Genomic DNA, 57,671 nt, shown 5'->3' on the forward strand with positions numbered 1-57,671 from the left:
GAAAGCGGCAATGAAGCAAGATTGATTTTCAATTTGAAAACACTAGTCATCAATAAATTTGGTGATTGGTGTTTTTAATTTAGTAGCAATCATGAAACCGTTTGAGTTCATGTTATAATTTAGAAAAAATACTAATCAGAGAAGAGTGAAAAGATCATGGTTATTAATACTGAACAAGAAAAACGAGATACTAAATTCATGAAGCAAGTACTAGAACTTGCCAAAGAAGCGGCAAAACATGGAAATGAACCATTTGGTGCATTACTCGTAAAAGACAATAAAGTTGTTTTGACTGGCGAAAATCAAATTCACACTAAAAGTGATCCAACATATCATGCAGAATTAGGCATTATTCGCGATTTTTGTTCAAGCCAAAAGATAACAGATTTATCTGAGTACACACTTTATACAAGTTGCGAACCATGTTGTATGTGTGCAGGAGCGATGGTTTGGAGCTGTTTAGGAAGGATGGTCTATAGTTTAGCACACGATGAATTAGCTGAGATTGCAGGATTTAATATTATGATCGGCAGCGAAGAGATTTTTTCAAAAAGCCCAAATAGACCAGAAGTTGTTACAGGTGTGTTAAAAGAAGAGGCAGTGCCGGTTTATGTCGATTATTTTCAAAAATAATGATAAGAAGAGGAAGGAACATAAACATGAGAAAAAATGAATATCTAACCCTAGTTGCGATGGAAGAGTGTGCAGAAATCCAGCAAGCATTGTCAAAGGCAATCAGATTCGGTTTTGACGATCATCATCCATCCAGAGCAGATGAAACCAATGAAGAACAAATGTTGACAGAATTCTATCAATTGACTGCGATGATCGAAGAAATGCAGAATAAGGGAATTATTGCAGACTTTCCTCAGGAAAAAATAAAGAAAGTGAAGCAAGATAAGATTGAAAAAGTTTATAAATATCTGGATTATTCTGAGAAAAAAGGGTTGTTAGAATAAAGGATAAATTTTAACTCAATAATAGTAGGAATGAAACAAAAAAACAGTTTTACTGTAATAATAGTTGCATTGGAGTGTTGTTGGTGGAAAAGAAAGTATGGATTGGTTTATTGTTGATTCTTATTATTGTCTATAGTATGTCCATAAGTGGTAAAAAAGGATCAATTGAAAATGCTGTTATGACAGTTGAGAAGTCTGAAAAATTTAAAACTACTGAAATTGAAACGGCGATTGCTCGTGTGGAGAAGGAGTTTAAAGGATTTACTAACTGTGAGATGACCAAACTCTATTATGATGAAGAAAAATCGAATATAGAAATCAACCATTACTTAATAGAGAATAAAAATGTAAAAAATGCAGACAAAAAAGATTTCATTGTTTTGTATTCTGATTTTGATGTTGGAGAAGAAAATGATCAAAATTCTGGTTTTATGCCAGGCTCTCATCACAAAGATTGGATGTGGTTATTAAAAAGAGATGAATTTTGGAAGTCCTGGGAAGTCGTATCTTTCGGAGTTTAAGCTAGTACTCATTTGATACATAATACTAATATGTGCGATAACGTATATATTTTTAATACAGTCCTAAACTAAAATTTTAAATTTAAGAAAAAACACTTTACTCAATGTGTTTTTCCATATTTCATCCACTAAACCCACATTTCTTATTTTTCCATCAGAATAAAGGAATATTTTAATGAAAAAAGGGCAGAAACATTTGTAATTTACAATAAAAGGAGTATACTCTAAATTGGAATCATTCTAAATTTATTAAAAAGAGTTTCCACACACATATTGTCTTTAGGTTTATTTTATTCTAGGTTTTGATTCATTTTGACAGCGCCAACCAACTGTGCAAATGAATAATTATTTTGAATGAAATCAGCTTATTCTTTTTGTGGAGACAGTAAAAACAAGGGGGATTATTGATGTTTGATATTGTAACATTAGCAAGATTCCAATTTGCAATGACGACAGTCTTTCATTACTTCTTCGTACCGTTTTCAATAGGATTAGCACTTGTAGTCGCAGTCATGGAAACGATGTATGTCGTGAAAAAAGATGAACGTTATCGCAAAATGGCGAAGTTTTGGGGCAACATTTTTCTATTAAGTTTTGCAGTCGGAGTCGTAACAGGAATTATTCAAGAGTTCCAGTTCGGGATGAACTGGTCAGATTATTCACGCTTTGTTGGAGATATTTTTGGTGCTCCACTTGCGATTGAAGCGTTACTTGCATTCTTTTTAGAATCAACGTTCTTAGGTTTATGGATTTTTACTTGGGATAAAGTAAGTCCTAAATTACATTTAACATTTATTTGGTTGGTTGTATTTGGTTCAATGATGTCAGCTTTCTGGATCTTAGCGGCAAATAGTTTTATGCAACATCCAGTTGGTTATACATTAAACAATGGTCGTGCAGAGTTAATTGATTTTGGGGCCGTAATTGGGAATCCAAAAGTTTGGTATGAGTTTACCCACGTGCTATCCGGTGCGATTGTAATGGGCGGAATGATTGTTGCAGGTCTTGCAGCGTTCCAAATTTTGAAAAAACGTGATATGAATTTCCACAAAACGTCTATGCGTATTGGTTTATGGATTGCTTTATTTGGATCATTATCTGTTTTATTCACAGGTGACTTACAAATGAAAGCTTTAATCAATGATCAACCAATGAAATTTGCAGCAATGGAAGGCGATTATGAAGATTCTGGTGATCCGGCCGCTTGGACATTGATTGCGTGGGCAGACGAAGCCCAACATAAACAAGTATTTGGGATTCAAATTCCTTATATGCTAAGTATTCTTTCTTATAACAGTTTATCTGGATCCGTTGATGGAATGGACACAGTGAATGAACGTTTGAAAGAACAATATGGTGACGATAAGAACTATTATCCACCAGTAAACACATTATTTTGGAGCTTTAGAGTCATGGCTGGATTTGGCGCATTGATGCTTCTAGTTTCAGCGTTAGGTTTATTCTTTAGTCGTAAGAAAAAACCATCACTTTATGAAAAACGCTGGATGGTTTGGATCGTGGCATTATGTACGTTTGCACCATTCTTGGCCAATACAACAGGTTGGTTGATCACTGAACTTGGTCGTTATCCTTGGACTGTTTATGGTCTATTTACGATTGAAGATAGTGTCTCACCAAACGTATCAGTGGCTTCATTATTAACATCAAACATTATTTACTTTATTCTTTTTGCAGGTCTAGGCTCAGTAATGGTTTACTTGATTACTGTAGAACTTAAAAAAGGCCCAGATTATGAAGAAAAGAAATTAGCAGAGGCGAACTCTACTGATGTAGATCCATTTGATAAGGAGGTCTTTGGCGAATGAGTACGTTGCAATTACTTTGGTTTGTACTAATTGGTATTTTATTCTCAGGCTTCTTCTTCTTAGAAGGTTTTGACTTTGGCGTGGGTATGTCGGTTCAAACGTTAGCGCACGATGAAGAAGAAAAAGAACAAATCATCCAAACGATTGGACCGGTTTGGGATGGTAATGAAGTATGGCTATTAACAGCAGGTGGAGCAATGTTTGCATCTTTTCCATACTGGTATGCTTCATTGTTTAGCGGATTTTACTTGATTTTATTTATTATTTTAGTTGGTTTGATCATTCGTGGTGTTTCATTTGAATTCCGTCACCGTATGCCAGACGGCAAACGTCGTAGAATGTGGAACTGGACATTATCGATCGGTAGTTTTATTGTTCCATTTTTCTTTGGGGTTTTATTCATTGATTTAGTTCAAGGAATGCCGCTTGATGTTGATGGGAATATGATGGCTTCATTTACAGATTATATTAATGTATTTTCTGTTGTAGGTGGTGTTGCGTTGTCATTATTATGCTACTTGCATGGATTGAACTACATTGCACTGAAAACAGAAGGTCCTGTCAGAGAACGTGCGCGTAATTATGCGTCATTCTTCTATTGGATTTTATATGTTGGCTTAGTTGTATTTGCTGCATTGTTGTACTTTAAAACAGATTTCTTTGATAATAACTTCTTAGTAACGTTATTATTAGTATTAGGAATCGTAGTATTGACAGTGGTTGCTAATGTAAGTGTCTTTAAGAAAAAAGAAATGGTGGCTTTTCTTGCTAGCGGCTTAACATTGATTCTTTTAGTTGCTTTATTATTTAGTGGTCTATTCCCACGTGTCATGATTGGTAGTGAGGGTTACTATGACATCTTGATCAAAGATGCTTCAAGTTCTCCTTATACATTGAAAACAATGACATGGTTATCATTAACGATTTTACCATTTGTATTAGCATATACAGGTTGGTCTTATTATGTCTTTAGAAAACGTATCAAACATCCAGCGATTGCTGCTGTGGGGTATGAAGGATGATCGATAAAGCCATCTTAAAAATGCCGAAAATCAAAAATATCATGATCTTGCTTGCAGGTTTTTCTTTCCTGCAAGCAGTATTTATTATAGGACAAGCATTTTATTTATCTAAAGCCGTTGTTGGGTTATGGGAAGGTGGTCAGTTACGTGACCAGCTGTTGAATATTTTGGTGTTCTTTTTGTTTTATACTGGCAGACATGTAGTGACCTACCTTCGTGAGAAAATGTTGGACACCTTTAGTTATGATCGTTCTCGTGAATTAAGAGAAGCCTTGTTGCAAAAAGTTTTCCGTTTAGGTCCAACAGTGGTTCAAAAAAATGGTACGGGAAATATGATTACAATGGCGCTAGAAGGAATCAGTCAGGCAGAAAATTATCTGCATTTGATCTTGATGAAAATCATGAATATGATGATCATTCCGTGGATTATTTTGATTTTTGTGTTTACCTTAGATGTTCGTTCAGGTGTCGTTTTATTGGTTGTATTTCCTATGATTATTATTTTTATGATTATTCTTGGGTATGCGGCTCAAAGTAAAGCCGATAAACAATACAAAGCCTTTCAGATTTTATCTAATCACTTTATTGATTCATTAAGAGGATTAGATACGTTGAAGTTATTTGGCTTAAGTAAAAAATATGCAGGTAGTATTTATAATACCAGTGAACGATTTAGAGAAGCGACAATGAGTACATTGAAAATCGCAATTTTATCAACATTTGCTTTGGACTTTTTTACCACTTTATCCGTAGCTGTTGTGGCAGTGTTTCTAGGATTAAGCTTATTGGAAGGTGGAATTTTATTATTTCCAGCTTTGACGACGTTGATTTTAGCACCTGAGTTTTTCTTACCCGTTCGTGATTTTGCTAGTGACTATCATGCGACATTGGATGGAAAAAATTCATTCCAGGCAATTCAAGCTGTATTGGATTTACCGGAAATGACTGAAACAGATCGTCTTACTTTAGAGGATTGGACAGCGTTAAGTGAATTGTCAGCTGAACAATTGACGTTCCAATATGAAGAAGCCACACAGCCTGCTTTAAAAGGCTTGGATTTCACAGCAAAAGGGTATCAAAAAATTGGGGTCATCGGTGCTAGCGGTTCTGGAAAATCAACCTTGATCAATGTGCTGAGTGGATTTTTAGCACCTGATGCTGAAACGACAAAAATCGAAGTCGATGGACAATCGATCCCACATTTTCTGCAAAAAGATTGGCAAAAGCAAGTACTTTATATTCCGCAGTCGCCTTATATTTTCCAAGATACATTAGCGAACAATGTTCGTTTTTACACGCCTGAAGCGACAGATGAGCAAATAATAGCTGCTGTTCAGTTGGTAGGATTAGAAACGCTTGTAGCAGAGCTTACAGACGGTTTAAACACGGTGATTGGGGAAAGCGGGAGAATGTTAAGCGGCGGTCAAGCACAGCGTGTAGCGCTTGCTAGAGCCTTTCTAGACAAAACGCGCCGAATTCTATTATTTGATGAACCAACTGCTCACTTAGATATCGAAACAGAAGTGGAGTTAAAAGAAAGAATGCTACCGTTGATGGAAGATCATCTTGTCTTTTTTGCTACTCATCGATTACACTGGATGGCAGAAATGGATTATATTTTAGTGATGGATAAAGGGCAACTGGTTGAAGCAGGAACATTAGCTGAATTGACCGAGAAAAATGGTTACTATGTGAAATTAGTTAATCAAATGAGGGGGACAGAATAATGGAAAATACCCCAACAAATAAAGAATTATATGAAAAGGATCAATGGGTCAAACCATTCTTGAAAAAGTATAAAGGTTTATTGTACTTAGCATTGATTTTAGGTTTTTTAACCTTTTTTAGTGCAGGAGCCTTAATGTTTAATTCAGGTTATTTAATTAGCCGAGCAGCGTCACTGCCAGAAAATATTTTGATGATTTATATTCCAATCGTATTAACGCGTGCCTTTGGAATTAGTCGTCCAGTTTTCCGATATATTGAGCGTCTAGTTAGTCATAATTGGGTTTTGAAAATGACGTCCGACTTGCGTTTGAAGCTTTATATGGTTTTAGAAAAAGATGCAATTTTCTTTAAATCAAAATACCAAACAGGGGATATTTTAGGTTTGTTGTCTGAAGATATCAATCACTTGCAGAATTTATATTTGCGTACGATTTTCCCAACAGTGATTGCTTGGTTATTATATATTTTTATTATTATTGGACTGGGCTTGTTTTCATGGTGGTTTGGCTTGTGCATGTTATTGATGTTAGGTGTAGTGATTTTTCTATTGCCCTTGATTTCAGTATTAGTGAATGGCGCCAGACAAGAAAAGCAAAAAGTCTCTAAAAATGAATTATATAAAACACTGACAGATAACATTTTAGGTGTTTCTGATTGGGTGTTTAGCCAACGGGGACAGGAATTTGTTCATTCTTATGAAAAAGAAGAAGCGAAGTTACGCCAGCTGGATGAACAAATCAAACGCTTTAATCGTTTTCGTGATTTTGTGTTGCAGGTTGCATTTGGTGTGATCACTGTCGCGATTTTAGCTTGGACCAGTGTTCGTTTTCCTGGTAATCATGGTGGGGCAGCTAACTGGATCGCTGCATTTACGTTGACGGTATTCCCGTTGATCGATGCTTTTGCACCGCTACCTGATGCGGCACAAGAAACAAATATCTATAAAGATTCAATCAAGCGTTTAAATGATTTACCTGAAGTGGAAGAAGTAAAGAGTATGTCAAAAGATCTAACGATCACAGATTCAGAAATTAGAATCAGTAATATGTCCTTTTCTTATGAGGGAACTTCAAAGCTTGTTTTGGAAGACTTGAATTTGACGATTCACTCAAAAGAAAAATTGGCAATTTTAGGACGTAGCGGTTCTGGGAAAAGTACTTTAGCAACATTGATTCGTGGTGATTTACAACCTGATAAAGGAACGATCACGTTAAGCGGCATTAAAACTGCTGAGTTTGGCGATCAGATCACGAAATCAATCGGTGTGATTCATCAAACACCTTATCTATTCAGAACAACGATTTTAAATAATGTCCGAATCGGACGAGAAGAAGCCTCAGAAGAAGAGGTTTGGCAAGTGTTGGATAAGGTTGGGTTAAAAGAAATGATCGAGGAATTGCCAGAAGGATTATTAACGATGGTGGATGAAGCTGGTTTGCGTTTTTCTGGTGGTGAACGTCATCGTTTGGCATTAGCTCGTATTTTACTTCAAGATACGCCGGTGGTATTGCTAGATGAACCAACGACAGGTCTTGATCCAATTACGGAACAGCAATTACTAGATACATTCTTTGAGACATTAGCAGATAAAACCATCATTTGGATCACTCATCATTTGCAAGGTGTGCATATGATGGATCGAGTGATTTTCATTGAAGACGGCCAATTGGAAATGAGCGGTTCGCCGCAAGAACTATTAGCGACGAATCTTCATTATCAACAATTGTATGCAATCGATCGAGGAATGAACCAAAATTGATTGGTTAACGAAAGCATTTTAAAATAAAAAAGTTGAGGCAAAACTCTATGAGCTTTGCCTCAAGCTTTTAAAAGCTGAGTAATGGATTAGTATGAACGCTGTAGCAACATTTCTGTCAGTAAAGTTAGTTGCTCTTTGCCTAAACAATCAGGTAATTTTTCGATATCGGCCAATGCTTTTTGGGTGACACGTTTCGCAAATGATTTGGCGTCGTTAACACCGTCTAGCTCGTGAACCAGTTTGGCAGTTTCAGCAGCTTGTACGTCTGTGATATCAGCACCTTTATCTAGATAAACAGCGAATCGTTCTGGTGCTTTTTGCATCGCAAAAATCAGTGGTAACGTATAGACACCTTGCGCTAGATCTTCCAGAATAGGTTTTTTCAGAGTTTTTACGTCTGCGGTATAATCTAGGATGTCATCATAGACTTGAAAGGCAATACCAATGTGGCGACCAATCCGTTTTGCTAAGCGTTGAACCTCAGAGGAAGTATGACCGAAATGAGCACCTTCCAGACAGCTTAAAGAAAATAACTCAGCTGTTTTTCCATTAACGCTGCGCAAGTAATCAGAGATGGACATATCCTTTTTATAGCGTGTATGCATTTGATCTAATTCACCCAGAAGTAATCGTTTCATCGCAGAAGCGTTTGTATGTAGAAAATCTGAACCATTCATCGTTTCAGCAAGTAATTCAAAGAATTCTGTGAATAATAAATCTCCTGTGTAGACGGCAATATCTTTACCATAGCGGGATTGGATCGTGATAGCTCCTCTGCGAAGAGGGGAATCATCGATGATATCATCGTGTATCAGTGTTGCCATATGCAGAATTTCGATCGAAGCGGCGATTTTGATCAATTGTGTGTGATCTTGTTTTTGTTCATCACCGATTTGAGCAAATAAAAAAAAGAAAGCAGGACGTAGTAATTTGCCGCCGGAACTTGTTAATTCGATCAAAGCTGCTTCAATTTCTTTGTTTCTTATTTTAACTTGGTGTTTGATCAATACACAAGTTTCATTTAATTGTTGTTGGATAATAGGAAATTCTTTCCAAAAATCATTCATAACCAATATTCCTTTCAGTAATTCAATACTATTGATTGTATACGATGTTGGTAAAGAAATACAAGCAAATTATTCTGTGAGCATAAAACTAAATATTGTTAGGAGAGAAGAGTATAATTTGAATAAAGAAGTTTTTTTTGAATTAGTTGAACTAAAAGCAAAGACAGCCAGTGTTTTACCCTTTCTTTTAGGAATTTGTTTTAGTTGGTATCATTATGGAAGTTTACATTTAGTTTATGTTCTTATTTATTTTATTGCGATGTTTATTTTTAATATGGCTGTTGATATTTTAGATAACTATAATGACTACCATCATGCCAAAGAAGGGCATGATTATAAAGAGAAGACAAATATTATTGGGCGGGAAAATTTATCCTTACCGATGATCCGTCGCTGGATTATTTGGATGGTGGCAATTTCTGCATTGATGGGTATTGGCTTGTCTCAGATTGTCGGCTGGCCATTATTGTGGTTAGGGCTTTATTGCTACTTGATCGGAATCTTTTATTCTTCTGGGCCTAAACCATTATCAAGTTTGCCGTTGGGGGAATTCTTTTCAGGATTTACGATGGGATTTATGATCATGTTGATTTGTGTCTATATCAACACATTTGATTCTTTTCAGTGGACAGTGAGTAATATTGGCAGTATCTTTTTAGTGTCGTTACCTAACACTTGTTTGATTGCTAATTTAATGTTAGCCAATAATATTTGTGATTTAGAAGAAGATGAAATGAATCATCGCTTTACCTTAGTTCACTATTTAGGGAAGAAAGCATCGATTGGTTTGTTTGTCGGATTGATCTTGATTGCATTTACTTCGATCATTTTGAGTGTTGCTTTAGGTTTAACGCCGATTACGATGTTATTGACGTTACTTGTTTTGCCATTTATTTGGAAGCAAACGAAGTTATTTTTAAAGGAGCAAGTCAAAACAAAGACATTTATTTGCGCTGTTAGAATTTTAGCAGTCGGAGCACTTGCACAAGTTGTATTTTTTGCCATAGGATTGTGGCTTAAATAATAAATAAAAAGGTTAAGAGGGGATTTTAAAAATGAGTAAGCACGTCGTTATTTTAGGCGCTGGCTATGCCGGTTTAAGAGCGTTACATGAATTACAAAAAGGCAACAATGATCTAAAAATCACATTGGTTGATCAAAATGATTACCACTTTGAAGCAACAGATATCCACGAAGTTGCAGCAGGAATCCAAACGTCAGAAAGAATTACTTATCCAATCAAAGATGTTGTAAAATCAGCATGTACGACGTTTGTACAAGGTAGAGTGGAAAAAATCGATAGTGAAAACCAACTGGTTCATTTGAAAGATCAAGAAGAGATTTCTTACGATTATTTGATCGTAGCATTAGGGTATGAATCAGAATCATTCGGCATACCTGGTGTTGAAGAGTTTTCATTAAAAATGGTTGATATCCCAACTTCAGAAAAAGTGTATCAACATTTAACTGAGCAAATGGAAGCTTATAAAGAAACCAAAGACGAAAATTGTCTGAAAATCGTTGTCTGCGGTGCTGGTTTTACTGGGATCGAATTATTAGGTTCATTACATGAAGGGAAGAAAAAACTAGCTGAAATTGCTGGTGTTGATCCTGAGAAAATCCAATTATATTGTGTTGAAGCGGTCACTCGTTTATTACCAATGTTTAGTGAGAAACTTGGCGGCTATGGTATCGATCACTTGAAAAAATGGGGTGTCAATTTCTTAGTTGGAAAACCAATCAAAGAAATCAAACAAGATACTGTTGTTTATTTAGATAACGCAGAAACAAATGAACTAAATGAACTGAACGCTAAAACAATCATTTGGACGACAGGTGTTAGTGGAAGTCACGTTGTGGGTGATTCTGGTTTTGCAGCCAAACGTGGACGTGTGATGGTTAATCCTGATTTAACAGATGCAGGTCACAACAACGTTTATATCATTGGTGACTGTTCTGCTGTTATGGATAAAGAGTCAAATCGTCCTTATCCAACAACTGCACAAATTTCACTTAAAATGGGTGAGCATGCAGGGAAAAACATCAAAGCACAATTAAAAGGGGAACCGACGAAAGAATTTACCTTTAAATCATTAGGTTCAGTTGCTTCTATCGGTAACAGCCACGCTTTTGGTGAAGTTGGAAAAATGGAAGTTAAAGGCTATCCTGCTTCTGTGATCAAAAAAGTAATCATGGATCGTTCATTATTTGAAACAGGCGGTATTAAAGAAATGTTAGCTAAAGGCCGTTTTGATTTTTATCGTTAAAAATTAAGAATACAAATAAAAGCTATGAAAGATTCGCAGTAGAGAGTTGTTTTGAAATGACAGAAAGTCAACGGCTGATGGAAGTTGACCAAAATAACGACTTGAATTACAAATCTGGAGCGAAATATTCTATTCGGGTGAGATCCGTTAGCGTCTTTTGAGTGGAAATTATTTTTAATTTCAACCATGGGTGGTACCGCGTGTATGTATGCGTATGAGACAAAATAAAATGTTTGTTTCCAACGTTTATTCGTCCCTGACAGTCTTTTTCAGATTGTCAGGGACTTTTTTTATGTTCAATAAATTAAATTTATAAGAAAAATGAGGAAAGTAAATGAAGAAAGAATTAAGTGTAAAAGAAGCTTTACTTGTATTTGTGTCATTATTGTTGATTATTAGTATTTGTGTGATCGGTGTTGGAATGAGCCCGATTTTTCCAGTATTATGTGCGCTAGGTTTATTGATTGGCTGGAGTAAATGGCGGGGAGCCTCTTGGGATAAAATCCATGAAGGCATCATCGAAGGGGTGAAAACCGGTATCGTACCGATGGTTATTTTTATATTGATCGGTGCTTTGATTGCAGTTTGGATTGCAAGTGGTGTAATCCCTACGATGATGTATGTAGGATTTTCAGTTATCAGTACTAAGATATTTTTGCCTTCTGCTTTTGTTAGTTGTGCGTTAGTCGGAATTTCAATAGGTAGTGCATTTACAACCGTTTCAACGATTGGTTTAGCTTTGATGGGAATGGGGATATCGATGGGATTCAACTCTGCTATCTTGGCAGGCGCAATTATTTCAGGGGCAGTTTTTGGGGATAAAATGTCGCCACTTTCTGATACGACTAATTTAGCGTCGGCTGTTGCAGGTTCAGATCTCTTTAAACATATTAGAAATATGATGTGGACAACCGTACCAGCTTTTGTTATTTCCTTTATTTTATACGCAGTCATTGGCTTTCAAACAAAGATTGGACAAACTGAATTGGAAACAAAACAGTTTTTAGAAGTGCTGCAAGATAACTTTGCCATTAGTTGGTGGGCGATTTTACCGATTCTATTACTTGTTTTATGTTCAATTAAACGTGTGCCAGCAATCGCTTCATTGCTGGTTACGATTTTAGTTTCTAGTGTGATGTATATGTTCCAAATAAAAAATGTTGATTTGAAACAATTAAGTACAATTTTAGAAAATGGCTTTGTTTCAAAAACAGGGATGGAACAAATTGATGCTTTGCTAACTAGAGGTGGCATCCAAAGTATGATGTGGTCGGTATCGTTGATTCTTTTAACCTTGTCATTAGGTGGTTTATTAATGAAAATGGATGTGATCAGCGTCCTAATGACGCCACTTGCTCATAAACTGAAATCAACAGGCAGTTTGGTTGCGGCTACAGTGTTTAGTGGAGCACTGGCTAATTTGATGATTGGAGAGCAGTATCTATCGATCATATTGCCAGGTCGTGCGTTTAAAGAAAGTTATGATAAAGCCGGTCTTGCACCAGAAGTTCTTTCCAGAGCCTTGGAAGATTCTGGAACTGTCTTAAATTCACTGATTCCTTGGGGCGTAAGTGGTGTGTTTATGGCGAGTACGTTACAAGTTTCTACGTTGGATTATGCACCATTTAGTTTCTTTATTTTACTGTGCCCGATACTGTCGATTCTTTCTGGTATCATTGGAATTGGGATTAATAGATTGGCATCAAATGAAAAAGTCAATTAACATAGAGAAAGCCGGTCAAAATCATTAAAATTTTAAGAGAAACAATGGGGGTACTTTTGTTCGGCTCGTTTTTTAGGTATAATGGATACTGATTGAAAAGAGGGATGTTACATGGCACAAAAACGGAAAAGTGCAAAAAAGAAAAAGACAAAAAAACAACAACAACAGCAAGAACATCTTAATTTCATTTTTCTTGGTATCTTTTTTATCTTCTTTGGATTATTTGGACTCTTAAAATTAGGATTTCTTGGCACCTTGATTGCCAATGGGTTACGCGTAGTTATAGGAAATACTTTTCCAGTAGCAGCTATTTTACTGATGCTTTATGGACTTTCTCTAGTTATTTTTGGGAAAGAATTTCCGATTAAAAAGAGTCGACCGATGATTGGTGGAGTATTCATTTATTTGGGTGTTTTATTATTGCTACAAGCTTATATGTTTCGAAATGTCGGTACCCAGACACCTGATATCATGGGAACTACATGGGAGTTTCTTAGAATGGATCTAAAGGCGAGCACGGTAGCACAAAACGTTGGTGGCGGAATGATTGGTGCTGCGTTATATAGTCTAACGTTCTTTTTGGTTGCTCAATTTGGTAGTTATTTGATTTCAGCTTTACTGATAGCGATCGGTGTATTTTTGATAAGTATGCTGGATTTTCAGCAAGTGATGAATGGATTACAGATTATTCGGGAAAAACTTGGTAGCTTAACTGCTAAAAGTGCGCAACGTCAAGCCGATAAAGAAGCGAAACGGGCCGAAAAACGTGCAGCTAAACAAGCCGAAATGGAGAAACTCGCTCAAGAACGACTGAAAAATGATGTGAGAGAATTAACGCCTGGTGAAAAGTTAGCGCAAGAGGCAAGGGAGCAAGAAGAAAAAGAAATACAAGAACCAGAACAGTTAACGTTGGTTCCAATCGATAGTTTCCAAAGCCAAGCTGAAGTGCAACCTATACAGCAAAAAGTAGCTGCTGAACCTGAAATGGATGAAGGCGGCGAGTTGGACTTTGAAATTTCAGAAGAAGCAGAAGATCGTGATTATGAGTTGCCACCATCAACTTTATTAGATTCGATTCCATCTGCAGATCAAAGCGGAGAATACCAAAAAATCGAAAAAAATATTGGTGTCTTGGAGCAAACCTTCAAAAGTTTTGGGGTTGATGCAAAAGTTGTGAAAGCAAGTCTTGGACCTGCTGTAACGAAGTTTGAAATTCAACCTGCTGTTGGTGTCAAAGTAAGTAAAATCGTTAGCTTGACTGATGACATTGCCTTAGCACTCGCTGCAAAAGATGTGCGAATGGAAGCTCCGATTCCAGGGAAATCATTGATTGGGATCGAAGTGCCAAATAGCACTGTAAGTACCGTTTCATTTAGAGATATCATTGAGGCACAACCAAGTCATCCGGATAAATTATTGGAAGTACCGCTTGGTCGAGATATTTCAGGCATGGTTCAATCAGCTGACTTAGCTAAAATGCCTCATTTACTGATTGCTGGTTCAACAGGTAGTGGTAAATCTGTTGCAATCAATGGGATTATCTCAAGCCTTTTAATGAGAGCAAAACCACATGAAGTAAAACTAATGATGATCGATCCAAAAATGGTAGAATTGAATGTTTATAATGGTATTCCCCATTTATTGACGCCAGTAGTGACTAATCCGCGTAAGGCAGCTCAAGCATTGCAAAAAGTTGTACAAGAAATGGAATTCCGTTATGAGAAATTTGCAGCAACTGGAGTTCGAAATATTTCTGGATATAATGAATTAGTGATTCAAAAGAATTTAGAAGATGGCGAAAATCGTCCGATTTTACCGTTTATTGTAGTAATTGTAGATGAGTTAGCAGACTTGATGATGGTTGCCAGTAATGAAGTGGAAGATGCAATCATTCGTTTAGCGCAAATGGCCCGAGCAGCTGGAATCCACATGATTTTAGCAACACAGCGTCCTAGTGTGGATGTTATTACAGGAATCATCAAAGCAAATGTTCCATCTCGTATGGCTTTCGCTGTTTCAAGTGGAACGGATTCAAGGACTATTATTGATAGTAATGGGGCGGAGAAGCTTTTAGGTCGAGGGGATATGTTGTTCCTGCCAATGGGTGAAAACAAACCGATTCGAGTGCAAGGAGCCTTTATTTCCGATCATGAAGTTGAACGAATCGTTTCTTTTGTAACAGAACAACAAGAAGCAGATTATCAGGAAAGTATGATGCCAACAGAAGAAACAACAGGTAGCAGTAATGAAGCATCTCAAGACGAACTATATGAAGAAGCAAAATCTTTAGTTGTAGAGATGCAGACTGCAAGTATTTCCTTATTGCAAAGACGCTTTAGAATCGGTTATAATCGAGCAGCACGCTTAGTGGATGAATTAGAAGATCATGGGGTTATTGGCCCATCAGAAGGAAGTAAACCAAGAAAAGTTTTTCTTGAACCTATAGCGGATGAGGAACCGATAGATCATGGAACTGAATAAGATATCAAAAAAATGGGGTCAGATTAGAAGCTGGCTCCATTTTTTTTTTGATTGATTGAACAAGTGTTACTTAGAAGTAGAAAATAAAATTGGATACAAGACTTTATCAAAGAGGTTTTCCATAAATGCAATCTTTGGTATAATGTATGAAATACTATCTGAAAATCGGATGACTAGTTGAATTAAATCATAAATACGATTAGAATTAGAGTAATCTAAACCAATAACAAATAAATTGAAATGAAACGATAAACTAAATAAAGATCATAAGGATGGATAATATGAGAAGAAAAAGCGTATTGTATTTAGATGTCGCAGAACAAATCAAAGCAGATATTATGAATGGGACATATCCTGTCGGTTCATTATTACCAACAGAAGCCGAACTTGAACAGTTATTTGATGTCAGTAAAATCACAGTTCGTCGTGCAATCGAATTATTATCATCAGAAGAATTAGTAGAGAAAAAAAGCGGAAAAGGAACGACTGTCTTAAGCAATCGTCCCTATAATAAATTGTCCAAAGCAGGCACGTTTACAGAGTATTTAAATGATTCAGGTCAAAAAGTTTCAAAAAAGATTTTGAATTTAGAAAAAATGACATTTACACCTGATTCTCCTGTTTATCAAAACTTAGGCGAAAAAGGTGTGAAAGTTTCTCGTTTATACACACTAGATGACCAACCGTACATCTATTTTAACTATTTTCTACCTGTCAGCCTGAGTGATGTGCCATTAGAGGCGTTTGAAAAAGAATCGTTATATCGCCTGATGGATCAGCATGGAATCGAGATCATAAAGTTTGAAGATAGTTTTCAAATAGTGGAATTGACCGCAGATCAGCAAAAAATTCTAGCTACTTCTGAAAAAAGCGGACTAAAAAGAATTCGTAAATCAATTGGTCTTTCTGGAAAAATTGTTGAGTTCTCTGAAGCAATCTATAATACAGCTCTTCATCCTTATGTGATTGAATATGAAGCTTAAAAAAATAACAGGTTACTTACAAAAGTGTAAGCAATCTGTTATTTTTTTCTATGGTACGTTTTGTAAAATTGGAATAGACTATTAAAGTAGAGAAAAGGAGCGATAAACATGTTACAAGTAGAAAATTTATCCAAAACGTACGGACAAGAAATTAAATATGAAGCCTTAAAAAAGTTGAATTTAACCGTTAATGACAGTGAATTTATTGGAATCATGGGACCTTCCGGAAGTGGGAAAAGTACTTTTTTGAACCTTTTAGCAACGATCGATCAACCCACATCTGGGCATATATTAATGAATGGAAAAGATCCGAATCAGCTGAATCAAGAAGAAATCGCTAAATTCAGACGAAGAGAGTTAGGATTTATTTTTCAGAGCTTTAACTTAATGCCGACTTTAACTGTAGAAGAAAATATTGTTTTGCCGTTAACGTTGGATGGTGAAAAAATTTCCGTGATGAAAAAAAAGCTCAATCTTTTAGCTGATCGTTTAGGAATTGCGAGTTTGCTAAAAAAACGAATCGCAGAAATTTCTGGTGGTCAAGCACAACGTGTCGCCGTAGCTCGTGCAATGATCCATCAACCGCAATTATTATTGGCGGACGAACCAACAGGAAACTTAGATACAAAATCGTCAAAAGATGTAATGCAGTTATTGCAACAACTAAATGAAGAAGAAAAAGCAACGATTTTAATGGTGACCCACGATCCTTTAGCAGCAAGTTATTGTAAACGAATCGTGTTTATTAAAGATGGTGAATTGATCGATGAAATCCATCATAATGGAAATCAAAAGATGTTTTACGATGAAATCATGGTGAAACTATCTGAGATTGAAGGTGTCGATAATGAGTTTTAGTCAATTTGTTATTCGAAACACCTTACGAAATAAGCATCTGTATATGGCTTATTTCCTAAGTACGCTATTTTCAGTAATGGTATTTTTCACGTTTACAGTATTTGCCTTTCACCCAGCATTGTCTAATGGATTAAATCAAAAGGCTCAAATCGGTATGCTAGCAGCAGCGATCATTATTTACGGCTTTGCATTTTTCTTTGTCCTGTACTCGATGGATGTCTTTATTCAATCTAGGAAAAAAGAATTTGGTTTGTTAATGATACAAGGGATGAGTCCAAAGCAACTTAAAAAAATGGTTTTTATTGAAAATTTAGTGATTGGTTTTTTTGCTACAATTATCGGAAGTATTGCTGGAATCGGTTTTTCTCAAGTGATTTTATGGTTAAGTAATAAATTGATGCATGTGGATTTTGGATTCTATTTCCCAGCACAAGCACTTGCGTTAACGATGGTTTCATTTGCAGTTCTCTTTTTAGCTATTTCTTTTTTCATTCAATTCCGTTTACCGAAGTTAACCTTACAGGAATTACTAAAAGCAGGCGATCTTGGAAAAGGGACAATCAAAAGCTCACATATTAAAACGATCTTAGCTATCTTATTGATTGGCGTAGGTTATGCTGTGGCATTGTTAGTTAAAGGGATGCTAGTACCATTTGTTATGATTCCTGTGATTTTCTTAGTTGTGGTAGGTACACGTTTTTTATTCAATCAGTTAAGTGTTACAGTTATTGAACGTTTAAAGAAGAAAGAAACGATTTTTTGGAAAAAAACGAATATGGTCGTTTTCTCTGATTTAGCTTTCCGAATGAAGGATAATGCGCGATCGTTCTTCTTAGTATCCATTATTTCAACTGTAGCTTTTGCTGCTATTGGTACGCTATATGGTTTTCAAAATATGATTTTAGATGGTATGAAGCAAATTCCTTATGAGTTCCAAATATCTGGAAAAGCAGAAGACACAGACTCTATAAAACAGAACTTTACTCAATTGTTGGCGGATAAAGGGATTCAAGTGGATGAAGGTCAATTAACGACATATACAAATGCAGATCAAATTAGTTTTATTAAAGAATCTGAGTATAATCATCTCGCAGAATTGATTAAAAAACCAACGATTCAAACGCAAGGTAAAGCTGTTCAATTACTACCTACGGGTGTTATGGGCGTAAAAGAAGGTACAATAAATGAAGTGAAACTTCCGGATGAAGAGACATTATCTGTCGCTAAAACAGAAAAAACGAATGTTGTCTCAGCTTATGGCACAACAGTAGTCGTACCAGATGCTACTAATCTACAAAATTTGGAAAGTTCAACAATGACTGTTTGGCAGCCTAAAAATGCTAGCTACGAGAAGCTAGTTTCTGTTGGTAAATTTCAAGATAAGAACATGCTTTTAATGGCAAAAAGTTATTCGCAACAAATGATTACAAATGAATATGCACCTATTTTATTCGTGGGTATCTTTATCGGAATCGTCTTCTTTGTTTCAGCTGGAAGCTTCCTATATTTCAGATTGTATAGTGATATGGATGTCGATGTAGAGAAATTTAAGATGATTTATAAGATGGGATTAGCGAAGAAAGAATTGAAAAAAATGATTTATCAGCAAGTTGGAATTCTGTTCTTTACACCAATCATTGTTTCTGTGATTCACGGAGCAGTAGCATTAACCGCGATGTATCATATGTTCAATCAAGGAATGCAACTGGCAGGTTGGCAAGTATTAGGTGTGTTTATTCTGATTCAAATCGTTTATTATCTTATTGCTCGTATGTTCTATTTCAATAAAGTTTACCGTTTAGTACAGGCATAATGAAGAGAAGAGCGTGGGACAAAACTAAAAAACAGTTTTGTTTCGCGCTCTAAACCCGAATAAACGGCGAGAAAAAAGCAGATCCTTCGGAAATAAGTTGAAATTCACAAAAATTTGAAAAGCAATTTTCGTGAATTCCCTCTTATTTCTCGGAGCTAAACGCTTTTGTCTCGACCTCCTTCTCCGATTAATTATGGTTCCACGATTCCTTGGTCGTCAATTCGCCCAGAAATTTCAACATCATTTTCAGCGTAAAATGATAACGGTGTATCAAGAGTTTCGGGAGACTTTACAGCTTCCAACATATCTTTTTTGAACTGATTTATACCCTCGTCAGTTGTCGAATCATATAAGACCGTGGCATGGCCTAAATCAAATGGCAAAGAATCGAGATGGCTGTTTTGGAGTTGGATTACTTTTTTATTCAGCGCTTTAGCATAACCTAATTCATAATAGATATTTGGATCGTGACTAGATAAATCAATAATAACCAAGTTCGCTTTTTCTAAACCATCATGAATGTTTTGCTCAATTTGATGGTGATCTTTACTCATTTCAACTTTTAGCAAGTTAAATCCTAGTTGATTTTTGGCAAAAGTATCTTGGATATAACCAAAGAGTAGATCATCATGACCTTTAAAATTGCTGGTATTTTCATTGATTGGTGTCGCGAAAAAACATACGTCAGTGTTCATCATAAAAAACCTCTTTTCTTAATTTTAATTATAGCAACGATATGAGTGTAGAACAAACAATAGGAATGAATGCTGCTGAAAGTGGAATCAGGGAGATAAGAAATGTCTAATTGTACTGACTAACCTAGATAACATATAGACAAATCGGGTACAATAAGTTATAGTATGAAGCGAATGTTTAGAAGAAATGAGGCAGAAAACTAGTGGAAAAAGCATCCATTTATGGTTTAACAAAAGAAGAACTAATCGCATGGTTCATTGAACATGACGAGAGAAAGTTCCGGGCCACTCAAGTATGGGAATGGCTTTATATCAAACGTGTCATGGCATTTAGCGACATGACGAATTTATCAAAAGATGTCATTGAATTATTAGAAGAAAACTTTATTATCAATCCATTGCGCCAAGTAATCATCCAAGAAGCAAAAGATGGCACAGTGAAATATCTTTTTGAATTACCAGATAAAAACATGATTGAAACAGTCTTGATGCGCCAAGAATATGGTATGTCTGTTTGTGTGACAACGCAAGTGGGTTGTAATATTGGCTGTACCTTCTGTGCAAGTGGTTTGCTTAAAAAGCAACGCGATTTAACTGCCGGTGAAATCGTCGCTCAAATCATGCTCGTGCAACATTATTTTGATGAACGTGGTGAAGGTGAGCGTGTAAGTCATATTGTGGTGATGGGAATCGGTGAGCCGTTTGATAACTACGATAATTTAATGAATTTCCTACATACGATCAATGATCCAAAAGGGTTGGCAATTGGTGCTCGCCACATTACTGTGTCAACAAGTGGCTTAGTTCCTAAAATCAAAGAGTTTGCTAATAATGGACTGCAAGTCAACTTAGCGATTTCTCTGCATGCACCAAATAATGACGTTCGAACATCGATCATGCGAATCAATCGTAGTTTCCCGATTGAAAAATTAATGGAGGCTGTTGATGAGTATTTGGAAAAAACGAATCGTAGAATCACGTTTGAATATATCATGTTGAGTCATGTGAACGATCTACCTGAACATGCACAACAATTAGCTGATTTATTGAAGGATAAGAAGAAATTAACTTTTGTTAACTTGATTCCGTATAATCCAGTTAGTGAACATGATCAATATAGCCGCAGTGAAAAAGCGGATGTGTTGAAATTCTATGATATTTTGAAGAAAAACGGTGTGAACTGTGTTATTAGAAAAGAATATGGTACAGATATCGATGCAGCTTGCGGACAATTGAGAAGTAAGCAAATCAAAAAAGCTGATAAAGTTAGATAAGCCTAAAAAATCCTGATAAACCAAAATGGTTTTATCAGGATTTTTTTTAGGCTTCATCTAAAATAGTAAACCCGTAATCAATAATATGTTCTTTTAAATAGCGTAAATATTCTTCCCCCATTATAGATAAAGACATCTGAGCAGGATGAATCCAGCCAATCTCCATTGTTTCATCAACTTCAAGAGGCAGTGCAACGATATTCTCGTCGTTCAATTCTCGACTTAATACACCTGAACTAATCGTATAACCATCAAGGCCAATCAAAAAATTGAACAATGTTGCTCGATCGCTGACACGGATACTTTTCTTATGATAGCGTGTGCTTAAAATTTCTTCTGAAAAATGAAAGGAATTAAATTGTCCTTGTTCAAATGAAAGATAAGGATAATCCTCTAAATCTGCTAAAGTTACTGATTTCTTTCCAACTAAAGGGTTCTTTTTACTAATAAAAACATGCGGGTGAGCTGTAAATAAAGGATGAAAGATCAGTTTTTTCTCTTTTAATAATTTGCGAATTACTTTTTCGTTAAATGTATTCAAGTATAAAATGCCTAACTCACTTTGAAACGTACTGACATCCTCAATAATATTATTTGTTTGCGTTTCTCGAAAAGTAAATTCATATTCATTTTTTTCATAGGATCTAATCAATTGTACAAACGCATGAACGGCAAAAGCATAGTGTTGAGCTGAGACAGAAAATAATCTGCGGCGAGTTTCCATTCCTTTATATTTCTCTTCCATCAAATCGACTTGCTCCAATATCTGGCGGGCGTATGATAAAAACTCAGTTCCTTCAGTTGTTAGAACCATTCCTTTTTGTGTCCGTTGAAAAATTTGAATATTCATTTCTTGTTCTAGTTCTTTGATGGCAGTTGAAAGGCTTGGCTGAGTGATAAAGAGATGTTTGGCCGCTTCATTAACTGAACCCAATTCAACGACTTTCACGATATAATCCAACTGTTTGATTCGCATGAAACCAATCCTCCTTCTACTAAAAAAACGGTACTAATTTTCCTAGCTTTAACAATAAAAAATTGTAATTTATTTCTAACTGAAGTATATCATACATCATAAATGTTTATAAAATAAAAAACTATGAAAAAAAGAACTATTTTTTCATAGTAGAATATCGATTTTTTGAACTTAACTGAATGAACTATTTACGTTAAAATTCAACTTGAATCACTTGTACGCCTTGCTTTTCGATTTCTCGAATCACTTCAGGAGAAGCAAACGTGTCCGTTATCAAGTAATTGATATCTTTGATTTTCCCGCTAGTAAAGTTAGAAGAAAAACCAATTTTACGATAGTCTGCAACAACGATTACTAAACCATTTGTTCGTTCAATAATCAGCGAATTTATTTTAGATTCATGTAAGACAGGTGTCGTGATACCATTTTCAATACTGAGTCCAGAACATCCAATAATTGAAATGTCAGAAGACATTTTTGAAAAGGAGTCAATGGCAATATCACCAACCAATGCTTCTTTAGGAAAACGAATTTCACCACCAGATAAAATCACCGTTGAATTTGGATTATGATCAAGATTAGCGACTTTAACATTGTTAGTAACGATTGTCACACGTTTATCTTCTAAATTTTTTAAAGAAGACAATGCAGTTGACCCAGTATTAATAAATAAGGTATCGCCGTCTTTTACAAATTCAGCGGCTTTTTTTGCGATTGCGCTTTTTAAAATTTCGATTTCTTCATTGTAATCTTCCGTTCCAGTTTTTTGAACGATTTGAGCCTTCCCATGGGCGCGACGGACTAACCCCATTTTTTCTAAAGCAGTTAGATCACGACGGACCGTTATCTCTGATACTGCAAGATTTTGGCTTATTTCTTTTACGAGTAGACTTGTCTCGTTCTTTAATAATTCAAGCAGATCATCTCGGCGAGCTTTGATCGTTTTGTGCGAACTTTTCATTTAAAATCCTCCTTTCTAAATCCTTTGTACAATTGCAAGTGTATTTCCTAGTGCTTTTGCTTCTTTTAATAAACGATAACCTTCAGATGTTTCATTGAGTTTAAGTAGACATTGTCCTTTTAGGTGTAAAAGATAAGTCAGTTCTCGATTATTTAGTCGATTTTTATCAATTAATTCCAATTCACTTAAACACTTTATATTTCTATTTTGATGGAAATAGTTCATTCCTGCAATTTCGTTCCATGAAAATAAACCACGCATTTGTTTCTTTTTAACATTTTTTAACTTGAACAAGTTTTTCAAGCAATTATTTAAATTTTCTTCGTCTTTTAAAAAAGAATAGCAATACAATTGCGTATGATAATAAATGAAGAGGTAATCCAATGTGGAATGAAAGAACTTCTGATTATTATCTAAATGGTTCAAACAACGTTTATAATTTCCTTCGTCCAATAAGAGTAAGCTATCAAAAATAATAATAGACTGTTTGAAGCCATTAAACAAATCTTTTTTTTGTAGAGTCTCTTTTAAAGCGGCAGCTTTATTTAGGTCACAGTCAACAGTTAAAGCATAAATCATTTTTTCATAGATACTTTTTAAATACTCAAAGAGAATAACAATGATTAGCACAATACCTCCTAAGCAGCCGAAAATAAGCTTAGAACCTAATTCTTGAGAACTAGTGACTAGATAGTAAATATAGATGGCAAATAACAAGTAAATAACCCATAAAAATATTTTTTTTCCAAAGTAAATGCTTTTCCAAACTAAATTCTTCATATTCTTCACCTCATCGAAACTATATCATAAAAAAAGTGATATGAACATAAAAAAAGACGTTATGATCTATAATAAATGCATTTTTTATGAAAACGTTCTTAAAACGAATTAAACGATCTTATAAATAGATTGAAAACGGTTTAAAATATTGTAGAATGAAAAGTGTAATTGAGATTGAAACAATATGGAGGGATCATATGGCAACAATTCATGATGTAACAAAAGAAAGTTGGATTTTAAGTACTTTTCCTGAATGGGGAACCTATTTAAATGAGGAGATTGAACAAGAAAAAGTCGAGGTAGGAACGGTTTCTATGTGGTGGTTAGGTTGTACCGGAATTTGGTTGAAATCACATGAAGAAACGAACATTTTATGTGATCTATGGTGTGGAACTGGAAAAAGAGCGCATGGAAATGGAAAAATGAAAAAAGGCCATCAGATGATGCGGATGAGTGGATGCGAAAATATGCAGCCAAACCTCAGAACACAGCCTTTTGTTATCGACCCATTTGAAGTTAAAGACGTGGATGCTTTGGTGGTTACCCATATCCATTCAGATCATTTGGATATTAATACAGCTGCTGCAGTTCATCAAAATTGCCCAAATGCACGTTTTATTGGTCCAAAAGAAGTTGTTGATACTTGGTTAAGGTGGGGAATTCCAGAAGAAAAAACGACAATTGTAAAACCTGGTGATCGTGTTTCAATCAAGGATGTAGACATCGTAGCATTAGAAGCTTTTGACAGAACGGCCTTAGTAACTTGTGAAGATCCGGAAATAACATTAAAAGGAAAATTACCTCAAGATATGGATGAAATTGCTGTTAATTATTTATTTGAAACAAGTGGCGGTAATATTTATCATGCTGGGGATTCTCATTATTCCAATATGTTTGCTAAACATGGTAATGAACACAAAATCGATGTTTGTCTAGGAGCTTATGGAGAAAATCCACGAGGAATTACTGACAAAGTGACGTCAGTCGACATGTTGCGTATGGCGGAATCATTAAATGCGAACGTTGTTATCCCGGTTCATTACGATATTTGGGCAAACTTTATGGCTGATCCAAAAGAAATAACGGAAATCTGGAAATTCAAAAAAGATCGTTTGAATTATCAATTTAAACCTTTTATCTGGCAGGTTGGTGGCAAATTCACCTATCCAAACGATAAAGATAAATTAGAATTTAACTTTTATCGTGGGTTTGATGATGTCTTTACAATAGATAATGATACACCGTTCCCATCATTTTTATAAGAAAGGAGAAAACGAATGCTAAAGTATTTTTATGATAATGATTTGATTCGGTTTTGTGATAAAACACCTGATAATTGGGAAGATGCTGTGATGCTTAGTTGCCAGACATTGCTGGAAAAAGAAGTTATTACACAGCAGTATGTAGATGAAATCGTGGCGTGTGTTCAAAAATATGGACCTTATATCGTGATAGTTCCAGGTGTCGCTATGCCACATTCTTCAGAAGATAGCCAAGGTGTTTTAGGAACAGCCATTTCATTTACAAAAATGAGTCATGATGTAATTTTTGAAGAAGGAAATAGTGAAAAAAATGCACGTCTGTTTTTCACATTAGCAGCTAAAAACAGTGAAGAGCATGTAGAAAATATTTCAAAATTATCAGAAATGTTGATGACTGACGGGTTGATCGAAGCATTGATGACAGTAAATACAATGGAGGATTATCAAAACGTAATGGCAACTTTTGATCTATAGAAAGAAGGGGAGTAAATGACACAAGTATTAGATTTTCTAATGGGAATTTGGGATTATTTTGCGGCGAATATTTTGACACAGCCAGCATTTTTAATTGGTTTTATTGTTCTATTAGGGTATGTTTTACTCAAAAAACCATTGTATGAAAGTATTGCTGGTTTCTTAAAAGCAACTGTCGGCTATTTGATCTTAACTGTTGGTTCAGGTGGTTTAGTGAATAATTTTCGGCCAATTCTAGTGGGATTAAAGGAACGCTTTAATTTAGATGCGATGGTCATTGACCCTTACTTTGGTCAAAATGCTGTAACTGCAGGAATTGAAGAGACCTTTGGACGAACGTTTAGTGACACGATGATTTTATTATTGATTGCATTTGTCATGAATATTTTATTAGTTCGTTTCAAAAAATATACAAAATTGCGTGCGGTTTTTACAACGGGAAATGTTCAAATTCAACAGGCGGCAACAGCATTTTGGATTTTATTATTTTGTTTTCCTAATTTAGGACAAATTCAAATACTATTGATCATGGGACTTATTTTGGGCTGTTATTGGGCAGTTGGATCGAATTTAACAGTTGACATTACACAAGATTTGACTGAAGGTGCGGGCTTTGCGATTGCTCATCAACAGATGTTTGGTGTTTATATCTTTGCTCGATTAGCTGAAAAAATGAAAAAAGATAAAAATAATCGAAAGCTGGAAGATGTCCAATTACCTGGTTTCTTATCGATTTTCAATGAAAACATGGTTGCAACGTCAATTCTGATGCTATTTTTCTTTGGAATTATTTTAGTTGTGTTAGGCCCCGCTTATTTAATTGAGGCAGGATTCATGGTGGAAGGACAAAGTTTCTTATTTTACATTTTACAAACAGCGTTATACTTTGCCGTTTATCTGGCCATTTTACAATTAGGGGTTCGGACATTCGTTTCAGAGTTAACAGAATCATTCCAAGGAATTTCAAATACATTATTACCAGGTGCAGTGCCTGGAATCGATGTTGCTGCAACTTTTGGTTTTGGTTCACCGAATGCTGTGACGATTGGGTTTTTATTCGGTGCTTTAGGACAATTCATAACGATTGGCTTATTGATTCTATTTAAATCACCAGTGATTGTCATTGCAGGATTTATTCCATTATTCTTTGATAATGCGGTGATCGCTGTTTATGCGAATAATCGTGGCGGATTCAAAGCAGCATGTATTTTCCCATTTATTTCTGGTGTGATTCAAGTACTAGGATCTGCTTTAATAGCGGCATTTATCGGGTTATCACAGTATGGTGGATATATTGGTATGTTTGATTGGGCAACCGTTTGGCCTGTGATGACATTATTAATGAAATATTTAGGTTATTTTGGTGTTGCACTAGTGGTGATTGCACTGCTAGCAATTCCACAATTACAGTACCGAGCAAATCCAGAAGGATATTTCTTGATTGCTGAAGATTATGATGAATACGTAAAAAAAATGACAGCAAAAAAAGTTTAATATTAGTTAGTTTCAAGAGCTAGCACTGTGCCTTGCTTCGAGCGTATCAGTTCAAGTTTTAAGGATTGATGGATTCGAGAAAAATAGAAAAAATAAATGAGACAAAGAACGTCGGGGTCATTTTTTCTATTTTCCTTTCAAGGCTGAATCAGCTCTTTAAGTTTTGAAATTATATGAGGAGGAAATTAAGATGAGAGTATTAGTATCTTGTGCAAATGGATCAGGAACCAGTTTAATGATGAAAAAAAGTGTGGAAAAGGCGTTGAAAGAATTAGGATTTAATATTACCAATATTCACCATTGTGCCATTTCTGAAGGAAAAAGTACGGCAGGACAATATGATGTTGTATTTTGTCCAATGAATTTTTTGAATATGTTTGATGATGCTAAGAAAAAAGGGATTACAGTTGTTGGTGTAAGAAATGTCATGTCTGCTAAAGAAATCAGTGAGCGTGTGCAAGAAACTGAGTTAGCTGCGAAATTTAAATAGGGATAGTAAAGATGAGGCTGGGGAACATTATAATGTCCTAGCCTCTTGAAAAATGAAAGTAAGGAGAGCGAAAAAATGAGTAGACCTAATTTACAAGTAGCGTTAGATCATTCTGATTTACCTAGTGCAATCAAAGATGTGGTTGCAGTTGGCGAAATTGTAGATATCGTAGAAGTCGGGACGATTCTTTGCTTGCAGGCAGGAGCAGAAGCAGTACGCTGTATTCGTGCATTATACCCTGATAAAAAAGTAGTTGCAGATACAAAATGTGCAGATGCTGGTGGAACTGTTGCAAAAAATTGCCGAGAATCTGGGGCAGATTGGATGACGGTCATTTGTTGTGCAACGATACCAACAATGAAAGCTGCTGCAAAAGAAGTAGAAGAAATCCAAGTTGAATTATATGGAGATTGGACATATGAGCAAGCACAAAAGTGGTTGGATGCAGGGATTTCTCAAGCTATTTATCATCAAAGCAGAGATGCACTTTTAGCAGGTGAAACTTGGGGAGACAAAGATTTGACCAAAGTAAGAAAATTGATTGAGATGGGATTTAGAGTTTCGGTTACGGGTGGATTGGATATAGAAACATTAAAACTATTCAAAGATCTCGATGTCTATACGTTTATTACTGGTCGAGGGATCACAGCTTCTGAAAATCCTAAAAAAGCTGCACAAGATTTTCAAGCAGAAATCAAACGTATTTGGGGGTAAAGTTTATGACTACAATAGGAATCTATGAAAAAGCACTCCCTAAAGATATTGACTGGAAAGAACGTTTACTATTAGCAAAAAAATTAGAGTTTGATTTTGTTGAAATGTCGATCGATGAAACAGATGAACGTCTTCAAAGGCTAGACTGGACAAAAGAAGAGCGAAAAGAAGTAAGAGAGGCAATTCATGAGACTGGGGTAAAGATATTATCGATTTGTTTAAGTGGACATCGACGTTTTCCCTTTGGTTCTGAGGATCGGAGCAAACGAATTGAAGCGATGAACTTAATGGGAAAAGCAATAGACTTGGCTTCCGACTTAGGTGTTCGCACCATTCAACTTGCTGGTTATGATGTTTATTATGAAAAGAAAACGTTAAAATCCAGAGAGTATTTCATTGAAAATTTAAAAAAAGCAGTTGCAATGGCAGCAGCAAAAGAAATTGTGCTTTCAATAGAAATTATGGATGATCCATTCATAAATTCTATTTCTAAATTTTTGAAAATCAAAGATCAAATTCGCTCACCTTATCTACAAGTGTATCCTGATGTTGGCAATTTATCGGCTTGGCCGGAAAATGATGTTGGTTATGAATTAGAAATCGGAATTGATCAGATTTCTGCAATTCATTTGAAAGATACTCTGGCTGTAACGGAACAGTTTTCTGGTAAATTTAAAGAAGTTCCCTTTGGAAGTGGGTGTGTAGATTTTTTAGGGTGTCTTAAAACCTTAAAGCGCTTGGAATATAATGGGCCATTCCTGATTGAAATGTGGAGTGAAAATAGTGAAACACCCGAAAAAGAAATCGAACAAGCAAAGGCATTTTTATTTCCTTATTTGAAGGAGGCTGGGTATCGTGACAAATAAATTACTAGTAGATGAGATGAAAGAAAGAGTTTTTGCTGCAAATCTAGCTTTACCTAAAGCAGAATTGGTAAAACTTACGTGGGGAAATGTTAGTGAAATCAATCGGGAAGCAGGCTTGATTGTAATCAAGCCAAGCGGTGTTTCATACCAAACCATGCAAATGAAGGACATGGTTGTAACTGATCTAAATGGAGAAGTGTTAGAAAAAGGAATGAAGCCTTCATCAGATCTCGCTACACACGTTGAATTATATAAAGCTTTTAAAGAAATCAACTCAGTAGTACACACTCATTCAAAACATGCAGTAATGTGGGCACAAGCTGGTCGAGAGATACCGGCTTATGGTACTACTCATGCAGATACTTTTTATGGGGTTGTTCCTTGTACACGTCAACTATCCTCAGAAGAAGTAACCTCTGCCTATGAAGAGGAAACAGGAAAAGTAATTGTTGAAACCTTTAATGAAAAAAAAATTGATCCTTCGGCAGTTCCTGGAGTACTAGTTTATGGACACGGACCGTTTACTTGGGGGAAAACGCCACAACAGGCGGTAGAAAATAGTATTGTTTTAGATGAGATAGCTGAAATGGCTTGTGCAACGGAAGTTGTAAATGATTCAGTAATGCCGATTCCTCAATACCTTTTAGATAAACATTTTTTTAGAAAACATGGTAAAAATGCATACTATGGGCAATCTTAAAACATAGATTCTTTTTGATTAGTAGTGTAGATAAGTCTGATAAGGACTTTGTCTGCACTTTTTTGTTTTTTTAAAGAAATGATAGTTTGAATTTTATGTAGTACTTGAATTTAAATTTAGAAAAGCTATACTAGAAAAATAACTTAAAAGAGAGAAAGAGGATGAGTATGGGGGAGAATCAATTAAAACGTGAAATTTCACTATTTGGCGCTTTTTCAACAGTTATGGGAACTGTTATTGGTGCAGGGGTCTTTTTTAAAACAGCAAGTGTAGTTAGTTTCGCTCATTCACCAAGTTTAACGATTTTTGCTTGGGTATTAGGTGGTGTTTTAACTTTATGTGCAGGTTTGACAAGTGCTGAATTAGCTACAGCTATTCCAAAAACAGGAGGAGCTGTTAAATATATTGAATATACATATGGAAAGTTGCCAGGCTTTTTGCTAGGGTGGGCACAAAGTGTAATTTATTTTCCAGCTAACATTGCGGCCTTATCGATTATTTTCAGTACACAATTTATACACTTATTTCATTTATCAAATAATCTTTTGTTACCAATCGCGCTTGGAACAGGGGCAAGCGTCACCATAGTTAATTTATTAGGTACTAAAAGTGCAGCAAATTTACAGTCTTTTACATTAGTAATCAAGATGATCCCAATCGCTTTGATCGTGCTAGTAGGATTTTTTATGCCAGCCAATGTAGAAGTTTCATTATTTCCTATTAAAGCTGGTGGAGATAGCAACTTTATTCAAGCACTTAGCGGCTCATTACTAGCAACAATGTTCGCCTATGATGGTTGGTTGGGTGTTGGCGCTGTAGCAGGTGAAATGAAACGACCAGAAAAAGATTTACCAAAGGCAATATTTTTTGGCTTGACGTTTATCACGATTGTCTACGTTTTAATTAATTTTGTTTTTCTTAAAACATTACCAATCGAACAGCTTTCTGGAAATTTGAATGCAGCGTCAGAAGCATCAAATCAAATTTTTGGTTCAATTGGCGGTAAGGTAGTGACGATTGGGATTTTGATTTCTGTTTATGGTGCATTAAATGGGTACACGATGACGGGAATTCGAGTTCCTTATGCTTTAGCATTAGAAGAAATGATCCCTTTTAGCAAGCAGTTTCAAAAGCTGTCTAAAAAATATGTTGTTCCTTATGTAGCAGGTATTTTTCAGTTTGGTATCGCAGCCGTCATGATGTTTTTTGGTAGCTTTGATTTGTTAACAGATATGTTAGTGTTTGTTATGTGGCTATTTAGTCTTTTGATTTTTTTTGCAGTATTTATTTTAAGAAAAAAAGAGCCTGAACTCAATCGCCCCTACAAAGTCCCTTTTTATCCAGTAATTCCTATTATAGCAATTATTGGCGGATTGTTTATTTTAATCACTACACTGTTTACACAAACGATATTAGCCAGTATTGGTATTGGAGTGACCTTATTAGGAGTTCCTATTTATCTGTTAAATCAAAAGTCAAAAGCGGTAAAAAGTAAATAACTTTCATTTAATGTCAAGAATTTATCGCTTTTTAATAAGAGTTTGATAAAATTGGCCAAAATTATTTGGTATAATGATCTTGATCTAAGTCTTTGTCATCAGATAAAGCATGACTCTTGCTTAACCCTTTTAGGCAGGAGTTCATTTTTCTCAAAAATTTTAATAAAATTAACAATTTCTGAAAGACATTCTAGTCAAATTTTTAGTATAATGGATATATCAAAACGATAAACTATTTTGGGGAAGATAGTGCATCAGAACTCTTGGTAAAGCTATAAATGTTGAAATATCAACATTTATAGCTTTATTTTTTTACTTTTAAAACGAAGGATTAGTATGGGGATGGGAAAATGGAACGCTTTATCTAACTATTTGTTAAAGTAATTCGAAATAAATAAGGTGTTAGAGGTTAACAAGGTAAGCAAAAAAGATAAAATTTGTGGATACGATTTAATTATCATGAAACCAGGACAAAACTTAAGATGTTTTGTTCTGGTTTTTTTGCAATAATATTTAGTTTAATTGCGTATATTATTTTAAGGAGGGAAGTAGATGGATATTAAAGAGTTTTCATTGAGCTTGATTGAATGGGGAATGACAGAATGTATTCAGGATATCTATGTTTTACCTGTTGAGAATAAGGTTCAGGTATTTGCTAGGAGAGGCAAAAGCCGAGTTATCTTTAAAGAACTAAACGAAAGTGAGGGAGAAAAATTAATTTTTCATTTTAAATTTATCGGCAGCATGGATGTAGGTGAAAAAAGGAAGGCGCAAGTTGGTTCAGCGACATATGCAATCAATCAAAATATTGTTCGCTTACGATTATCAACAGTTGGTGATTTTAGACAAAGGGAGAGTCTAGTTATTCGCTTTTTGCATATTTTTGGAACTAGTCGGGAAAACTATTTTTTGCCCCAGCAATTAACCATTATTAGAGGACAAGTTAAACGCCGTGGGTTACATTTATTTTGCGGACCTGTTGGCTCAGGTAAAACGACGTTAATGTACAAATTAGCGAAAGAGACAGATCAATTTCAACAAGTAATCACAATAGAAGATCCTGTTGAAATCGAAGAAAAAGCTTTTTTACAGTTGCAGACTAATACTAAGATTGATTTAACTTACGATGTATTGATCAAAGCCTGTTTACGTCATCGTCCTGATATTTTGATTATTGGAGAGATTAGAGATGGACTTACCGCCCAAGCTGCAATTAGAGCCGCACTTACAGGACATACGGTATTTGCAACGATTCACGCAAGAAGTATCACTGGAGTATATGAACGGCTCATTGAACTAGGCGTTCAGCAAAGAGAGATTATTGAATGTGTGGCAGGTATTATTTACCAACGACTATTACCTTTTCGGACTACTACTGAAGAAGAAGTCAGTGGGTTACTTATGGACTATGATTTTTCCGGAAAAAAAACCTCTAACTGGTTGAAAGAGTTAAGAAAGGTTTGGGCATATGGATTTATTGATAATCAAACATTTGAAGAAGAAAAAGAGCATTAAACTATCAAAACAACAACAGCAGTTGTTTATTCAATTATTGGCTGATTTGTTAAGTAATGGATTTACAATTCAGGAAAGTTTAGCATTTATGAAAAAATCCCGCTCAATTTCAAAATCAGCAATTGATTCTTTGATTAACGTTATGGAACGCGGAGATCCGCTACATAGCAATTTAGCTGGATTGGGATTTAAGACGACCGTCATTACGCAAATTGAATTTGCTCAAACGCATGGAGATGTAGCTGGAACATTAAAAAAAATCAAAGAACATATGAAAATTGTTGATAAACAACAGCAAAATTTCTATAAGGTTATTAGCTATCCTGTGTTACTTTTACTTTTTTTAACAGTTGTTTTGATTAGCATTCGTCAAGTTTTATTGCCTCAACTAATGGCAAACGGAACGATTCAGGTAGAGAATATAGGGATTCAATTTATTCAGAAAAGTCCTTATTATATAGTGACATTTTTAGTTAGTTTAGTAATTTTGAGCCTTTTGGTTCGTGGTTATTTGAGCAAAAAAACTTTTTTTCAAAGAGCTTTGCTTGTTTCGAAGATCCCTTTTTTAGGAAATCTTTATAGAGAATATAATTCAGCATTTTTCGCACTTGAATGGGGAAAATTATTTTCTCAAGGATTAGAAATCAAAGCGGTCATTCAATTGATGCAAGTGACGGAACAACGATCCTTAATGAGTGAACTTGCTGAAATGATCGAAGAGCAATCAATGTTAGGGCATACGTTTTATGAGCAATTACCAAAATTTTCCTTCTTTTCTCCAGAGTTGTCTTTGATTATTCAACAAGGTCAGGTCAAAGGGAACTTAGGAAAAGAATTGATTTTGTATAGCGAACTGTGCTGGCAACGCTTTTTTAAACGAATGGAAAAATTGATTCAGTGGATTCAACCGGTTATTTTCTTAGTGGTAGCATTTTTAGTTGTGAGTATCTATGCAGCGATGTTGTTACCAATTTATGGTGGAATGGAGGAATTTTTATGAAAAAGAAAAAACAACGAATAAATTACAAAGGGTTTACCTTGTTAGAAATGCTTGTTGTGCTACTAATAATTTCTGTCTTAATTTTATTATTTGTTCCGAATCTTTCAAAACATAAAGAAGGAGTAGATAAGAAAGGCAATGAAGCGATTGTTAAAATAATAGAAACACAAATGGATCTTTATGTTATGGAAAAAAATCAAACGCCAACACTAGAGCAGCTTTTAAAAGATGAATATATTACGCAAGAACAATTTGAGAAATATCAAGCAAACAAGAAATGATCATGAATAATATGAAAGGTTTTACTTTAATAGAATCGTTGATCGTTGTGTTTATTTGTACTATTTTTATGTTGCTTCCAACACTCGCTATAAAAAAATGGAAACAAGTGTTAGAAGTCGATCAATTTTTATCCTCATTTGAAAAGAAATTGCTTTTCACACAACAAATGTCTGTTGTCAATACAATAGACACTCAGATTGTATTTTTTGAGCAGAGTCAGCAAATCCATTTCTTGATTCCAAAAAGCGAGCATACATTGGAAACAGAAATATTGGAAATACCAGTGACGTTAATAGCTAATGGGCCTGATAAAATCACTTTTAAAAAGGGGTCAGGTAATAACGGGAAGTTATCAAAATTTTCTTTTTCATGGACACAAAGAAAACAATTAATTGAATTCCAATTTCAGTTAGGAAGTGGTCGCTATCTTAAAAAAATCAAACAACTATAGCGGATATATATTACTAGAAAGTTTAGTTGCACTTGGATTATTATGCTTGATAACGGGAAGTTATATATCAATCAATACATTTCTACTAAAGAAAAATAAGCAAGCAACGAATCAATTACAGCTTCACAGAGTTTTGTATGAAGAAATGAAGCGTTATGAAAATCATGGTGGACTGTTGACTCAAGACATACATTTAGAAAATAGTCACTATCAACTAAAACTTTATAATACTGAGAATAAGTTGATAGAAGTGGAGATTACAGATGGAAAAGAGAGCTTTACACTTAAAAAAGAGTGATACACAGAATAATTTTTTAGGTTTTACCTTAATTGAATGTTTACTTGCGTTGTTTTTATTATCGATTATTTGTATGCTTTTTTCAGCTTCAATTAAAAATGCTAGCTTGGTGACTAGCTATTTAAAAAGTGAACAGATAAAAGAATGGCATATATTTGTGATCCAATTAGAAAACGAGTTAAAAAATTGTCGCTATGAGAAAACGCAGGCAAATAAAATTATTCTAAAAAATAAAAAGAACAGTAAAACGGTGTGGATCGAATATAAGTTAGGTAAGATTGTAAAGGTAGAAAATGGCGGTTATCAGCCACTTCTGATGGAAGTTAAACGAGCGAATTTTATAGAGGTTGATAAAGCCATTGCGATGAAAGTGCTCTTTGAGAATAATTTGCAGGTCGAAGCAAAATGGATTATCACAAAGGAACATGAAAATGAATAAGCGATACAAAGGCGGAGTTTTACTGACGACATTACTGTTGGTCTTTTTATTTAGTTTTATTTTTATGTTAGTTTTAGAAGACTTTCAGCTGACACAGAAATTTACAAAAAATACCAAAGATTACTATGTGGCCAAAACCATGGTAAGTATGTTTCTTTACGATATTAAGCAGGAGCAAGCATCACTTGAAAAAGAAGGACAGCAAAGATTTTCTTCTGGTATATTGGAGTACAGATATGATCAAACAACGATAAAGTTTATCATTCATATAAACCAAACCACGTATGAATTTCAAGAAGAGTATCGGGTAATGAAAAAAGAGTCATCTTGAAGTAAAATAACGTCACTTGAATTTTAAAAATAAGAGTAATTGAAAATTTGTGAAACGTGTATCAAAGAAATAATAAAAATAACTAATACAGAGGTGAGTTTTTAAATGAAATTATATTAGAATCTATTTAATATTTTTGTAAAAATAAGACTAGTTCGCTGATTTACAAATATTATTAGGAAATTGATTGATTATTGTCTGGTTTTTCGTTAAAATAGAACAGGTATGAAAATTGTTATATTATAGATGGAAATTGAGGTGTTTCTTTTGTTCCCTGAGAAAATAGAAAAGGCTTTCGGTTTAATGGAACAGGCCATCGGAATACTTAAACGATCTTTAGATACTTCTTTTTTGGATGCCTACACTGAAAATGGTGAAAATATCATTGATAATTATCAAGTACGTGTAGTAGATGGGGTCCCCGATGAGCAGACTGTTCAAAAACTTAAAACCATTTATGACCAACTACAAGCAATCGAATTGGAACCAGAAGAAATTAGACGTTTGTCTCAGTTGATTTTACTTAAAGGGAATAAAGCAGAGTCCTTACAGGCAAATCATCAACTAACACCGGATAGTATTGGTTTCTTGTTTGTTTATTTGATTGAACAACTTTACAGTCCTGATCAATCACTAAAAATACTGGATATTGCAACAGGGATGGGTAATCTTCTTTTGACGACGGTTCTTAACTTGAACTTAGCGAACTATACAGTTCAAGGCTTTGGTGTGGACATCGATGATACGTTACTTTCAGTTTCAGCTACCAATAATGAGTGGACACAGGCTACGATTCAACTATTCCATCAAGACGGATTGCAGGACTTACTTGTTGATCCTGTCGATGTAGCAATCAGTGACTTACCGATTGGCTATTATCCAAATGATGAAAAAGCCAAAGAGTTTGATTCAGCGGCAGATGAAGGTCACAGTTACGCTCATCACTTATTGATGGAACAAGCGATGAAATTTGTTAAACCTAATGGCTATGGACTGTTTTTGATCCCAACGAATATTTTAGAAACAGAACAGAGTTCATTTTTCAAAAACTGGCTGCAAAAAAATGTTTATCTGCAAGGGATGATTCAGTTACCAGATGAGCTTTTCAAATCTGAACAGTCAAGAAAAAGCATTTTGTTTGTGCAAAATAAAGGTGAACATAGTGAGCAAGTAAAAGAAGTGCTTGTAGCAAAATTAGGTTCGTTAAAAGATCCTGCAAAAGTTACACAATTTTTTCAACAATTTGAGGCTTGGAAGTCTTCAAATTTAAAATAAAACAACTGATAAAGAGGAGAGTATTATGTCTAAAACAATTGCAATTAATGCTGGAAGTTCAAGTTTAAAATGGCAGCTATACCAAATGCCAAACGAAGAAGTTATCGCTAAAGGAATCGTTGAACGAATTGGTTTAAATGATTCTATCTTTACAATCAAATATGGCAATGACGAAAAATATGAAGAAATCATTGACATCAACGATCATGATGTTGCAGTTAAAATGTTATTGGATAAATTAACTGAATTAAAAATTTTGGCTTCTTATGATGAAATTACAGGTGTTGGACACCGTGTAGTTGCAGGTGGAGAAGACTTTAAAGATTCTGTAGTTATCGACGATGAAGTTTTAGCCAAAATCGAAAAATTAGCAGAACTTGCACCTTTACACAATCCAGCGAATGCAATGGGAATCAAAGCATTCAAAAAAATCTTACCTGAAATTATCAGTGTTGCTGTTTTTGATACATCTTTCCATACAACAATGCCAAAACACAATTTCTTATACAGTATTCCAACTGAATACTATGAAAAATTTGCTGCTCGTAAATATGGTGCGCATGGAACAAGCCATAAATTTGTTGCTGAACGTGCAGCGGAAATGCTTGGCCGTCCAATCGAAGAATTAAAAATCATTACTTGTCACTTAGGTAACGGTGCGTCAATCACAGCGGTTGATGGTGGTAAATCAGTAGATACATCAATGGGCTTCACACCACTTGCAGGTGTAACAATGGGGACTCGTTCTGGAGATATTGATCCTTCTTTATTAGCTTACCTAATGGAAAAACTTGAATTGACTGATATCAAAGACATGATCGATATTTTAAATAAAAAATCAGGTTTACTTGGTTTGACTGGTATCTCTAGTGATATGCGTGATTTAGAAGCAAACATGGATAAAGAAGCTGTTCAAGTAGCGTACGATATTTTCACAGACCGTATCCGTAAATACATTGGTAGTTATGTAACTGTATTAAACGGTGTTGATGCAATTGTCTTTACTGCTGGAATTGGTGAAAATGATTCACACGTTCGTAGTGAAGTAATCAAAGGCATGACTTGGTTCGGTTGTGAATTAGATGATGAGAAAAACAATGTTCGTGGAAAAGAATCAGTGATTTCTACAGAGGATTCTAAAGTTAAAGTATTATTGATTCCAACTGACGAAGAATTGATGATTGCTCGTGATGTTGAGCGTCTAAGAAAATAATATTCACAAAAAAAGCAACTCGACAAAAATCGAGTTGCTTTTTTATTTAAAAAATTATTCTTCGTCTTGTTGAACTGGAATTTTATTGTCTAAATCGGTTCTGACCACAAGTACATCACAAGCGGCGTTTCGAATAACATATTCAGAAACAGAGCCAATAAATAAACGTTCAACAGCATTTAAACCTGTTGCCCCCAACATAATCAAGTCAACTTCCTGATCTTGAGGCAGTTGTTTGGCGATCAAAGGTTTTGGAGCACCATATTCAATGACACTAGATACTTTTTCACATCCATGTTCTTTTGACTGTTTTTTGTATCCTTCAAGTGTTTGCTTGGCCATCTCTGTTGCTTGTTCAGCTAAGACACCATCAAATGAAGAAACAGATTGAAATGCTCGGGTATCAATCACATGAGCTAATAGTAACTCTGCATCATTTCTCATAGCCACATTCATTGCTTTTTGAAAAGCTAATTCCGCTTCTGATGATCCATCAACAGCAACCATGATTTTACGATAATTTTGTAACATTGTGATCACTCCTTTTCAAATAGTTTAAAATAAATAGTTCTTTATACTCTAATTGTAGAACAAAACCGCAAAAAAGGAAAATAAAAAAGAAGATACTATTATAGAATCTTCTTGGCAAACATAACACTGAAAACAGCTGAAATTACAAGCAAGCTAAAAATATAGAACAACGAGAAAAACTTTAGGTTAAAGATTCCAACCAAGATACCCATAGCAGCTAAAATCAGATAGAAAACACCAAACTGATGTAAAAACTGCTTATTTTCGTCAGGTTCACCGTTGTGCATCAATGGTAAAAAAACAGTTGCTTTTTTTAATAAATAAATACCGATAATAACTAATAACGCTACAGATACAAAAATAAGTACGCGAATCATGCATTGAACCTCCATCAAATAAAAAACAATTTGCACTTCGCAAATTGTTCGGTAATCAAAATAAAAAAGGTAAAATCCGTCGATGCCGTTATTCGTCCTATAGTATTGAACCCGCAAACAAAGCAGGTGGGTTCCACGACTGACAGCTTCGAACTACCAAATGATAAGGCATGTTACCAGCTTAGGTACCAGAAGGATCCCTAGATATCAATAAAATGTTCGGTCAACACACAAAAAAGACAACGCGTACATCACAGATTTACCATCTTTATAATAGCACAATATAGCACAAACAGCAATGAGGGTGCTTGAAATTGGAAGCGGATTATTTTTTGTATTTATTTTCCTTTTTCCAATTTTGGATCCGCTGATACTGAAGGTTTAGTGCTTGCTCGTACTTTCCAGTATCGATTGGTTCATAATAATGAGCATTTTTTATTTTATCTGGAAGATACTGCTGATCTACCCATGCATTCTCAAAGTTGTGTGGATATTGGTAACCAATTCCTCGGTTCAAATCTTTAGCACCAGAATAATGGCTATCGCGTAAATGATCTGGAACATCTCCAGCTTTTCCGTCGCGTATATCGGCCAAAGCAGCATCAATTGCGCTGAGAGCAGAATTAGATTTGGGTGATAGGCATAAATCAATCACAACACTGGCAAGAGGAATGCGTGCTTCGGGGAAACCAAGTTTCTCTGCAGCTTGAACAGCAGTGATTGTACGTGCAGCAGCCGGTGGATTTCCTAAACCAACATCTTCATACGCAATGACCATCAAACGGCGGCAAATAATTGGTAAGTCGCCAGCTTCAACTAACCTGCCCAGATAATGAAGCGCAGCATCAACGTCACTGCCCCGAATCGATTTTTGAAACGCAGAAATAACGTCATAATGAGCATCACCATTTTTATCGTGAGTCAAGGCTTTGCGTTGTACACATTCTTCAATGACAGAAAGAGTGATTTCAATTTTGTTATCTTCATTTTCAGGTGTTGATTTTACAGCTAATTCTAGCCCATTTAAAGCACTACGCAAGTCACCATTCGTTGCGCGAGATAAATGCTGCAGCGCTTTTTCTTCTAAAACTACTGGAAATTCTCCTAAACCACGTTCTGAGTCAGTCAATGCTTCTTTTACAGCTTTTTGAATATCTAATTCAGTTAATGGCTTGACTTCAAAGATTTGTGTCCGACTTCGAATGGCTGGATTGATTGTAATATATGGATTCTCCGTTGTTGCTCCAATCATAATAATTCGGCCGCTCTCAAGGTGAGGCAACAAAAAATCTTGTTTTGTTTTATCTAAACGATGGACTTCATCTAGTAATAAGATCACAGTACCGCTCATCTTTGCTTCTTCTGCGACGATTTGTAGATCTTTTTTTGTGTCAGTTGCAGCATTCAATAGGCGGAAAGCATAATTTGTAGAACCTGCAATAGCACTGGCAATACTAGTTTTTCCTGTACCTGGTGGACCGTATAAAATCATGGATGAAAGCATGCGAGCTTCGACCATTCTCCGGATGATTTTTCCAGGTCCAACAAGTTGTTGCTGACCAACTACTTCATCTAAATTACGTGGGCGCATGCGGTAAGCTAATGGTTTTTGCATCGTTGAACCTCCTTATTTTAAAGCTGAAAGGCTAGCTAATAAATTCTTTATCTATACATTATACCATAAAGAACATACGTTTGTGAAAGAGCCTGTTTTATTCATTAAAACAAGAGAAAAATCAGAATTTATCTTACTAATCGTTTGTTATTTCAATGGATAATAGGCTTAGATTCGTGTATGATAGGAAGTGGTGAAAAATAATGAATGACACGATAAATTTTTTTAATACAAAGTCAACAGAAGAAATTGCTCAGTTTTTATTAGGAATGTACTTAGAACATGAGACTGAATCTGGTATACTCGCAGGTTATATAGTTGATACGGAAGCTTATTTAGGTCCGGAAGACAAAGCAGCTCACAGTTATGGATTGCGTAATACGCCGCGGTTAAAAGCCATGTATGAAAAACCTGGAACGATTTATTTATATACAATGCATACGCATTTGATTTTAAATATGGTGACACAAGAAAAAGGGAACCCCCAAGGAGTCATGATTCGTGCTATCGAGCCCATTGACGGAATTGAAAAAATGGAAAAGAATCGCAAGGGACGTAAAGGAATCGAGTTGACTAATGGACCTGGAAAGCTAGTCGCGGCCTTAGGAATTGGCAGAGAATTATATGGCCAATCGATCTTTGACAGTCCATTACGGATCGTTCCAGAAAAAAGAAAAACACCAAAAAAAATCATTCCGCTTCCTCGAATTGGAATTCCTAATAAAGGAATTTGGACAGATTTGCCGTTAAGGTATGTCGTTTCAGGAAACCCTTATATCTCAAAACAAAAAAGAAGTGATATCGATCAAAAGGCCTTTGGCTGGAAGGAAGAAAATAAATGAAAAAAGAAACGATGTTAACCTATTTAGATCAACAAATTACCAAGAAAATCACAGAATATGATGTAGCTCTCGATTGGAACAGCAAAAACCATACAATTGAGGTTGTTTTTCGTTTGTTTGCTGAAAATACGGAGCATGAACAAATCGATGATGCACAAGGAACAGTTTCAGAGGAAGAAATCATTGAATTTGAAGACGGTATTTTGTTTTATAATCCTGACAAATCTTCTTTGGCTGAGGAAGAATTTCTAGCGATCATTCCTTATGAGGGCAAAAAAGGAATTAAACAGTCTGTCCTGGATGGTTTTGTCGATTATTTAAATGATGTTTTGACAGAAGGACAAAGTGATTTGTTAGACTTTTTAACGGATGAAGGGCAAGTCGTATTTGAGTTGAAATGGTCAGAAGAAGCCTTTGAAGAAGCTGTTCAAAAGTATCAAAAAGCAGAAGGCGATACATATATCGCTTATCCAAGCTATTAAAAAGAGGTGATCGTATGAAATGGACAGAAGTAAAAGTTGAAACAGCCAGCGAAGCGGTTGAAGCAATCTCCAATATTATGATGGAAGCAGGAGCCAGTGGTGTTGCTATTGAAGATTCTTTAGACGTAGAAAATTTTCAAAGCGATCTTTACGGAGAATTACTAGACAAAGAACAATTCACACATATCAAAGACGGTGCTTTGGTAATGGCATATTTCCCTGAAACGACTTTTTTGCCAGAGATCCTTCCTTTTATTAAAGAAAGTATTACTCGTTTACCGGAATTTGGACTTGCAATTGGTAAAAATGAAGTCAGCGTTAGTGAAGTAGCTGAAAGTGATTGGGCAACAGCCTGGAAAAAATATTATCATCCAGTACGTGTGACCCGTTTTCTAACGATCGTTCCAAGTTGGGAAAAATATGAAGCCCAAGATGAGTTTGAAAAAATAATTACCTTGGATCCGGGAATGGCTTTTGGGACAGGGACGCATCCAACAACGCGTTTAACATTACAAGCTTTGGAAACAGTGTTGCGTGGGGGCGAAACGCTTCTGGATGTTGGAACTGGTTCAGGTGTATTGAGTATTGCGAGTAAATATTTAGGTGCAAAAGAAATTCATGCCTATGATCTTGATGAAGTAGCTGTGACTGCGGCAAAAGAAAATATGGACATGAATCCGATCGCAAGCGATGTTCATGTTTCAGCTAATGACTTGTTGAAAGATGTAACGATTGAAGCTGATGTGATCGTAGCGAATATTTTAGCGGATATCATAACATTGATGATCGAAGATGCATGGCGTTTATTGAAAAGTGATGGAACGTTGATTGTTTCTGGAATCATTCATGAGAAAAAAGCGATGATTATAGAAAAAATGACAGCAGCAGGTTTTCTTGTGGATCAGATTTTCCAACAAGGAGATTGGTATGCGATTATTTTAAAGAAAACAGAGGAAGAGTAAGATGCAGCGTTACTTTCTAACTGAACCTTATAGTGTTAAAGAGTACTATACGATCACAGGCGATAATTATCATCATATCGTTCGAGTAATGAGGATGGAGCCTGGGCAACAAGTTTTTTTGGCGTTTAGCGATTGTTTGGCAATCATTGCTGAAATCACTGAGATTACAGAAGAGGTAGTTTGTTTAAAAGAAATTTGTAAAGAACAATCAGAAAAGGAACTACCTGTCAATGTTACGATTGCTTGTGGTTATCCTAAAGGAGATAAACTAGAGTGGGTCGTTCAAAAAGGCACTGAACTTGGCAGCCATAAATTTATTGGATTTCCTGCTAAAGCTTCAGTTGTAAAGTGGGACCATAAAAAACTGGCAAAAAAAACAGAGCGGCTGAAAAAAATAGCGACGGAAGCTGCTGAGCAATCGCATCGCCAGTTCGCACCAGATATTGTATTATTAGAGCGAGAACAAGAGTTGTTAGATGTTTTTTCTGGTTATGACAAAGTCTTGATCGCTTACGAAGAATCTGCCAAAATTGGGGAACGCAGTCGCTTTGCAACAGCACTTTCTGGATTAGCTGTTGGAGAATCAGTTTTGATTATTTTTGGTCCAGAAGGTGGCTTTTCACCTGCTGAAGTAGATTTATTTCAGGAGTATGGCGGTATTATTTGTGGATTAGGTCCGCGTATTTTACGTGCAGAAACAGCACCATTGTACGTTTTGAGTGCTATCAGTTATCAATTTGAATTAGTGTAAGGTATAGGGGGTAATTTATGGAGTTAGAGTTGCAACGACTTTCAATTATGTTAATAGATCCATCGTTTACAGATCAGCAGTTCACAGAAGAGATTCTCTTTCTAAAGGATTTTCCTGTTCGTTCGATTTTTGTTTTACCTTATAATGTTGCAAGGGCAAAACAATTATTAGCAGGAACGATGATTCAAGTAAGTAGTTTTGCTGACTATCCGCTTGGTAGCGGAACTTTAGCGAAAAAAGCCTTTGAAACAGGACAATTGTATAGAGACGGTGCTTCGAATGTATTTGTAACTATGCCATCAGAGCAACTGGCGATGTATGGGAATCAGAGTTATCAAGCATTAGAACAGTTATCATTTGGACGAAAAGCTCTGGGGTTCTTTTTTGACAGTGGTCATTTAACAGATAATCAAAAACAGCTATTAACGATGGACCTTGCAGAATTAAGGGTCAGTGCTATTTCTCTTGGGGTTAATTTAACGATGGAACAAGCGATCTATGATATGAGTATTTTCCGAACCACCCGGAACAAGCGAATGACCTTTCAGGTAAATGTAAAAGCACCCACATTACTTGAAATTGAGCTTCTGTTTCAAGCTGGTGCATCGTATATTGGTATTAGTAACGGTCGTGAGATTTTGCCTTTGATTTCAAAATGGAATTAAAGATTTGAGGAATTGAAAATCCCGTAAAATGTTAGTATAATAAAAGATGTTGGAAGTGCTACTGTTTCAAGTGGTGCTTTTCTTTTTTTTAAAGATCAAATATCTATATAAATTAAGGTCATTAAACCTATGGTAAAAAGAGTGCCTCTATTCTAGGAAGCAAAGCTGACGTAGAGATAGAGGACAAAGTAAAAGGAGTGAGAACCATGCCAAAAGAGGAAATTATGACAGGACCTGGCGTCATTAAACTCGTGTCAAAATATATGGAGCCTCAACATGTTGCTTTTGTTCAAAGAGCATGTGATTATGCTGAAAAAGCGCATGAGGGCCAAGTTAGACAGTCAGGTGAACCTTATTTTATTCATCCGATTCAAGTGGCAGGGATTTTAGCTGAATTAAGGATGGACCCACATACTGTTGCAACAGGTTTTTTGCATGATGTAGTTGAAGATACTGATGTAACGCTTGAAGATTTAGCAAATGAATTTGGTGCAGACGTGGCAATGTTAGTTGACGGCGTGACCAAACTTGGAAAAATAAAATATAAATCTCACGAAGAACAATTAGCTGAAAATCACCGAAAAATGCTATTGGCAATGGCCCAAGATTTACGCGTGATCATGGTGAAATTAGCTGACCGTTTACATAATATGCGTACGCTGAAGCATTTACGTGAAGATAAGCAGCGCCGAATTGCACAAGAAACGATCGAAATCTATGCACCTCTTGCTCATCGCTTAGGGATCAGCCGTATTAAATGGGAGCTAGAAGATACTGCGTTGCGCTATATCAATCCAAATCAGTATTATAGAATCGTTAATCTAATGCAAAGTAAAAGAGATGAACGTGAAGCCTATGTTGAAGAAGCAGTGGAAGACATTCGTTTAGCTACAGAAGATTTAGATATTTATGCTGAAATCTATGGACGACCAAAACATATTTACTCAATTTATCGCAAAATGAAAGATCAGAAAAAACAATTCAATGAAATTTACGATTTACTGGCGATTCGTGTAATCGTTGATTCAATCAAAGATTGTTATGCTGTACTAGGAGCAATTCATACTAAATGGACACCAATGCCGGGAAGGTTTAAAGATTATATTGCGATGCCTAAAGCAAATATGTATCAATCTATTCATACAACGGTCATTGGGCCAAAGGGCAATCCAGTAGAAGTACAGATCAGAACCCATGAAATGCATCAAATTGCTGAATTTGGGGTAGCAGCTCATTGGGCCTACAAAGAAGGTAAGACGGAAAAAGTTGATGAAGATACTGATACAAAACAATTAAGTTGGTTTCGTGAAATTCTTGAATTACAAGATGAAAGCTATGATGCTTCTGAGTTTATGGAAAGCGTCAAAGGAGATATTTTCAGTGATAAGGTATATGTTTTCACGCCAACTGGTGAAGTAACAGAATTGCCTAAAGGATCTGGACCTCTGGATTTTGCGTACAGTGTACATACCGAAATCGGGAATAAAACCACGGGTGCTAAAGTGAATGGCAAAATGGTTCAGTTAGATTATACACTAAAAAATGGTGATATCATTGAAGTCTTGACCTCACCAAATTCATTTGGACCAAGCCGCGACTGGTTAAAAATGGTAGCCACAAGTAAGGCACGAAACAAAATCAAACGTTTCTTTAAAGTCCAAGATCGAGAAGTCAATATTATCAAAGGACACGATGCCATCAGTAAATACTTGATTGAACATGGGTTTTCACCAAAAGAATTTTTAGGAAAAGCCAAAATGGCGGAAGCGTTGGATCGTTTTAATTTCCAAACTGAAGACGATCTATATGCGGCTGTTGGTTATGGTGAAATCAGCGCTCAAGTGGTCTTTAATCGCTTAACTGAAAAAGAGCGTAAAGAACAAGAAATAGAACGTCAAAAACAAGAAGCCGAAGAATTGATGACGCAACCAGTCAAAAAAGAATCGGATAAAATGAAGGTTCGTCATGAAGGCGGAATTGTGATTCAAGGAGTTGAAAATTTACTTGTTCGGATTAGTCGTTGTTGTAATCCAGTACCTGGAGACGAGATCGTCGGCTATATCACGAAAGGCCGCGGCGTTTCAATTCATAGAGCAGATTGTCCTAACGTTCAGCACCAAGAAGAACTTGCACAACGCTTGATTGAAGTAGAATGGGAAGATACGGATAATTCCAATAAAGAATATGATGCTGATTTAGAAATTTACGGGTATAATCGTAGTGGATTATTGAATGATGTCTTGCAAGTTATTAGTTCAATGACCAAAAATTTAGTTAGCGTGGAAGCAAAACCAACGAAAAATAAAATGGCGATGATCCATGTGACGGTGAAAATTCAAAATCTAGCTCATTTAAAGACAATTGTAGACAAAATCAAAAACATACCGGACGTTTACAACGTTCGCCGAACCAATGGCTAGGAGGTACAAATATGAGAGCAGTCATTCAGCGTGTGACGCAAGCTGAAGTGGTGATTGAGCAACAAAGTGTTGGAAAAATTGGGGAAGGGTTCATGATTCTACTTGGAATCCATGAATCAGACACTGAAGAAGATGTTGCTTATTTAGTTCGCAAAATCAGTAAACTTCGAGTATTTGAAGATGAGAAAGGGAAAATGAATCTTGGTATTCAAGAGATTCAGGGAAGCATTTTGAGTGTTTCTCAATTTACCTTGTATGCAGAGACTAAAAAAGGGAACCGTCCGAGCTTTATAGCGGCAGCTCGACCAGAAGTGGCCATTCCTTTATATGAACAATTTAACAAACAATTGAAAGAGTTAGCTATCCCTGTAGAAACTGGCGAATTTGGCGCTGATATGAAAGTGTCGTTAGTCAACGATGGACCAGTAACGATCATTATTGATACAAAAGATAGATAATAAAAGCATCATTCCTGAAGATATCGTAGCAGGGATGATGTTTTTTTATAAGTTATAGGGAAAAATCACATTAAGGAAGAAATGCTTGGTATAATGAAGTATCAAGCGATCGTTGAGGTGTAAGATGACAAAATATAAAGAACAATTACGGCCCACATTAAAAAAGCTTCCAGTACCAGAATTACATGAAACCTTAGCTACATTAAATGAATGGATTTGCCCTCTAGTTACGGTAGAAGAATTAGCGGCTTTTCAAGAACAAGCTAAAGCATTTAGTCTTTTCGAAGGGGAAGGTTTACAAACAAGCTTAGTTGATTATATGGAACAAACTACTGGCAGCTGGCTAGCGCCATTATGGGAAAAGAGCTATTTAGAAAGTCGTGGTCCCTTACAAAGTAAATCAAATTTTGCTTTGATGATCAACGAGGAATATTACGAGAAAATAGCATCAAAAGAAGCACGAGCTGCTCAATTAATTTATCAAATGACTAAGCTATATCTAAGTTTAGCTGATGAGACCTATCCCATTGAATACACTAAAAAGAATCAACATGTCGATATGTCTTTTTACTTAAATTTTTTCAAAAGCTGTCGGATACCTGGGACTAAACAGGATTCTTTTTACAGAGGAGAAATACAAAAAGCTGGGAATTATATTATGATTTTTCTAAATGGTGTTTATTTTCGTTTAAATGTGACCGATGAGTCAGGAGGCATTTATCCTTTAAATCAGTTATACGAAAACCTGAATTATATTCACTCCCTAAACAGTGTCCCAAAACAAGGAGAAGCGTTGATTTCTTATATGACTGGTACAGAAAGAGAGCACTCAAATTTGATTTATAAAGGGCTCAAAAAAGAAAAACTGAACCGTCAGAATCTGCAACAACTCGAAGACGCATTGTTTATTTTAAGCTTTTCAAGTGGGAAAGATGCGTTAAAAGAGGAACGCATTACCGAAGTTTTATTGAATACAAATCATCAATTTCTGTCAAAAACAACCCAAGCTGTGATTACTCAAAATGGGCACATCGGGTTCAATATGGAACACACAGCAATCGATGGTGTGCCAACCTTGAATTTGCTTACTCAACTATTTGAACCATTTCATGATGTTCCTATAAAAACAACTACAAAATGTTCTGCTGATCTTATTCAAAAATTGGAGTGGACGCTGACGAGCCAAATGATCGATAGCCTCGAAGAAGCACGTGATTTTGTAGAACAAGAAAATAGTTCCTATATCATCAAACATCAAGTCGTTTCAGCAATTGGCAAAGAACGAATGAAACAAGCGCAAGTAAGTCCAGATGCTTTTTTTCATATTGCATTAGCATTGGCGCAGCAAAAGGTTTTTGGAAAGCTACGATCTGTTTATGAACCAGTCGCAATGCGCATGTATTATGAAGGGCGAACAGAATCAGCTCGCTCAATCAGTCAAGAGAAAAAATCCTTTGCAGAAGCCTTCTATAATAAATCTGAACCAAAGAGCCAAGAAGCGTTAGTTGTCCTATTTACTAATGCTGCTCAAGCTCATTCGAAGCGCATTGCCCAATGTCAAAGTGGTAAAGGGGTTGAGCGTCATCTGTTTGGCTTGCAAAAAATGATCCAAAGTTCTGAGGAAAAAACACCTCTTTTCACAGCAGAAGCTTTGAAGATTTTAGGTGATGATTTTATCTCTACAACTGGCATCCCGTATGATATCTTGGAATCGTTTAGCTTTGGTCCCACCAATAAAAGTGGTTTCGGACTTTATTATGGGATTTTAGATGAAGAAGTGATTTTGACATTATCCGCAAAAAAAGTGAATGAAAATACAGCAGAGCGAATGCTAGCAGCAATAGAAACGGCGCTAATGGAGTTAACAGAACTTTTAGCTATTTAAACTGCATAATTTTGGGTAAAAAAAAGAAATGAAGGCGAAAAAGTCTTCATTTCTCTTTTTTTATTCACCGAAATAATTGATCTATTCGGTGATAATCTTCTGCGGTTAAATGTATGTCTAAAGCTTTGACATTACTAGTTACTTGTTCTGGTCTTTTTGCACCAGGAATGACAACATCCACAAACGGATTTTTAATATACCAAGCTAACACGATTGCTGCAACACTTGCATTATAATCAGCGGCAATCAATTTTAGTTGGCTAACTTTATCGATTATGGCCTTAAAGTGTTCCCCTTGAAAATCGGGTTTTTTACTACGTAAATCTTCAGGTGGGAAAGTAACATTTCGGTCATATTTTCCTGTTAATAAACCAGAAGCCAAAGGAAAATAAGGAACAAACGAAATTTGCTGTTCTTTTAGATAAGGAAACAGTTCATGTTCAGCTTCACGATGAATCAAGCTGTATTCATCTTCGACGATATCTACATAACCATCTTGGTTGGCTTCTTTAATTTGTTCTAGCGTAAAGTTGGAGACACCGATTGCGTTGATTTTACCAGCTTCTTTTAGCGTTTGCAAAGCCGCTACTGCCTCATTCTTTGGCGTTGTCTCATCGGGGAAATGAATATAAAAAATATCGATATAATCTGTTTGGAGTCGTTTAAGCGCCTCATCAACGGAACGAATCAAAAATTCTGGTGTATTGTTGAAGGCGCCACCGTTAGCTGGATCATGTGCTGCTTTTGTTGCGATAGTGATTTGATTACGGTCAAACTCTTGTAGTACTTCACCAATCAATTCTTCAGAGCGTCCCATTCCATAAGCAAAAGCAGTATCCAACAATGTAATGCCGCTTGCCAAAGCTGTTCGGACAATTTCTTTTCCAGTATCATCCTTTAAGTTTGGAAACAAATTATGACCACCAACAGCATTTGCTCCTAAACCAAGAGGGGTTGAATAAACCTCTGTTTTACCAATTCGAACGTTTTGTGTCATAATGACGCCTCCTTACTTTCTTATTATAAGTGTAGTTGATTCAAGTAAAAGAAGAAAGTTTTTCCACTTATAATCGGAATTTTTGTAACAAAATGTCTTAAAAAGCAGAAAGCTAAAGTTTTTAAGCGTTTCTATAGTATAATAATTGCAACTGAGTTTATCAGCAATAAAACAGATGAAGGATGAGAGCCAATTGGGGAAAATCAGAATCAATAATATGAAGTTTTACACTAAAAATGGTGTTTTACCAGAAGAACGAATTTTAGGGCAACAATTGGAAGTGGATGTTGAATTAAGATTGTCATTAGATCAAGCTGGCAAAACAGATGATGTGAAGGACACCGTTAGTTATGCTGAAGTGAATGATCAAATTGCACAACGGTTAACCACTCATTCTTATAACTTAATAGAAGCTGTCGCTTCAGCAATTTTAGATGATATTGAAGCAGAACATGGCAAAAAATTAGAAGGTGCGCTTGTTCGGGTTAGAAAATATAGTGTACCAATGCCTGGAGTGTTTGATAATATCGAAATCGAAATGGAAAGAGACTTCATATGACGATTGGTTATTTAGCGTTGGGGAGTAACTTGGGTGATCGTTTAGGAACCTTGCAAAAAGCAGTTGAACTGCTTGATCAAGATGACGATATTCAAGTGATAAAAAAATCAAAATTGTATGAAACATTACCATATGGCGATGTTCCGCAAGAAAATTATTATAATGCTGTAATTCAAATCAGCACATCCTATGAACCTATGCAATTATTAGATAAAACACAAGCGATTGAAAAAACATTAGGCCGAAAACGATTGATTCATTGGGGACCGCGAACCTTAGATATCGATATTTTGCTGATGGATAATAACGCAATAGCAACAGAGCGTTTGAACATTCCACATAAAGAAATGCTGAAACGATCTTTTGTATTAGTCCCGTTAAAAGATGTTTATCCTGATACTGCATTACAAGGAGAATCCTTTGAAGCATTGATCGAAAAAACTGGGAATCAAGGGGAAGTTTGGCTTAGTAAAGAAAGTTGGTAATTAGATGAATGAAGAACAATTAGTGACGATCGAGCAGGCAGTAAAACAAATTTTAACTGCGATTGGGGAAGACCCTGATCGAGCTGGTGTCCAAGATACACCCAAACGTGTAGCAAAAATGTATAATGAAGTATTTTCTTCTTTAAGAGAGCCAGAATTTAACGATTATGCCTTGTTTGATAGTCTTAATGAAGAGGATATGGTTTTAGTGAAAGACATTCAATTTTACTCTATGTGTGAGCATCATTTATTGCCATTTTATGGGAAAGTACATGTGGCCTACATTCCTGATAAGCGCAAGGTTTTAGGATTAAGTAAATTGCCGCGTTTGGTAGAATATTGTGCTAAACGTCCTAGCGTGCAAGAGGACCTAACGATCATGATCGCAAACAAACTAGTTGAGCATGTACCTGTTAAAGGTGTAGCTGTAGCAATCGAAGCAGAGCATATGTGTATGACGATGCGAGGTGTTAAATCACCCAGTAGCCTGACGAAAACATTTCATTATCAAGGAATATTCAAAACGAATAAGGAATGTAAAGATGACTTTTTAAGAGGGATCAAGGCATAAAACATGAATAAAATGACGATAATCGTTGGCACAAATAACCAAGGCAAGCTACAAGAAATGCAGTCAGTCTATCCTAAAGAGCAGATTACCTTTGTTTCATATACGAACTATACGAATCAAGCCTATGAGATAGCAGAAACAGGTACGACATATACTGAAAATGCGCTGATCAAAGCTCGATTTTATGCAAAAACAATTGGAAAACCAGTATTAGCAGATGATGGTGGACTAGAACTGGAAACTTTTCCAGACCTCTTAGGTGTTGAGACAGCACGATTTTTTAAACCTGATATGACAGACACTCAAAAAAATGTACAGCTTTTTCATTTATTTGACGGACAAGAGACCGCATCGCGAGTGATAAACCTGCACGCTGTGTTAGTGTACGCTTGGCCGAATGGCGAGTATCTTCTTTCAGCAAAAACGCTCAAAGGAAAACTAACAACAAAGGAAATCGGTGAACAGGGCTATGGTTTTGATAAAATTTTTTATCTACCAGAAAAGGATAAAACCCTTGCTCAATTGCCGAAAGAGCAACGAAATAAATTAAGCCCAAGAGTATCAGCATTGAAGGAATTGATCGAAAAATTAAAGGAGTAGCAAAAGGATGAAAGAGGGATACTTTACTAAAAAAGAACCCCAAATCATGGGGATTTTAAATGTTACACCTGATTCATTTTCAGATGGTGGGCAATTTAATGAACTAGATAAAGCCATGCTTCATTGTGAAGAAATGTTGTCGGCAAATGTTGATATCATAGACATCGGGGGACAATCGACGCGTCCAAACTATCAAGAGATTTCAGCAAGAGAAGAAAAAGAACGAATTTTGCCGATTATAAAAGCAGTCAGAACAAAAACAGATAAACCGATTTCAATCGATACGTATTTTCCAGAAGTTGCCGATGCAGCATTAGCAGCAGGGGCGAATATCATCAATGATATCAAAGGGTTGGATACGAACGGTATGATTGAGATCGCACAAAAATATCCTGATTGTGGTGTGATCATCATGCATTCACGTCCCCGACGAACTGAATTATCAGTAGTGGAAGATATACGAGCGTTTTATCAAGAAAAAATAGAAACGTGTCAAAAGGCTGGTATTGATTTGATGCGAATTTGTTTTGATCCAGGCATTGGTTTTGGCAAAACACAGGAAGAAAATATAGCAATACTAAAACATCCTGAAGCATTTCGCTATCAAGAATATCCAGTGCTATACGGAGTATCAAGAAAAAGGACGATTGCTGCATTGACCAATGAAACTGACCCTTCAAAACGTGATTTTGGTTCAATTGCTGCTTCATTATTTGCTATAACTAAAGGGGTAGAAATTGTTCGAGTTCATCAGGTTAAAGGAATGCGGGATACGTTAAATGTCTGGCAAACGCTCAATAAGAACTAATACCTATTGGTTTTACTTGGCAGGATGATTGTAAAACCAATTGAAATTCTACTTGACTTTATTTCCAATCTCTAGTAATTTATAGATACTATAAAAAAATCGATGAAAGAACGAGTAGATTTCAAACTAACTGTAGAAGAGAAAGTTGCCATGGCTGAAAGCAACTTCATTAGAGAGATCGAAAGACATTCTGGAGATGAGCGGAGGAAAAGCCGTTCCGTTACGAGCGTTAATCGTTGGAGGAAAGAGCAATCTTTCGAACTTAGGTGGTACCGCGTGTGTCTATTCACTCGCCCTTGTATTTATACAAGGGCGAGTTTTTGTTGTGAATCACCACGACTGGCTTTGCCAGAGTGGATGATGAACAATACTTGGCGAACGAAGAGAGAGAAGTTACCGTACTAGGAATCACCAAAAGGCGTAATCTAAACAAAAAGCAATGATCAGCGAAGGAAAAGCATAATCTAATCTTACAACCAGTTCCAAAGCTATTTCAAACCAATCAATCTTTACCAAAATAAAATACAAACAATGAACACTAAATAGGAGATGAAACAATGAGTTATCAAAAACCAAAAGGAACCAATGACTTATTACCAGGAACTTCTGAAAAATGGCAGTTTGTTGAAGAAACAGCACGTTTGATTTTTCGAGACTACCAATATGAAGAAATTCGTACACCAATTTTTGAACACTACGAAGTCATTTCTCGCAGCGTAGGAGATACAACAGATATCGTGTCAAAAGAAATGTATGATTTTTATGATAAAGGGGATCGTCACATAACCTTACGTCCAGAAGGAACAGCACCGATTGTTCGTTCATTTGTTGAAAATAAACTATTTGGACCAGAATTTGCAAAACCGTATAAAATGTACTACATGGGACCAATGTTTCGTTATGAACGACCACAAGCAGGACGTTTAAGACAATTCCACCAAATCGGAGCAGAAGCATTTGGTAGTGTGAATCCAGCTGTGGATGTTGAAAGTATGGCGATGGCGTTAGACTTTTTCAAACAATTAGGCATCCAAAAAATTCGATTAGTGATTAATTCTTTAGGTGATAAAGAGACAAGAGCCGCATATCGTCAAGCTTTGATCGACTATTTAGAACCAAAATCGGCTGATTTAAGTGAAGATTCAAAACGTCGTTTGCACGAGAATCCATTAAGGGTTTTAGATAGCAAAGATAAAAAAGACAAAGTGATTGTAGCAGATGCTCCTTCAATTCTAGATTATCTAAGCGAGTCATCAAAAGAACATTTTGAAACCGTTAAAGCCATGTTGAACGAATTGAACATTCCGTTTGAAGTAGACAGTAATATGGTTCGTGGGTTGGACTATTATACCAATACGATTTTTGAAGTAATGAGTGAAGCACCTGGCATGGGTGCCCAATCAACGATCTGCGCCGGCGGACGTTATGATGGATTGGTAGAAGAATTAGGTGGCCCAGCTACACCTGGTTTTGGTTTTGGTATTGGAATCGAACGTGTCTTGATTACGATGGAAGCAGAAGGCGTTGTGGTTCCAGTGATCAATGAAATCGATGCTTATGTAGTTGGAATCGGTGAGCAAACAAATGTCGAAACACTAAAACTGGTTCAAGCAATTCGCAACTTTGGTTTTTCAGCTGATCGTGACTTTATGGATCGTAAAGCCAAAGCCCAATTTAAAACAGCCGCTAAAGTCAATGCTAAACTTGCTTTGACTTTAGGTGAAACGGAATTAGCAGAAGGCGTTGTAAACGTAAAATCAATGGCCAATCGTAATGAAAAAGCATTTCCACTCTCAGATATTTATGAAAGATTTGATGAAGTCTATGATGAAATGATGACAGTGATGTTTGATTAATAAATAGTAAAAAATGAAGAGGAGCAAAAATCAATGGCAAAAAGAACAGTATACTGTGGAGAAGTTTCTGCAGATTTAGTAGGACAAGTTATTACCTTAAAAGGTTGGGTGCAAAAGCGCCGTGACTTAGGTGGCGTTATTTTTATCGATTTACGTGACCGTGAAGGCATTGCACAAGTAGTATTCAATCCGGCACACTCAAAAGAAGCATGGGAAATCGCAGATAAATGCCGTAGCGAATATGTCATTGAAATTACTGGAGAGTTGACGTATCGTGATAAAGAAGCGATCAACCCTAAAATGAAAACTGGTGAATTTGAAGTGATGGCAACAGATATCACGATTTTAAATACAGCAAAAACACCACCGTTTCTAATTGAAGATGAGAACAATGTCGGTGATGAAATTCGCATGAAATACCGTTATTTAGACTTGCGTCGCCCACAAATGACAGCAAATCTAAAATTACGTCATGAAGTAACAAAATCGATTCGTCATTATTTAGACGATACTGATTTTATCGATATCGAAACACCTTATTTTGGTAAATCAACACCAGAAGGCGCACGTGACTACTTAGTTCCTTCACGTGTCCATGCAGGTCATTTTTATGCGTTACCACAATCACCACAAATTTTTAAACAATTGTTGATGAATGCAGGTTTCGATCGCTATTATCAAATCGTTCGTTGTTTCCGTGATGAAGATTTACGTGGTGACCGTCAACCAGAATTTACCCAAGTCGATTTAGAAACAACCTTCTTGTCTCCAGAAGAGATTCAAACAATGACTGAAGAAATGTTAGCGAAAGTAATGCGTGAAACAAAAGGGATCGAAGTGACGTTACCATTTCCTCGTATCAGTTATGATGAAGCAATGGCACGTTACGGAAGCGACAAACCAGATACACGTTTCGATATGGAATTGATTGATATCGCGGATGTGGTCAAAGATGTTGACTTCAAAGTGTTCCAAATGGCGCTTGAAAATGGCGGACATGTTAAAGCGTTGAACGCTAAAGGTGCAGCAGATAAATATTCTAGAAAAGATATGGACAATCTTGGAACATATGTAAGCCAATTTGGTGCCAAAGGACTTGCTTGGTTAAAAGTAGAAGAAGATGGACTAAAAGGACCAATTGCAAAATTTCTAACAGATGTTTCAGATGACTTGATCAAAGCAACAAATGCTGAAGTTGGCGATATTTTAATGTTCGGTGCGGACAAACCAGAAATCGTTGCAGCTGCTTTAGGTGCTGTTCGTTCTCGTTTAGGGAAAGAATTAGGGTTGATTGATGAGTCTAAATTCAACTTCCTTTGGGTCGTTGATTGGCCATTATTTGAATACGATGAAGAAGCTGGTCGTTACGTTTCTGCTCACCATCCATTCACGCAACCAAAAGAATCTGATATTGAATTACTTTCAACAGATCCAGCGAAAGTTTACGCGGAAGCGTATGATATCGTCTTAAATGGGTATGAATTAGGTGGTGGTTCACTACGTATCCATAAACGTGACCTACAAGAAAAAATGTTTGAAACACTAGGATTTACGAAAGAATCAGCGCAAGAACAGTTTGGATTCTTGCTAGATGCTTTAGACTATGGTTTCCCTCCACACGGTGGAATCGCGTTAGGCTTAGATCGTTTAGTAATGTTGTTGGCTGGAGAAAATAATATTCGTGAAGTGATCGCTTTCCCTAAAAACGGAAAAGCAGCTGATCCAATGACAAGTGCTCCAAGTGTTGTTTCACCATTACAATTATTTGAATTGAATATCGATGTAACTGCGATAGATGAATAAATCTTGACTTAGTTAGAGAATAACAAGCTTTCAATAAACTACCTTCGTTTATTGGAAGCTTTTTTTTATCTCACAAGCGAAAATAGCCCTTTCAATAAAAGAGTGGTTCTTTTATAGACGAAATAAAAAATGGGAGAGTGGATAAAGATACTGCTCCCATTTTTTTTATTTCGTCTATTTACAATCATTCGCCATGTCTTTGGATAAAATGAAAATAAGCACCAATCAAATTTGCATTGTTTCCAACTGCACTTAATACAACAGAAGGAGAAATGAGTTGAGTCAGTGGGCTGATAGAAAGACTATCTAAGATTTTTTTCAGCTCTTGGTTTAAATAATCCAGTAAAATAGTTTGACTACTGATACCGCCACCGATAACGATATTTTCTGGATCTAGGATCGTTTGAAGGTTCCAGATCTGAAGTGCTAAAGAATTGCAATAAGTATGTAAAATACGTTGTGCATCCTGATTCCCATATTTTACTGCTTCAAAAAATAATTCCCCATTAACTTCATTGGTTTGTTTATTGATTGATTTAGCAAAAGGTTTTAATAGGCTGTAGACACTATTCTTTATAGCAAAAAAATCGGCCATTCCCATTGATGAATTGGTTTGAACAAACGACAACTCTCCTGCAGATTGATGAGCGCCTCTAACGATTTGACCATTTACAAGCAAACCACCGCCAACACCTGTACCAAGTACGATCATAATCGCATTGTTTACGCCTTGTAGCTGACCTAAATTGATTTCGCCGATAATGGCGCATCGTGCATCATTCTCTACAGCGATAGGACAGTCAAAAATGGATTGATAAAAGGCAAGCATATTCATTTGTCCAACAAACTCAAGTGAGCCGCCATGAACAGCGAAACCTGTATCGGCATTGATGATTCCTGGCATAGAAATGGAAACGCCGTTGATTGGTTCTGTCTGTTCATTGTATAGCTGTTTTAAACAAGTTTTAAACGCATCACTTGTTTTAGGGGTTGCCGTTTTTTGAACAA

Annotated in this window: 57 protein-coding genes, 1 other RNA gene, 1 pseudogene and 1 other annotated feature (2 of these 60 cut by a window edge); of the genes and pseudogenes, 48 read left to right on the forward strand and 11 right to left on the reverse strand. The window is 35.9% G+C overall.

Translation table 11 applies throughout. From position 1 onward, the window contains the following. The 8 genes from I583_RS02610 to cydC form a co-directional block, all read left to right on the forward strand. Positions 1–25 carry the 3' end of a DNA topoisomerase III gene (locus tag I583_RS02610; RefSeq protein ID WP_010763001.1) on the forward strand. Its footprint begins 2,057 nt before the window's first position, so 25 of the gene's 2,082 nt are visible here — the last part of the coding sequence; its start codon lies off the left edge, out of view; the stop codon is at positions 23–25. 131 nt (positions 26–156) lie between these two features. Further along, complete coding sequence (locus I583_RS02615) at positions 157–633, forward strand: nucleoside deaminase (protein WP_010763002.1); 477 nt, start codon at positions 157–159, stop codon at positions 631–633. 26 nt (positions 634–659) lie between these two features. Then, the gene (locus tag I583_RS02620; RefSeq protein WP_010763003.1) at positions 660–959 is read left to right on the forward strand and encodes a nucleoside triphosphate pyrophosphohydrolase family protein; all 300 of its coding nucleotides are present in this window, start codon (positions 660–662) and stop codon (positions 957–959) included. An 83-nt stretch (positions 960–1,042) separates the two neighbouring features. Then, a complete protein-coding gene (locus I583_RS02625; RefSeq protein WP_010763004.1) occupies positions 1,043–1,480 on the forward strand; it encodes a hypothetical protein in 438 nt (145 codons plus the stop codon). Between the two features lie 407 nt (positions 1,481–1,887). Next, entirely contained in the window at positions 1,888–3,306 is a 1,419-nt protein-coding gene (locus I583_RS02630; RefSeq protein WP_010763005.1) for a cytochrome ubiquinol oxidase subunit I, read from the forward strand. Then, positions 3,303–4,328: a cytochrome d ubiquinol oxidase subunit II gene (cydB, locus tag I583_RS02635; protein ID WP_010763006.1), complete on the forward strand. Its 1,026-nt coding sequence runs from the start codon at positions 3,303–3,305 to the stop codon at positions 4,326–4,328. Before I583_RS02630 ends, cydB begins: the two co-directional genes overlap by 4 nt. Further along, on the forward strand, positions 4,325–6,055 hold the full coding sequence (cydD, locus tag I583_RS02640; RefSeq protein WP_010763007.1) for a thiol reductant ABC exporter subunit CydD: 1,731 nt from the start codon (positions 4,325–4,327) through the stop codon (positions 6,053–6,055). The genes cydB and cydD overlap by 4 nt, the downstream gene beginning before the upstream one ends. After that, positions 6,055–7,815, forward strand: a complete 1,761-nt coding sequence (gene cydC / locus I583_RS02645) for a thiol reductant ABC exporter subunit CydC (RefSeq protein ID WP_010763008.1) — start codon at positions 6,055–6,057, stop codon at positions 7,813–7,815. Before cydD ends, cydC begins: the two co-directional genes overlap by 1 nt. A gap of 86 nt (positions 7,816–7,901) precedes the next feature. On the opposite strand, the gene I583_RS02650 is transcribed toward cydC, so the two are convergent. After that, positions 7,902–8,882, reverse strand: coding sequence for a polyprenyl synthetase family protein (locus I583_RS02650; protein ID WP_010763009.1), 981 nt, complete (start codon positions 8,880–8,882; stop codon positions 7,902–7,904). Positions 8,883–9,000: 118 nt separating this feature from the next. On the opposite strand from I583_RS02650, the gene I583_RS02655 reads away from it, so the two are divergent. The 7 genes from I583_RS02655 to I583_RS02685 all read left to right on the forward strand — a co-directional run bounded on the left by I583_RS02655 (position 9,001) and on the right by I583_RS02685 (position 19,007). Then, a complete protein-coding gene (locus I583_RS02655; protein ID WP_010763010.1) occupies positions 9,001–9,906 on the forward strand; it encodes a prenyltransferase in 906 nt (301 codons plus the stop codon). Between the two features lie 31 nt (positions 9,907–9,937). Next, positions 9,938–11,149, forward strand: coding sequence for an NAD(P)/FAD-dependent oxidoreductase (locus I583_RS02660; protein ID WP_010763011.1), 1,212 nt, complete (start codon positions 9,938–9,940; stop codon positions 11,147–11,149). A gap of 334 nt (positions 11,150–11,483) precedes the next feature. Further along, positions 11,484–12,872, forward strand: coding sequence for a Na+/H+ antiporter NhaC (gene nhaC, locus I583_RS02665; protein ID WP_010763012.1), 1,389 nt, complete (start codon positions 11,484–11,486; stop codon positions 12,870–12,872). Between the two features lie 111 nt (positions 12,873–12,983). Continuing rightward, a complete protein-coding gene (locus tag I583_RS02670) occupies positions 12,984–15,353 on the forward strand; it encodes a DNA translocase FtsK (RefSeq protein WP_010763013.1) in 2,370 nt (789 codons plus the stop codon). Between the two features lie 281 nt (positions 15,354–15,634). Further along, the gene (locus I583_RS02675; protein WP_010763014.1) at positions 15,635–16,336 is read left to right on the forward strand and encodes a GntR family transcriptional regulator; all 702 of its coding nucleotides are present in this window, start codon (positions 15,635–15,637) and stop codon (positions 16,334–16,336) included. A gap of 108 nt (positions 16,337–16,444) precedes the next feature. Continuing rightward, complete coding sequence (locus I583_RS02680) at positions 16,445–17,194, forward strand: ABC transporter ATP-binding protein (RefSeq protein WP_010763015.1); 750 nt, start codon at positions 16,445–16,447, stop codon at positions 17,192–17,194. Next, on the forward strand, positions 17,184–19,007 hold the full coding sequence (locus I583_RS02685) for an FtsX-like permease family protein (RefSeq protein ID WP_010763016.1): 1,824 nt from the start codon (positions 17,184–17,186) through the stop codon (positions 19,005–19,007). The genes I583_RS02680 and I583_RS02685 overlap by 11 nt, the downstream gene beginning before the upstream one ends. Before the next feature lie 191 nt (positions 19,008–19,198). Here the strand turns inward: I583_RS02685 and I583_RS02690 are convergent, their stop codons facing one another. Next, positions 19,199–19,705 (reverse strand): nucleoside 2-deoxyribosyltransferase, encoded by a 507-nt coding sequence (locus I583_RS02690; protein ID WP_034682618.1) that lies wholly within the window; start codon positions 19,703–19,705, stop codon positions 19,199–19,201. A 200-nt stretch (positions 19,706–19,905) separates the two neighbouring features. Here I583_RS02690 and rlmN point away from each other — a divergent pair, with 200 nt between their 5' ends. Further along, positions 19,906–20,976: a dual-specificity RNA methyltransferase RlmN gene (gene rlmN, locus I583_RS02695; RefSeq protein ID WP_010763018.1), complete on the forward strand. Its 1,071-nt coding sequence runs from the start codon at positions 19,906–19,908 to the stop codon at positions 20,974–20,976. Between the two features lie 46 nt (positions 20,977–21,022). On the opposite strand, the gene I583_RS02700 is transcribed toward rlmN, so the two are convergent. The 3 genes from I583_RS02700 to I583_RS02710 all read right to left on the reverse strand — a co-directional run bounded on the left by I583_RS02700 (position 21,023) and on the right by I583_RS02710 (position 23,693). Beyond that, positions 21,023–21,952 (reverse strand): LysR family transcriptional regulator, encoded by a 930-nt coding sequence (locus I583_RS02700; RefSeq protein WP_010763019.1) that lies wholly within the window; start codon positions 21,950–21,952, stop codon positions 21,023–21,025. 193 nt (positions 21,953–22,145) lie between these two features. Continuing rightward, positions 22,146–22,913, reverse strand: coding sequence for a DeoR/GlpR family DNA-binding transcription regulator (locus I583_RS02705; RefSeq protein ID WP_010763020.1), 768 nt, complete (start codon positions 22,911–22,913; stop codon positions 22,146–22,148). Between the two features lie 15 nt (positions 22,914–22,928). Further along, positions 22,929–23,693: a hypothetical protein gene (locus I583_RS02710; RefSeq protein ID WP_010763021.1), complete on the reverse strand. Its 765-nt coding sequence runs from the start codon at positions 23,691–23,693 to the stop codon at positions 22,929–22,931. 197 nt (positions 23,694–23,890) lie between these two features. Here I583_RS02710 and ulaG point away from each other — a divergent pair, with 197 nt between their 5' ends. The 17 genes from ulaG (at position 23,891) to I583_RS02795 (ending at position 37,996) form a co-directional block, all read left to right on the forward strand. Then, positions 23,891–24,955: an L-ascorbate 6-phosphate lactonase gene (gene ulaG, locus I583_RS02715; protein WP_010763022.1), complete on the forward strand. Its 1,065-nt coding sequence runs from the start codon at positions 23,891–23,893 to the stop codon at positions 24,953–24,955. A gap of 15 nt (positions 24,956–24,970) precedes the next feature. Then, on the forward strand, positions 24,971–25,429 hold the full coding sequence (locus I583_RS02720; protein WP_010763023.1) for a PTS sugar transporter subunit IIA: 459 nt from the start codon (positions 24,971–24,973) through the stop codon (positions 25,427–25,429). Positions 25,430–25,444: 15 nt separating this feature from the next. After that, positions 25,445–26,923 carry a PTS ascorbate transporter subunit IIC gene (locus I583_RS02725; RefSeq protein ID WP_010763024.1) on the forward strand — a complete coding sequence of 493 codons (1,479 nt, stop codon included), beginning with the start codon at positions 25,445–25,447 and terminating at the stop codon, positions 26,921–26,923. 190 nt (positions 26,924–27,113) lie between these two features. Continuing rightward, the gene (locus tag I583_RS02730; protein WP_010763025.1) at positions 27,114–27,413 is read left to right on the forward strand and encodes a PTS sugar transporter subunit IIB; all 300 of its coding nucleotides are present in this window, start codon (positions 27,114–27,116) and stop codon (positions 27,411–27,413) included. A gap of 75 nt (positions 27,414–27,488) precedes the next feature. Then, positions 27,489–28,127 carry a 3-keto-L-gulonate-6-phosphate decarboxylase UlaD gene (locus I583_RS02735; RefSeq protein ID WP_010763026.1) on the forward strand — a complete coding sequence of 213 codons (639 nt, stop codon included), beginning with the start codon at positions 27,489–27,491 and terminating at the stop codon, positions 28,125–28,127. 5 nt (positions 28,128–28,132) lie between these two features. Beyond that, positions 28,133–28,993, forward strand: coding sequence for an L-ribulose-5-phosphate 3-epimerase (locus I583_RS02740; RefSeq protein WP_010763027.1), 861 nt, complete (start codon positions 28,133–28,135; stop codon positions 28,991–28,993). Between the two features lie 16 nt (positions 28,994–29,009). Next, complete coding sequence (locus I583_RS02745; RefSeq protein ID WP_167584581.1) at positions 29,010–29,693, forward strand: L-ribulose-5-phosphate 4-epimerase; 684 nt, start codon at positions 29,010–29,012, stop codon at positions 29,691–29,693. Between the two features lie 167 nt (positions 29,694–29,860). Then, on the forward strand, positions 29,861–31,192 hold the full coding sequence (locus I583_RS02750; RefSeq protein WP_010763029.1) for an APC family permease: 1,332 nt from the start codon (positions 29,861–29,863) through the stop codon (positions 31,190–31,192). A 552-nt stretch (positions 31,193–31,744) separates the two neighbouring features. After that, a complete protein-coding gene (gene comGA / locus I583_RS02755) occupies positions 31,745–32,707 on the forward strand; it encodes a competence type IV pilus ATPase ComGA (protein ID WP_010763030.1) in 963 nt (320 codons plus the stop codon). Further along, entirely contained in the window at positions 32,661–33,707 is a 1,047-nt protein-coding gene (gene comGB / locus I583_RS02760; protein ID WP_010763031.1) for a competence type IV pilus assembly protein ComGB, read from the forward strand. The genes comGA and comGB overlap by 47 nt, the downstream gene beginning before the upstream one ends. Beyond that, entirely contained in the window at positions 33,704–33,988 is a 285-nt protein-coding gene (comGC, locus tag I583_RS02765) for a competence type IV pilus major pilin ComGC (RefSeq protein ID WP_010763032.1), read from the forward strand. Before comGB ends, comGC begins: the two co-directional genes overlap by 4 nt. Before the next feature lie 2 nt (positions 33,989–33,990). Then, on the forward strand, positions 33,991–34,440 hold the full coding sequence (gene comGD / locus I583_RS02770) for a competence type IV pilus minor pilin ComGD (RefSeq protein ID WP_034682620.1): 450 nt from the start codon (positions 33,991–33,993) through the stop codon (positions 34,438–34,440). A gap of 46 nt (positions 34,441–34,486) precedes the next feature. After that, on the forward strand, positions 34,487–34,738 hold the full coding sequence (locus I583_RS02775; RefSeq protein ID WP_244264858.1) for a type II secretion system protein: 252 nt from the start codon (positions 34,487–34,489) through the stop codon (positions 34,736–34,738). Further along, on the forward strand, positions 34,704–35,177 hold the full coding sequence (comGF, locus tag I583_RS02780) for a competence type IV pilus minor pilin ComGF (RefSeq protein ID WP_010763035.1): 474 nt from the start codon (positions 34,704–34,706) through the stop codon (positions 35,175–35,177). The genes I583_RS02775 and comGF overlap by 35 nt, the downstream gene beginning before the upstream one ends. Next, positions 35,170–35,508 (forward strand): competence type IV pilus minor pilin ComGG, encoded by a 339-nt coding sequence (comGG, locus tag I583_RS02785; RefSeq protein ID WP_010763036.1) that lies wholly within the window; start codon positions 35,170–35,172, stop codon positions 35,506–35,508. Before comGF ends, comGG begins: the two co-directional genes overlap by 8 nt. A gap of 267 nt (positions 35,509–35,775) precedes the next feature. After that, entirely contained in the window at positions 35,776–36,783 is a 1,008-nt protein-coding gene (locus I583_RS02790; RefSeq protein WP_010763037.1) for a class I SAM-dependent methyltransferase, read from the forward strand. A gap of 25 nt (positions 36,784–36,808) precedes the next feature. Further along, positions 36,809–37,996 carry an acetate kinase gene (locus tag I583_RS02795; RefSeq protein ID WP_010763038.1) on the forward strand — a complete coding sequence of 396 codons (1,188 nt, stop codon included), beginning with the start codon at positions 36,809–36,811 and terminating at the stop codon, positions 37,994–37,996. Positions 37,997–38,050: 54 nt separating this feature from the next. Here the strand turns inward: I583_RS02795 and I583_RS02800 are convergent, their stop codons facing one another. The 4 genes from I583_RS02800 to I583_RS02810 form a co-directional block, all read right to left on the reverse strand. Beyond that, positions 38,051–38,527 carry a universal stress protein gene (locus tag I583_RS02800; protein ID WP_010763039.1) on the reverse strand — a complete coding sequence of 159 codons (477 nt, stop codon included), beginning with the start codon at positions 38,525–38,527 and terminating at the stop codon, positions 38,051–38,053. 98 nt (positions 38,528–38,625) lie between these two features. Next, positions 38,626–38,904, reverse strand: a complete 279-nt coding sequence (locus I583_RS02805; protein WP_010763040.1) for a hypothetical protein — start codon at positions 38,902–38,904, stop codon at positions 38,626–38,628. Between the two features lie 69 nt (positions 38,905–38,973). Beyond that, positions 38,974–39,167, reverse strand: a non-coding RNA gene (gene ssrS / locus I583_RS16395) — 6S RNA. Between the two features lie 62 nt (positions 39,168–39,229). Then, entirely contained in the window at positions 39,230–40,519 is a 1,290-nt protein-coding gene (locus tag I583_RS02810) for a replication-associated recombination protein A (protein ID WP_010763041.1), read from the reverse strand. Positions 40,520–40,722: 203 nt separating this feature from the next. On the opposite strand from I583_RS02810, the pseudogene I583_RS02815 reads away from it, so the two are divergent. The 8 genes and pseudogenes from I583_RS02815 to I583_RS02850 all read left to right on the forward strand — a co-directional run bounded on the left by I583_RS02815 (position 40,723) and on the right by I583_RS02850 (position 48,984). After that, positions 40,723–41,422: pseudogene (locus I583_RS02815) on the forward strand (DNA-3-methyladenine glycosylase). Then, positions 41,358–41,843 (forward strand): DUF3013 family protein, encoded by a 486-nt coding sequence (locus I583_RS02820; protein ID WP_010763043.1) that lies wholly within the window; start codon positions 41,358–41,360, stop codon positions 41,841–41,843. Before I583_RS02815 ends, I583_RS02820 begins: the two are co-directional and overlap by 65 nt. A 14-nt stretch (positions 41,844–41,857) precedes the next feature. After that, positions 41,858–42,805: a 50S ribosomal protein L11 methyltransferase gene (prmA, locus tag I583_RS02825; RefSeq protein WP_010763044.1), complete on the forward strand. Its 948-nt coding sequence runs from the start codon at positions 41,858–41,860 to the stop codon at positions 42,803–42,805. 1 nt (position 42,806) lies between these two features. Next, a complete protein-coding gene (locus I583_RS02830) occupies positions 42,807–43,556 on the forward strand; it encodes a 16S rRNA (uracil(1498)-N(3))-methyltransferase (RefSeq protein ID WP_010763045.1) in 750 nt (249 codons plus the stop codon). Positions 43,557–43,573: 17 nt separating this feature from the next. Beyond that, positions 43,574–44,221, forward strand: coding sequence for a beta/alpha barrel domain-containing protein (locus I583_RS02835; RefSeq protein ID WP_010763046.1), 648 nt, complete (start codon positions 43,574–43,576; stop codon positions 44,219–44,221). Positions 44,222–44,427: 206 nt separating this feature from the next. After that, the gene (locus I583_RS02840; RefSeq protein ID WP_010763047.1) at positions 44,428–46,641 is read left to right on the forward strand and encodes a RelA/SpoT family protein; all 2,214 of its coding nucleotides are present in this window, start codon (positions 44,428–44,430) and stop codon (positions 46,639–46,641) included. An 11-nt stretch (positions 46,642–46,652) separates the two neighbouring features. Then, complete coding sequence (dtd, locus tag I583_RS02845) at positions 46,653–47,099, forward strand: D-aminoacyl-tRNA deacylase (protein ID WP_010763048.1); 447 nt, start codon at positions 46,653–46,655, stop codon at positions 47,097–47,099. A gap of 124 nt (positions 47,100–47,223) precedes the next feature. Next, the gene (locus I583_RS02850; RefSeq protein WP_010763049.1) at positions 47,224–48,984 is read left to right on the forward strand and encodes a choline/carnitine O-acyltransferase; all 1,761 of its coding nucleotides are present in this window, start codon (positions 47,224–47,226) and stop codon (positions 48,982–48,984) included. 64 nt (positions 48,985–49,048) lie between these two features. Here I583_RS02850 and I583_RS02855 read toward each other — a convergent pair whose 3' ends face one another. Continuing rightward, complete coding sequence (locus I583_RS02855; RefSeq protein WP_010763050.1) at positions 49,049–49,981, reverse strand: aldo/keto reductase; 933 nt, start codon at positions 49,979–49,981, stop codon at positions 49,049–49,051. Between the two features lie 193 nt (positions 49,982–50,174). On the opposite strand from I583_RS02855, the gene folB reads away from it, so the two are divergent. The 7 genes from folB (at position 50,175) to aspS (ending at position 56,663) form a co-directional block, all read left to right on the forward strand. Further along, positions 50,175–50,540 carry a dihydroneopterin aldolase gene (gene folB, locus I583_RS02860; RefSeq protein ID WP_010763051.1) on the forward strand — a complete coding sequence of 122 codons (366 nt, stop codon included), beginning with the start codon at positions 50,175–50,177 and terminating at the stop codon, positions 50,538–50,540. Beyond that, a complete protein-coding gene (gene folK / locus I583_RS02865) occupies positions 50,537–51,025 on the forward strand; it encodes a 2-amino-4-hydroxy-6-hydroxymethyldihydropteridine diphosphokinase (protein WP_010763052.1) in 489 nt (162 codons plus the stop codon). Before folB ends, folK begins: the two co-directional genes overlap by 4 nt. A gap of 4 nt (positions 51,026–51,029) precedes the next feature. Beyond that, positions 51,030–51,596, forward strand: coding sequence for a GTP cyclohydrolase I FolE (gene folE, locus I583_RS02870; protein WP_010763053.1), 567 nt, complete (start codon positions 51,030–51,032; stop codon positions 51,594–51,596). 12 nt (positions 51,597–51,608) lie between these two features. Next, positions 51,609–52,196 (forward strand): non-canonical purine NTP pyrophosphatase, encoded by a 588-nt coding sequence (locus I583_RS02875; RefSeq protein ID WP_034683052.1) that lies wholly within the window; start codon positions 51,609–51,611, stop codon positions 52,194–52,196. Positions 52,197–52,203: 7 nt separating this feature from the next. Then, positions 52,204–53,004 (forward strand): dihydropteroate synthase, encoded by an 801-nt coding sequence (folP, locus tag I583_RS02880; RefSeq protein WP_010763055.1) that lies wholly within the window; start codon positions 52,204–52,206, stop codon positions 53,002–53,004. Positions 53,005–53,097: 93 nt separating this feature from the next. After that, positions 53,098–53,305, forward strand: a binding site (T-box leader). A 256-nt stretch (positions 53,306–53,561) separates the two neighbouring features. After that, the gene (hisS, locus tag I583_RS02890) at positions 53,562–54,860 is read left to right on the forward strand and encodes a histidine--tRNA ligase (protein ID WP_010763056.1); all 1,299 of its coding nucleotides are present in this window, start codon (positions 53,562–53,564) and stop codon (positions 54,858–54,860) included. A gap of 33 nt (positions 54,861–54,893) precedes the next feature. Beyond that, on the forward strand, positions 54,894–56,663 hold the full coding sequence (gene aspS / locus I583_RS02895) for an aspartate--tRNA ligase (protein ID WP_010763057.1): 1,770 nt from the start codon (positions 54,894–54,896) through the stop codon (positions 56,661–56,663). 184 nt (positions 56,664–56,847) lie between these two features. On the opposite strand, the gene I583_RS02900 is transcribed toward aspS, so the two are convergent. Further along, a protein-coding gene (locus I583_RS02900; protein ID WP_010763058.1) for an ROK family protein crosses the window boundary here: on the reverse strand, positions 56,848–57,671 show its 3' portion. Its footprint extends 76 nt past the window's final position; 824 of the gene's 900 nt are visible here — the last part of the coding sequence; the start codon falls outside the window, past its right edge — the gene reads right to left on this strand; it ends in the stop codon at positions 56,848–56,850.

Origin of the sequence: Enterococcus haemoperoxidus ATCC BAA-382 (genome assembly GCF_000407165.1) — a bacterium.
Lineage (GTDB): Bacteria > Bacillota > Bacilli > Lactobacillales > Enterococcaceae > Enterococcus_L > Enterococcus_L haemoperoxidus.

Bases quoted from the DNA above. Each gene is read 5' to 3' on its own strand.
- I583_RS02805 (WP_010763040.1), bottom strand. From the start codon at position 38,904: ATGATTCGCGTACTTATTTTTGTATCTGTAGCGTTATTAGTTATTATC.
- comGG (WP_010763036.1), top strand. From the start codon at position 35,170: ATGAATAAGCGATACAAAGGCGGAGTTTTACTGACGACATTACTGTTG.
- I583_RS02735 (WP_010763026.1), top strand. From the start codon at position 27,489: ATGAGTAGACCTAATTTACAAGTAGCGTTAGATCATTCTGATTTACCT.
- I583_RS02795 (WP_010763038.1), top strand. From the start codon at position 36,809: ATGTCTAAAACAATTGCAATTAATGCTGGAAGTTCAAGTTTAAAATGG.
- nhaC (WP_010763012.1), top strand. From the start codon at position 11,484: ATGAAGAAAGAATTAAGTGTAAAAGAAGCTTTACTTGTATTTGTGTCA.
- I583_RS02680 (WP_010763015.1), top strand. From the start codon at position 16,445: ATGTTACAAGTAGAAAATTTATCCAAAACGTACGGACAAGAAATTAAA.
- I583_RS02720 (WP_010763023.1), top strand. From the start codon at position 24,971: ATGCTAAAGTATTTTTATGATAATGATTTGATTCGGTTTTGTGATAAA.
- I583_RS02670 (WP_010763013.1), top strand. From the start codon at position 12,984: ATGGCACAAAAACGGAAAAGTGCAAAAAAGAAAAAGACAAAAAAACAA.
- comGC (WP_010763032.1), top strand. From the start codon at position 33,704: ATGAAAAAGAAAAAACAACGAATAAATTACAAAGGGTTTACCTTGTTA.
- I583_RS02835 (WP_010763046.1), top strand. From the start codon at position 43,574: ATGGAGTTAGAGTTGCAACGACTTTCAATTATGTTAATAGATCCATCG.
- folE (WP_010763053.1), top strand. From the start codon at position 51,030: ATGAATGAAGAACAATTAGTGACGATCGAGCAGGCAGTAAAACAAATT.
- I583_RS02850 (WP_010763049.1), top strand. From the start codon at position 47,224: ATGACAAAATATAAAGAACAATTACGGCCCACATTAAAAAAGCTTCCA.
- I583_RS02710 (WP_010763021.1), bottom strand. From the start codon at position 23,693: ATGAAGAATTTAGTTTGGAAAAGCATTTACTTTGGAAAAAAAATATTT.
- I583_RS02615 (WP_010763002.1), top strand. From the start codon at position 157: ATGGTTATTAATACTGAACAAGAAAAACGAGATACTAAATTCATGAAG.
- prmA (WP_010763044.1), top strand. From the start codon at position 41,858: ATGAAATGGACAGAAGTAAAAGTTGAAACAGCCAGCGAAGCGGTTGAA.
- I583_RS02800 (WP_010763039.1), bottom strand. From the start codon at position 38,527: ATGTTACAAAATTATCGTAAAATCATGGTTGCTGTTGATGGATCATCA.
- comGD (WP_034682620.1), top strand. From the start codon at position 33,991: ATGAATAATATGAAAGGTTTTACTTTAATAGAATCGTTGATCGTTGTG.
- I583_RS02725 (WP_010763024.1), top strand. From the start codon at position 25,445: ATGACACAAGTATTAGATTTTCTAATGGGAATTTGGGATTATTTTGCG.
- I583_RS02705 (WP_010763020.1), bottom strand. From the start codon at position 22,913: ATGAAAAGTTCGCACAAAACGATCAAAGCTCGCCGAGATGATCTGCTT.
- I583_RS02650 (WP_010763009.1), bottom strand. From the start codon at position 8,882: ATGAATGATTTTTGGAAAGAATTTCCTATTATCCAACAACAATTAAAT.
- comGB (WP_010763031.1), top strand. From the start codon at position 32,661: ATGGATTTATTGATAATCAAACATTTGAAGAAGAAAAAGAGCATTAAA.
- I583_RS02750 (WP_010763029.1), top strand. From the start codon at position 29,861: ATGGGGGAGAATCAATTAAAACGTGAAATTTCACTATTTGGCGCTTTT.
- I583_RS02630 (WP_010763005.1), top strand. From the start codon at position 1,888: ATGTTTGATATTGTAACATTAGCAAGATTCCAATTTGCAATGACGACA.
- I583_RS02740 (WP_010763027.1), top strand. From the start codon at position 28,133: ATGACTACAATAGGAATCTATGAAAAAGCACTCCCTAAAGATATTGAC.
- cydC (WP_010763008.1), top strand. From the start codon at position 6,055: ATGGAAAATACCCCAACAAATAAAGAATTATATGAAAAGGATCAATGG.
- aspS (WP_010763057.1), top strand. From the start codon at position 54,894: ATGGCAAAAAGAACAGTATACTGTGGAGAAGTTTCTGCAGATTTAGTA.
- I583_RS02830 (WP_010763045.1), top strand. From the start codon at position 42,807: ATGCAGCGTTACTTTCTAACTGAACCTTATAGTGTTAAAGAGTACTAT.
- I583_RS02620 (WP_010763003.1), top strand. From the start codon at position 660: ATGAGAAAAAATGAATATCTAACCCTAGTTGCGATGGAAGAGTGTGCA.
- I583_RS02700 (WP_010763019.1), bottom strand. From the start codon at position 21,952: ATGCGAATCAAACAGTTGGATTATATCGTGAAAGTCGTTGAATTGGGT.
- I583_RS02685 (WP_010763016.1), top strand. From the start codon at position 17,184: ATGAGTTTTAGTCAATTTGTTATTCGAAACACCTTACGAAATAAGCAT.
- hisS (WP_010763056.1), top strand. From the start codon at position 53,562: ATGAGTTATCAAAAACCAAAAGGAACCAATGACTTATTACCAGGAACT.
- dtd (WP_010763048.1), top strand. From the start codon at position 46,653: ATGAGAGCAGTCATTCAGCGTGTGACGCAAGCTGAAGTGGTGATTGAG.
- I583_RS02660 (WP_010763011.1), top strand. From the start codon at position 9,938: ATGAGTAAGCACGTCGTTATTTTAGGCGCTGGCTATGCCGGTTTAAGA.
- I583_RS02840 (WP_010763047.1), top strand. From the start codon at position 44,428: ATGCCAAAAGAGGAAATTATGACAGGACCTGGCGTCATTAAACTCGTG.
- I583_RS02675 (WP_010763014.1), top strand. From the start codon at position 15,635: ATGAGAAGAAAAAGCGTATTGTATTTAGATGTCGCAGAACAAATCAAA.
- I583_RS02810 (WP_010763041.1), bottom strand. From the start codon at position 40,519: ATGCAAAAACCATTAGCTTACCGCATGCGCCCACGTAATTTAGATGAA.
- I583_RS02730 (WP_010763025.1), top strand. From the start codon at position 27,114: ATGAGAGTATTAGTATCTTGTGCAAATGGATCAGGAACCAGTTTAATG.
- cydD (WP_010763007.1), top strand. From the start codon at position 4,325: ATGATCGATAAAGCCATCTTAAAAATGCCGAAAATCAAAAATATCATG.
- comGF (WP_010763035.1), top strand. From the start codon at position 34,704: ATGGAAAAGAGAGCTTTACACTTAAAAAAGAGTGATACACAGAATAAT.
- I583_RS02855 (WP_010763050.1), bottom strand. From the start codon at position 49,981: ATGACACAAAACGTTCGAATTGGTAAAACAGAGGTTTATTCAACCCCT.
- folP (WP_010763055.1), top strand. From the start codon at position 52,204: ATGAAAGAGGGATACTTTACTAAAAAAGAACCCCAAATCATGGGGATT.
- folK (WP_010763052.1), top strand. From the start codon at position 50,537: ATGACGATTGGTTATTTAGCGTTGGGGAGTAACTTGGGTGATCGTTTA.
- I583_RS02690 (WP_034682618.1), bottom strand. From the start codon at position 19,705: ATGATGAACACTGACGTATGTTTTTTCGCGACACCAATCAATGAAAAT.
- I583_RS02820 (WP_010763043.1), top strand. From the start codon at position 41,358: ATGAAAAAAGAAACGATGTTAACCTATTTAGATCAACAAATTACCAAG.
- ulaG (WP_010763022.1), top strand. From the start codon at position 23,891: ATGGCAACAATTCATGATGTAACAAAAGAAAGTTGGATTTTAAGTACT.
- I583_RS02875 (WP_034683052.1), top strand. From the start codon at position 51,609: ATGACGATAATCGTTGGCACAAATAACCAAGGCAAGCTACAAGAAATG.
- cydB (WP_010763006.1), top strand. From the start codon at position 3,303: ATGAGTACGTTGCAATTACTTTGGTTTGTACTAATTGGTATTTTATTC.
- comGA (WP_010763030.1), top strand. From the start codon at position 31,745: ATGGATATTAAAGAGTTTTCATTGAGCTTGATTGAATGGGGAATGACA.
- I583_RS02745 (WP_167584581.1), top strand. From the start codon at position 29,010: ATGAAAGAAAGAGTTTTTGCTGCAAATCTAGCTTTACCTAAAGCAGAA.